This window comes from Denitromonas iodatirespirans, from assembly GCF_018524365.1.
Classification (GTDB): Bacteria; Pseudomonadota; Gammaproteobacteria; order Burkholderiales; family Rhodocyclaceae; genus Nitrogeniibacter; species Nitrogeniibacter iodatirespirans.
The window spans coordinates 57,672-115,342 of the sequence record NZ_JAEKFT010000012.1 but is presented as its reverse complement, the minus strand read 5'-3'; the positions used below and the strand labels follow the sequence as shown (position 1 = coordinate 115,342).

50 protein-coding genes and 2 tRNA genes (2 of these 52 cut by a window edge) are annotated in these 57,671 nt (G+C 67.0%); 14 read left to right on the top strand and 38 right to left on the bottom strand.

Annotated features, from left to right (window positions below):
• Positions 1–2,747 carry the 5' portion of a transglycosylase domain-containing protein gene (locus I8J34_RS12485; RefSeq protein ID WP_214361762.1) on the bottom strand. It extends 196 nt beyond the left edge of the window, so only the first 2,747 of its 2,943 coding nucleotides appear in the window; the start codon lies at positions 2,745–2,747; its stop codon lies beyond the left edge, outside the window.
• Between the two features lie 299 nt (positions 2,748–3,046).
• On the opposite strand from I8J34_RS12485, the gene I8J34_RS12480 reads away from it, so the two are divergent.
• The 4 genes from I8J34_RS12480 (at position 3,047) to I8J34_RS12465 (ending at position 7,096) form a co-directional block, all read left to right on the top strand.
• The gene (locus I8J34_RS12480; protein ID WP_214361737.1) at positions 3,047–3,958 is read left to right on the top strand and encodes a pirin family protein; all 912 of its coding nucleotides are present in this window, start codon (positions 3,047–3,049) and stop codon (positions 3,956–3,958) included.
• A 140-nt stretch (positions 3,959–4,098) separates the two neighbouring features.
• Positions 4,099–5,067: a Bug family tripartite tricarboxylate transporter substrate binding protein gene (locus I8J34_RS12475; protein WP_214361736.1), complete on the top strand. Its 969-nt coding sequence runs from the start codon at positions 4,099–4,101 to the stop codon at positions 5,065–5,067.
• Positions 5,068–5,134: 67 nt separating this feature from the next.
• Positions 5,135–5,581, top strand: a complete 447-nt coding sequence (locus tag I8J34_RS12470; RefSeq protein WP_214361735.1) for a tripartite tricarboxylate transporter TctB family protein — start codon at positions 5,135–5,137, stop codon at positions 5,579–5,581.
• Positions 5,582–5,584: 3 nt separating this feature from the next.
• Positions 5,585–7,096 carry a tripartite tricarboxylate transporter permease gene (locus I8J34_RS12465; protein ID WP_214361734.1) on the top strand — a complete coding sequence of 504 codons (1,512 nt, stop codon included), beginning with the start codon at positions 5,585–5,587 and terminating at the stop codon, positions 7,094–7,096.
• 49 nt (positions 7,097–7,145) lie between these two features.
• Here the strand turns inward: I8J34_RS12465 and I8J34_RS12460 are convergent, their stop codons facing one another.
• Positions 7,146–8,540 (bottom strand): sensor histidine kinase, encoded by a 1,395-nt coding sequence (locus tag I8J34_RS12460; protein ID WP_214361733.1) that lies wholly within the window; start codon positions 8,538–8,540, stop codon positions 7,146–7,148.
• Between the two features lie 15 nt (positions 8,541–8,555).
• The gene (locus tag I8J34_RS12455) at positions 8,556–9,233 is read right to left on the bottom strand and encodes a response regulator (RefSeq protein WP_214361732.1); all 678 of its coding nucleotides are present in this window, start codon (positions 9,231–9,233) and stop codon (positions 8,556–8,558) included.
• 323 nt (positions 9,234–9,556) lie between these two features.
• Between I8J34_RS12455 and I8J34_RS12450 the strand changes: the two genes are divergently transcribed.
• The 5 genes from I8J34_RS12450 (at position 9,557) to I8J34_RS12430 (ending at position 17,318) form a co-directional block, all read left to right on the top strand.
• Positions 9,557–10,651, top strand: a complete 1,095-nt coding sequence (locus I8J34_RS12450) for an ABC transporter substrate-binding protein (RefSeq protein ID WP_230411819.1) — start codon at positions 9,557–9,559, stop codon at positions 10,649–10,651.
• A gap of 21 nt (positions 10,652–10,672) precedes the next feature.
• Positions 10,673–11,734: an AbrB family transcriptional regulator gene (locus I8J34_RS12445; RefSeq protein WP_214361731.1), complete on the top strand. Its 1,062-nt coding sequence runs from the start codon at positions 10,673–10,675 to the stop codon at positions 11,732–11,734.
• A 189-nt stretch (positions 11,735–11,923) separates the two neighbouring features.
• Positions 11,924–12,970 carry a porin gene (locus I8J34_RS12440; RefSeq protein ID WP_214361730.1) on the top strand — a complete coding sequence of 349 codons (1,047 nt, stop codon included), beginning with the start codon at positions 11,924–11,926 and terminating at the stop codon, positions 12,968–12,970.
• Between the two features lie 247 nt (positions 12,971–13,217).
• Complete coding sequence (locus tag I8J34_RS12435) at positions 13,218–14,507, top strand: ATP citrate lyase citrate-binding domain-containing protein (protein ID WP_214361729.1); 1,290 nt, start codon at positions 13,218–13,220, stop codon at positions 14,505–14,507.
• Positions 14,508–14,615: 108 nt separating this feature from the next.
• Positions 14,616–17,318: a CoA-binding protein gene (locus I8J34_RS12430; protein ID WP_214361728.1), complete on the top strand. Its 2,703-nt coding sequence runs from the start codon at positions 14,616–14,618 to the stop codon at positions 17,316–17,318.
• Positions 17,319–17,360: 42 nt separating this feature from the next.
• On the opposite strand, the gene I8J34_RS12425 is transcribed toward I8J34_RS12430, so the two are convergent.
• The 10 genes from I8J34_RS12425 to I8J34_RS12380 form a co-directional block, all read right to left on the bottom strand.
• Positions 17,361–19,340: a sigma-54-dependent Fis family transcriptional regulator gene (locus tag I8J34_RS12425; RefSeq protein ID WP_214361727.1), complete on the bottom strand. Its 1,980-nt coding sequence runs from the start codon at positions 19,338–19,340 to the stop codon at positions 17,361–17,363.
• A 177-nt stretch (positions 19,341–19,517) separates the two neighbouring features.
• Positions 19,518–20,795 carry a HupE/UreJ family protein gene (locus I8J34_RS12420; protein ID WP_214361726.1) on the bottom strand — a complete coding sequence of 426 codons (1,278 nt, stop codon included), beginning with the start codon at positions 20,793–20,795 and terminating at the stop codon, positions 19,518–19,520.
• Entirely contained in the window at positions 20,777–21,391 is a 615-nt protein-coding gene (locus tag I8J34_RS12415) for a VOC family protein (protein WP_214361725.1), read from the bottom strand. The genes I8J34_RS12420 and I8J34_RS12415 overlap by 19 nt, the downstream gene beginning before the upstream one ends.
• Positions 21,392–21,551: 160 nt before the next feature.
• A complete protein-coding gene (locus tag I8J34_RS12410; protein WP_214361724.1) occupies positions 21,552–23,126 on the bottom strand; it encodes a GMC family oxidoreductase in 1,575 nt (524 codons plus the stop codon).
• 36 nt (positions 23,127–23,162) lie between these two features.
• Positions 23,163–23,756 (bottom strand): twin-arginine translocation signal domain-containing protein, encoded by a 594-nt coding sequence (locus I8J34_RS12405; RefSeq protein ID WP_230411818.1) that lies wholly within the window; start codon positions 23,754–23,756, stop codon positions 23,163–23,165.
• A 62-nt stretch (positions 23,757–23,818) separates the two neighbouring features.
• Entirely contained in the window at positions 23,819–24,547 is a 729-nt protein-coding gene (locus tag I8J34_RS12400) for a lipoate--protein ligase family protein (protein WP_214361723.1), read from the bottom strand.
• Positions 24,547–25,251 carry a dihydrolipoamide acetyltransferase family protein gene (locus I8J34_RS12395; RefSeq protein WP_214361722.1) on the bottom strand — a complete coding sequence of 235 codons (705 nt, stop codon included), beginning with the start codon at positions 25,249–25,251 and terminating at the stop codon, positions 24,547–24,549. The genes I8J34_RS12400 and I8J34_RS12395 overlap by 1 nt, the downstream gene beginning before the upstream one ends.
• Positions 25,252–25,254: 3 nt before the next feature.
• Positions 25,255–25,500: a lipoyl domain-containing protein gene (locus tag I8J34_RS12390; protein WP_214361721.1), complete on the bottom strand. Its 246-nt coding sequence runs from the start codon at positions 25,498–25,500 to the stop codon at positions 25,255–25,257.
• Positions 25,501–25,514: 14 nt separating this feature from the next.
• Positions 25,515–26,549, bottom strand: coding sequence for an alpha-ketoacid dehydrogenase subunit beta (locus I8J34_RS12385; RefSeq protein ID WP_214361720.1), 1,035 nt, complete (start codon positions 26,547–26,549; stop codon positions 25,515–25,517).
• Positions 26,550–26,580: 31 nt separating this feature from the next.
• Complete coding sequence (locus I8J34_RS12380) at positions 26,581–27,591, bottom strand: thiamine pyrophosphate-dependent dehydrogenase E1 component subunit alpha (RefSeq protein ID WP_214361719.1); 1,011 nt, start codon at positions 27,589–27,591, stop codon at positions 26,581–26,583.
• A 562-nt stretch (positions 27,592–28,153) separates the two neighbouring features.
• Here I8J34_RS12380 and I8J34_RS12375 point away from each other — a divergent pair.
• From I8J34_RS12375 to I8J34_RS12355, 5 genes are all read left to right on the top strand, one after another.
• A complete protein-coding gene (locus I8J34_RS12375; protein WP_214361718.1) occupies positions 28,154–29,314 on the top strand; it encodes a porin in 1,161 nt (386 codons plus the stop codon).
• Positions 29,315–29,363: 49 nt separating this feature from the next.
• A complete protein-coding gene (locus tag I8J34_RS12370) occupies positions 29,364–31,034 on the top strand; it encodes a pyrroloquinoline quinone-dependent dehydrogenase (RefSeq protein WP_214361717.1) in 1,671 nt (556 codons plus the stop codon).
• Positions 31,035–31,135: 101 nt separating this feature from the next.
• Positions 31,136–31,567, top strand: coding sequence for a c-type cytochrome (locus tag I8J34_RS12365; RefSeq protein WP_214361716.1), 432 nt, complete (start codon positions 31,136–31,138; stop codon positions 31,565–31,567).
• A gap of 164 nt (positions 31,568–31,731) precedes the next feature.
• A complete protein-coding gene (locus I8J34_RS12360) occupies positions 31,732–32,205 on the top strand; it encodes an RT0821/Lpp0805 family surface protein (RefSeq protein WP_214361715.1) in 474 nt (157 codons plus the stop codon).
• Between the two features lie 26 nt (positions 32,206–32,231).
• Complete coding sequence (locus I8J34_RS12355; protein ID WP_214361714.1) at positions 32,232–33,233, top strand: hypothetical protein; 1,002 nt, start codon at positions 32,232–32,234, stop codon at positions 33,231–33,233.
• Here I8J34_RS12355 and I8J34_RS12350 read toward each other — a convergent pair.
• The 25 genes from I8J34_RS12350 to I8J34_RS12230 all read right to left on the bottom strand — a co-directional run.
• Positions 33,213–36,899: a toll/interleukin-1 receptor domain-containing protein gene (locus tag I8J34_RS12350; protein ID WP_214361713.1), complete on the bottom strand. Its 3,687-nt coding sequence runs from the start codon at positions 36,897–36,899 to the stop codon at positions 33,213–33,215. The genes I8J34_RS12355 and I8J34_RS12350 overlap by 21 nt on opposite strands.
• A gap of 247 nt (positions 36,900–37,146) precedes the next feature.
• A tRNA-Pro gene (locus I8J34_RS12345) sits at positions 37,147–37,223 on the bottom strand.
• A 63-nt stretch (positions 37,224–37,286) separates the two neighbouring features.
• Complete coding sequence (locus tag I8J34_RS12340) at positions 37,287–37,667, bottom strand: MerR family transcriptional regulator (RefSeq protein WP_214361712.1); 381 nt, start codon at positions 37,665–37,667, stop codon at positions 37,287–37,289.
• Positions 37,651–37,959, bottom strand: coding sequence for an integration host factor subunit alpha (locus I8J34_RS12335; RefSeq protein WP_214361711.1), 309 nt, complete (start codon positions 37,957–37,959; stop codon positions 37,651–37,653). Before I8J34_RS12335 ends, I8J34_RS12340 begins: the two co-directional genes overlap by 17 nt.
• 5 nt (positions 37,960–37,964) lie before the next feature.
• Positions 37,965–40,343, bottom strand: coding sequence for a phenylalanine--tRNA ligase subunit beta (gene pheT, locus I8J34_RS12330; RefSeq protein ID WP_214361710.1), 2,379 nt, complete (start codon positions 40,341–40,343; stop codon positions 37,965–37,967).
• A gap of 6 nt (positions 40,344–40,349) precedes the next feature.
• A complete protein-coding gene (gene pheS / locus I8J34_RS12325; RefSeq protein ID WP_214361709.1) occupies positions 40,350–41,381 on the bottom strand; it encodes a phenylalanine--tRNA ligase subunit alpha in 1,032 nt (343 codons plus the stop codon).
• A gap of 69 nt (positions 41,382–41,450) precedes the next feature.
• Entirely contained in the window at positions 41,451–41,810 is a 360-nt protein-coding gene (rplT, locus tag I8J34_RS12320) for a 50S ribosomal protein L20 (protein ID WP_214361708.1), read from the bottom strand.
• Positions 41,811–41,822: 12 nt separating this feature from the next.
• Positions 41,823–42,020 carry a 50S ribosomal protein L35 gene (gene rpmI, locus I8J34_RS12315; RefSeq protein ID WP_214361707.1) on the bottom strand — a complete coding sequence of 66 codons (198 nt, stop codon included), beginning with the start codon at positions 42,018–42,020 and terminating at the stop codon, positions 41,823–41,825.
• 121 nt (positions 42,021–42,141) lie between these two features.
• A complete protein-coding gene (infC, locus tag I8J34_RS12310; protein WP_214361759.1) occupies positions 42,142–42,666 on the bottom strand; it encodes a translation initiation factor IF-3 in 525 nt (174 codons plus the stop codon).
• 28 nt (positions 42,667–42,694) lie between these two features.
• Positions 42,695–44,611, bottom strand: a complete 1,917-nt coding sequence (gene thrS / locus I8J34_RS12305) for a threonine--tRNA ligase (RefSeq protein ID WP_214361706.1) — start codon at positions 44,609–44,611, stop codon at positions 42,695–42,697.
• Positions 44,612–44,756: 145 nt separating this feature from the next.
• A tRNA-Val gene (locus I8J34_RS12300) sits at positions 44,757–44,833 on the bottom strand.
• Positions 44,834–44,878: 45 nt separating this feature from the next.
• Positions 44,879–45,121, bottom strand: a complete 243-nt coding sequence (locus I8J34_RS12295) for a GlsB/YeaQ/YmgE family stress response membrane protein (protein WP_214361705.1) — start codon at positions 45,119–45,121, stop codon at positions 44,879–44,881.
• Position 45,122: 1 nt separating this feature from the next.
• On the bottom strand, positions 45,123–45,923 hold the full coding sequence (locus tag I8J34_RS12290; protein ID WP_214361704.1) for a 3'-5' exonuclease: 801 nt from the start codon (positions 45,921–45,923) through the stop codon (positions 45,123–45,125).
• On the bottom strand, positions 45,920–46,333 hold the full coding sequence (locus tag I8J34_RS12285) for a YdbL family probable chaperone protein (protein ID WP_214361703.1): 414 nt from the start codon (positions 46,331–46,333) through the stop codon (positions 45,920–45,922). Before I8J34_RS12285 ends, I8J34_RS12290 begins: the two co-directional genes overlap by 4 nt.
• Entirely contained in the window at positions 46,330–46,509 is a 180-nt protein-coding gene (locus I8J34_RS12280; protein WP_214361702.1) for a hypothetical protein, read from the bottom strand. Before I8J34_RS12280 ends, I8J34_RS12285 begins: the two co-directional genes overlap by 4 nt.
• An 8-nt stretch (positions 46,510–46,517) precedes the next feature.
• The gene (locus I8J34_RS12275) at positions 46,518–48,566 is read right to left on the bottom strand and encodes a hypothetical protein (protein ID WP_214361701.1); all 2,049 of its coding nucleotides are present in this window, start codon (positions 48,564–48,566) and stop codon (positions 46,518–46,520) included.
• Positions 48,496–49,386 (bottom strand): cysteine synthase CysM, encoded by an 891-nt coding sequence (gene cysM / locus I8J34_RS12270; RefSeq protein WP_214361700.1) that lies wholly within the window; start codon positions 49,384–49,386, stop codon positions 48,496–48,498. The genes I8J34_RS12275 and cysM overlap by 71 nt, the downstream gene beginning before the upstream one ends.
• Before the next feature lie 28 nt (positions 49,387–49,414).
• Positions 49,415–50,359 carry a D-glycero-beta-D-manno-heptose-7-phosphate kinase gene (gene rfaE1 / locus I8J34_RS12265; protein WP_214361699.1) on the bottom strand — a complete coding sequence of 315 codons (945 nt, stop codon included), beginning with the start codon at positions 50,357–50,359 and terminating at the stop codon, positions 49,415–49,417.
• Between the two features lies 1 nt (position 50,360).
• On the bottom strand, positions 50,361–51,686 hold the full coding sequence (locus I8J34_RS12260; RefSeq protein ID WP_214361698.1) for a UDP-glucose dehydrogenase family protein: 1,326 nt from the start codon (positions 51,684–51,686) through the stop codon (positions 50,361–50,363).
• Between the two features lie 40 nt (positions 51,687–51,726).
• Positions 51,727–52,902: a lipopolysaccharide assembly protein LapB gene (gene lapB, locus I8J34_RS12255; protein ID WP_214361697.1), complete on the bottom strand. Its 1,176-nt coding sequence runs from the start codon at positions 52,900–52,902 to the stop codon at positions 51,727–51,729.
• A gap of 5 nt (positions 52,903–52,907) precedes the next feature.
• A complete protein-coding gene (locus I8J34_RS12250) occupies positions 52,908–53,225 on the bottom strand; it encodes a LapA family protein (protein WP_214361696.1) in 318 nt (105 codons plus the stop codon).
• Between the two features lie 79 nt (positions 53,226–53,304).
• The gene (locus I8J34_RS12245) at positions 53,305–53,589 is read right to left on the bottom strand and encodes an integration host factor subunit beta (RefSeq protein ID WP_214361695.1); all 285 of its coding nucleotides are present in this window, start codon (positions 53,587–53,589) and stop codon (positions 53,305–53,307) included.
• 14 nt (positions 53,590–53,603) lie between these two features.
• Positions 53,604–55,283 (bottom strand): 30S ribosomal protein S1, encoded by a 1,680-nt coding sequence (rpsA, locus tag I8J34_RS12240; RefSeq protein WP_230411816.1) that lies wholly within the window; start codon positions 55,281–55,283, stop codon positions 53,604–53,606.
• Positions 55,284–55,400: 117 nt separating this feature from the next.
• On the bottom strand, positions 55,401–57,329 hold the full coding sequence (locus I8J34_RS12235; protein WP_214361693.1) for a bifunctional 3-phosphoshikimate 1-carboxyvinyltransferase/cytidylate kinase: 1,929 nt from the start codon (positions 57,327–57,329) through the stop codon (positions 55,401–55,403).
• A gap of 18 nt (positions 57,330–57,347) precedes the next feature.
• Positions 57,348–57,671: the 3' portion of a prephenate dehydrogenase gene (locus tag I8J34_RS12230; RefSeq protein ID WP_214361692.1), read on the bottom strand. The gene runs 570 nt beyond the window's last position; 324 of the gene's 894 nt are visible here — the last part of the coding sequence; its start codon lies off the right edge, out of view; the stop codon is at positions 57,348–57,350.

Genomic DNA, 57,671 nt, shown 5'->3' with positions numbered 1-57,671 from the left:
AAGGTGGCCGTGCGGTTGAGCGCCGGGCCGCTGCGATCGCCGGCGAGCACGATGCGGTTGTCGCCGGTGCCGGTCTTGCCGCCGAGGGTCAGCACCGTGCCGTCGGCCAGCTGGAAGGCGCCGGCCAGACGCCGTGCGGTGCCGCTCTCGACCACCTCCGACAGCGCGTTGCGCAAGGCCGCCGCCACCTCGGGCGCCATCACCTGCTCGCCCTCGGTCGGACGCCGCGCGAAATGCATCTCGTAGGGCGTATCGACGGCAAAGCGCAGGCGCTCGACCCGCGCCGTGGGCAGGCGCACGCCGTTGTTCATGATGATGCCCATCAACTCGGCCAGCGCCGCCGGCCGGTCGCCGGAGCTGCCCAGTGCGGTGGCCAGCGAGGGCACCAGGTGATCGAAGGGATAGCCCACGCGCACCCAGCGGCGGTGGATATCGAGAAAGGCCTCGACCTCGAGCATGGTGTCGATGCGCACGTCCTGCGCGTGCTTGAAGCGCGTACGGAACAGCCAGCGATACACCGCCTGGCGCTCGTCTTCGCTGGCCTCCAGCGTCTCGCCCAGTGTCGCCTCCGGATGCGCGGTGCGATAGCCGACCAGCCACAGTTCGAGCGGATGCAGCCGCGCGATGTAGCCACGATCGGGCAGATCGAAGGCCTCCGGGGCATGGCGCTCGTAGAGCTGGGCGATGCGCGCCTCCGACATCTGCGAGTCGCCCAGCCGTTCGCCGAGGAACTCGGCCAGCGCCGCCGGCGGCGCCGCCGGGTCGAGATAGCGGAACACCGTGGCCAGCCGGTCGGCGCTCGGGCGCAGGCCGTCGAGCAGCAGCGCGCGCATCTCCTCGGGCGTGCGCCCGTGATACTTGCGCCAGAAGCGGCGCAGGAACACCCGCCCCTCGCGATCGGCGAAACGCGCCAGGTACTCGGCCCGGCGCGGATCTTCGCTGTCTTCGAGCAGTTGCGCGGTACTGCCCGGCACCTGGTACATCGAATAGCGCACCAGTTCGTCCATCAGGCGCACGAAGGGCAGATTGATCGAGGCCTGCAGCGCTTCGCGCACGGTGGGCGTGCGGTCGTCGTCCTTGCGGCTGAAGTTGCCGAAGGTGTGCAAGCCGCCGCCGGTGAAGAAGCGCTCGTTGGGATTGGCGGAAAACCGTCTTTCGAGCGCGGCCTCGAGCATCGCCGACAGCGCGCGATCGGCGTCGCCTGCGAGGTAGTCGACCGCCCAGCGGCTGAGGCTGTCGCGGCGCGACAGCACGACCTCGCGCAAGGCCTCCGGGGCGAGCGGTGCATAGCGCGCATGCAGCTCGGCGACGATCTCGAGATAGGTGGTCAGCACCCGTAGCTTGGCGGTCGAGCCGAGCTCGAGCTTGCTGCCTTCGTTGATGTCGAGCGGTTGGTCGGTGGTGTCGGTCTGCACCCGGATGCGGTTGCCGCCGGGCGCACGCTCGACCAGGTTGAAGCTGTAGCGCACCGCGCCGAGCGAGGTCGGGCCGAGCATGCGCTCGCCGATCAGCCCCTGCTCGGCCGCGAAATCGGCATCGCCCAGGCGCGCGAGGTAGTCGCTGACGGCGCGCTGCAGATCGCGGTTGAAGGTGCTTTGCACCGCCACATCGAGGCGGTCGAGCCCATACAGCGAGGTGTCGAGCATGCCCGCCACGCGCTGGCGCACCGCGTCGGTGCCCTTGCCGCTGTCGACCGGACGCAGGGCCGGGTTGGCCGTCAGGTCGCGGAACGCCAGCTTCTGCGACTGCGCCGCGGCGCTCAGCCTGGGCGAAATGATGCCGCCTTCGGCCAGCAGGCGCAGGTAGCTGTCGGCCAGCTGCGCCAGTTCCGCGCGTCCGCGGGCGAGGTAATACGAGGGGCGGCGATGGGCGATCATCAGCGCCACCACCTGGCGCAGCGCCAGCCCTTGCGCCGCCAGCTGGTCGCCCTCGCCGTCCGCCTCGGCCAGGAGTGCGTTGACGCGGCCGACATCGGCGCCGAACCACACCCACAAACCGTCGCCCAAGCCATTGACCTCGCCATAGCCCGGCGCCGCGGACAGTGGCACGGTGTTGAGATAGTCGAGCACCAGCTGGCGGCGCAGCGGCAAGGTGTTCTCGCCGTTGCGATAGGCGCGCACCGCGGCCGACACCATCTGGCGCAACTTCTCCCGTGCATTCAGGGTGATGCCGTCGGGCGAATGGCGATACTTCTCGATCTGCGTGGCCAGCGTGCTGCCGCCGGGGGTATCGAGGTCGACATCCACCATGCGGCCGAGTTGGCCGATGGCGGCGCGGGTGAAGCGCGCCCAGTCCACGGCCGGATTCAGCATCGGGCGCGACGGATCGAGCAGATCGCGGTTTTCGATGAAGAGCAGCGACTGGGCGATCCGGTCGGGCACCGACGCGAAGTCGGCATAGCCATGGTAGGGGTAGCGAAAGCGATACAGCGGCTCGCCCCGGCAGCCATCCAGCACGAAGCCGGCCTGGCTCTTTTCGGCGTAGGGCGGGAAGAAACCGCGCTCGGTGTAATCGAGCAGCGCATCCGAAAAGCGCGTCTGCCCGATCAGCGCATAGCCGCGCGCCTGCAGGCGCTCGGCAAAACGCGGCAATTCGGTGTAACCCAGCCGCTGGTCGAAGGGGCCGTGGGTCGGATAGCGCACGGCATTGCTCGACCCGGCTTGGAAGGTGTAGTCGAGCGTCTGGGCGAAGCGCGAAATCTCGCGCGCCTGGAGCCTCGAGTAGCGCAGTTCATGCACCACCAGCATGCCGCCGGCCACCAGCGTCACCAACACCACGATGAACACGGCGATGCCGAGCAATCGTAGAAAAGTCAGTCGCGGGGCGGGGGTGTCGGGGCGGGTCACGCGTCGATCTCGGCGGGGTTGGGAAGTCGGGATAATTATCCAGCATCAAGACAAAAACGCACGGCGCGCTCGGCCGACTGTCGTTTTTTTGCCCAAGGCGGCACCTGGGGCGCCGTGGGCTGAACCGGTCGGCGGCGATGGCGTCTGACTCAGACAGACCCCGCCCCGGAATAGGACAAAACGCACAACAGGAGGACGTCATGAGCAATCTGGCCGGACTGGAACAGGACTGCGCGGCGGTGGACGGCTGCGCCGCGATCGAACTCATCATTCGCCCGCGCGACAAGGACCTGGGCGGCTTCTCGGTACGCCGCACCCTGCCGAACGCGCAGCACAAGATGGTCGGCCCGTGGATCTTCTTCGATCACATGGGGCCGGCCGAGCTCCCGGCCGGCAAGGGCATCAACGTGCGACCGCATCCGCATGTGAACCTGGCCACCGTCACCTACCTGTTCGAGGGCGAGATCCTGCACCGCGACTCGCTCGGCAGCGAACAGACCATCCGCCCCGGCGACATCAACCTGATGGTGGCCGGCCGCGGCATCGTGCACTCGGAACGCGAGCGGCCGGAGGTGACCGCCTCGGCGCATCGCCTGCACGGCCTGCAGCTGTGGCTCGCCCTGCCCGAGGCCGACGAGGAGATCGCCCCCGCCTTCCACCACTACGCGGCGGCCGACATCCCCGCCACCGTGGTCGATGGCGTGCCGGTGCGGGTGATGATGGGCACGGCCTTCGGCCGCATCTCGCCGGTGCGCACCTTTGCGCGGACGCTGTACGTGGAGGCGCAGCTGCAGCCAGGCCAGACGCTTGCCCTGCCCGAGGCCGAGGAGCGCGCCGTGTATGTGGCGCAAGGCGGCCTGACGGCGCGCGGCACGGCCATCGCCGAACATTCGATGGCGGTGTTCGCCGATGTGGCCGGCGTGGTGCTGGAGGCGACGGCCGAATCGCGCATCGTCATCATCGGCGGCGAACCCCTCGGCCCGCGCTTCATCGAGTGGAACTTCGTCTCCAGCCGCAAGGCACGCATCGAAGCGGCCAAGGACGACTGGAAGGCCGGCCGCTTTCCCAAGGTGCCGGGCGACGAGACCGAATTCATCCCCCTGCCCGAATAGGCCGAACCGCCCCCGGGGCCCTGCCTGCGCGGCGCCGGGGCTGAAAGGAATTCGAAAGCGCGCCTCCGTATCGTCCCTCCCACGTCATCGGCCGTTGCGGCCTTGACTGACAACACAACATCCATACGGAGGAGACCGACATGCGCACCAAGTCCCTGATTGCCCTCGCCGCCACCCTGGTCCTGGGCACCGCCTACGCAGCCCCCGAAAAACCCGAATGCATCGCCCCGGCCAAGCCGGGCGGTGGTTTCGACCTGACCTGCAAGCTGGCGCAGAGCGGCCTGCAGGACGCCAAGCTGCTCGACGCGCCGATGCGCGTCACCTACATGCCCGGCGGCATCGGTGCGGTGGCCTACAACACGGTCATCGCCAACCGCCCCGACGAGGGTGGCACCATCATCGCCTACTCGGGCGGCTCCTTCCTGAATCTGGCGATCGGCAAGTTCGGCAAGTACACCGAAGATGACGTCAAATGGCTGGCTGCGGTGGGGGCCGACTACGGCGCCATCATCGTGCGTGCCGACTCGCCCTACCAGAGCCTGAAGGACTTGATCGAAGCGACCCGCAAGACCCCGTCGAAGGTGGTGTTCGGCGCCGGCGGTTCGGTGGGCAGCCAGGACTGGATGAAATCCGCGCTGATCGCGCGCGAGGCCGGTGTCGATCCGAAGTCGATGCGCTATGTCGCCTTCGAGGGCGGTGGCGAAGCCATCACCGCGCTGATGGGCGGCCACGTGCATGCCTATTCGGGCGACGCCTCCGAAGTGCAGGGGCACCTCAAGGGCGGCCGCATTCGCGTGCTCGCCATCCTCGCCCCCGAGCGTCTGCCGGGTGATCTGGCCGGCATCCCGACCGCTATCGAGCAGGGCTACAACGTCGACTGGACCATCACGCGCGGCTTCTACATGGGGCCGAAGGTGTCCGACGCCGAGTACAAGTGGTGGGTCGCCGCGTTCGAGAAGCTGCAGGCATCGCCCGAGTTCGACAAGCTGCGCACCGAGCGCGGTCTGTTCCCGTACAACCTGACGGGCGAGCGCCTCACCGAGAGCGTCAAGCAGAAAGTGGCCAACTACAAGCAGCTCGCCACCGACTTCGGCCTGACCGCCAAGTAAGCCCTCGACTCGTCCCTTCCGCCCCGTGTCCGCAGCGACACGGGTGCGGGCACTCCTGGAGACCGACATGAGCGAAAGAATCCTCGGCGGCCTGCTGCTGTTCGTCAGCATCGCCGGCATCTGGATCGCGCGCAGCTTCGAAGCGCCGTTTTCCTACGAGCCGGTCGGACCGCGCGCCTTCCCGATCCTCATCCTCGCCCTGCTCGGCATCAGCGCCATCGCCCTGATGCTGGGAAAGGCTTCCCACAACACGGTCTGGGCGCCGCCGCCCGTCTTGAAGCGCATCGGCGCCTTGTTCCTGATCGTGCTGATCTACGCCTTCCTGTTCGACAAGCTCGGCTTCATCCTGGCCACCGCACTGATGGTGATCCCGGTCGCACGCTTCTTCAGCGGCAGCTGGAAACAGGCCGTGGCCGGCGGTATCGGCCTGGGGGTCGGGCTGTTCATCCTGTTCGACCGCCTGCTCGATGTCGCTTTGCCCACCGGGCTTTGGCTCAACAAACTCCTGGGGTAGATCATGGAAAGCACATTCGCACTACTGATGCAGGGTTTCGCCGTCGCCGGTGCGCCCGAAAATCTGATGATCGCGCTGATCGGCTGCTTTCTCGGGACCATCGTCGGCCTGCTGCCGGGGCTGGGCCCGATCAACGGCGTTGCCATCCTGCTGCCGATCGCCTTCGCCATGAAGCTGCCGCCCGAGTCGGCACTGATCCTGCTGTGCTCGGTGTACGCCGGCTGCGAGTACGGCGGGCGGATCTCGGCCATCCTGCTCAACGTGCCGGGCGACGCCGGTGCGGTGATGACCACGCTCGACGGCTACCCGATGGCCAAGAAAGGGCTTGCCGGCCCCGCCTTGTCGATGTCGGCCATGGCCTCGTTCTGCGGCGCGCTGGTGGCCACCGTCGGTATCGTGCTGTTCGCGCCGCTGCTGGCCGAGTGGGCGATCGCCTTCGGGCCGGCCGAGTATTTCGTGTTGATGGTGCTCGCGCTGTGCTGCCTCGGCGGCCTGGTCGGCGACTCCCTGCCCAAGGCGGCGATCGCCTGCCTGGTGGGGTTGTTGCTGTCCACCGTGGGCATCGACTCGAACAGCGGCGTGTATCGCTACACCTTCGACATGCTGCACCTGCAGGACGGCATCCCCTTCATCGTCATCGTCATCGGTCTGTTCGCGGTGAGCGAAGTCATGCTGATGCTGCAACAGGCGCACAGCGGGACCGAACCGATGGCGATCACCGGCCGGCTGATGTTCAACCTGAAGGAGTTCATGCTGGCCAAGTGGACCATGGTGCGCTGTTCGCTCGCCGGCTTCTTCATCGGCGTGCTGCCGGGTGCCGGCGCCACCATCGCCTCGGCGATGTGCTACGCCAGCGAGCGTCGCATGGCGGGCAAGGACCACCAGTTCGGCGAGGGCGACGTGCGCGGCGTGGCGGCCCCGGAAGCGGCCAACAACGCCTCGGCCAACGGCTCACTGGTGCCGATGCTGACGCTGGGCGTACCGGGCTCCGGCACCACTGCGGTGATGATGGGCGCGCTGACGCTGTACAACATCACCCCGGGCCCGACGCTGTTCCAGGACCAGCCGGTGATCGTGTGGGGCCTGATCGCCTCGCTGTTCATCGCCAACGTCATGCTGCTGGCGCTCAACATCCCGCTCATCCGTGTGTTCGTGAAGTTCCTGTCGATCCCCAACTGGCTGCTGGTGCCGGGCGTCGCCGCGATCTCGATGGTCGGCGTGTATGCGGTGCATGGCAACACCTTCGACCTGGTGCTCGGCACCCTGATCGGCGGTGCGGGCTACGTGCTGCGGGTGATGAACTTCCCGATTGCGCCCTTCATCCTCGGCTTCGTGCTGGGCGACATGATGGAGCAGAACCTGCGCCGCGCACTGTCGATCAGCGACGGCGAAATCGGCGTGTTGTTCAACAGCCCAATCGCCATCGGCCTGTGGATCGCTGCCGCCGCCATGCTGATCGGCCCGCGCCTGCTGCGTGTCGCCGAAAACCGCCGCCAGCGTCCGGCGACGGTCTGAAGCCTCCCACCACCACCGACCCGCGGCCAACCGGCCGCGGGTCGTCCGTTTACGCCCCCCGGCGATAGGCCGGGAACCCCACCCGCACGCACAATCCGCCGCCAACCGCCGTCTCAAGCTGCACCGTGCCGCCATGCGCGAGCGCGATCTCGCGCACGATGGGTAGCCCCAGGCCGCTGCCCGGGGCCTTGTTCGGTGCCAGGATGCGGTAGAAGCGCTGGAACACCTTGTCCCGCTCCTCGACCGGGATGCCCGGTCCCTGGTCGCAAACGCTGAGGACGGCTTCGTCGCCCTCGACCCGCGTGGCCAGCTCGACCTGGGTGTCGGGCGGGCTGTAGCGGATGGCGTTGTCGATCAGATTGGCGACCAGCTCGCGCAGCATCTGCGGATCGCCCTGGATACACGCCGCCCCACCCTCTTCGAACGCCAGCGCGATGTGCTTGTCGAGCGCCACCGGCGCCAGCTCCAGCGCGATTTCGCGCACCAGCCGGCTGAGCGCCACCGCCTGCTTGGCCTGCACCTTGCCCTCGGCCGACTCGGCATGCGACAGCGCCAGCATCTGGTCGGCCATGCGCCGCGTGCTGCGGATGGTGCCCATCAAGCCCTGGAAGGTGCGCCGCATTTCATCCGGCGCGAGTTGGCGCTGGCCGTATTCGGCCTGCGTGGTCAGCACCGCCAGCGGGGTGCGGATCTGGTGGGCCGCGTCGGCAAAGAAACGCCGGCGCGCCGCCAGCATCGCCGACAGGCGCTCGGTATGGCGATTGATGGCATCGATGAGCGGCTGTACCTCGGTGGGAATGCCGGCGCGGTCCATCGGCGACAGGTCGTCCTCCTGACGCGCACGAACGGTGTCGCGCAGCCGGATCAGCGGCTTGAAGGCCGAGGTCAGCGCCATCGCCAGCATCACCGCACCGAGCGCCACCAGCAGCAGTTGGCGCCGGATGCTGTCGAGAAACAGCTCCCGTGCCAAGGTCACGCGCGATTCGGTGGTTTCGGCAAACACGACGGTAATGAAGTCGCCGCCCGACAGCGCCGGATCGTAGAGGCGCTTGCGATAGACGCCGATACGCACGGTGTTGCCCCGATAGGTGGTATCGCCCAGCATCAGGGCGCCCTGGTCGCGCAGGGCGGGCGGCGGCACGAGGTCGTCATAGCCCGTCACGGTACGCCCGTCGGGCCCGATCACGGCGTAATACACCCGTTCCTGCACACCGGCTTCGAACACTTCGAAGGCCGAATACGGCACATCCACCGAAATCTCGCCTTCCAGCGAATGGATGCGTTCGGCGATCGATTTGATCGACGCACTCAGCGAGCGGTCGTAGGCGCGATTCACCGCATCGAGCGCGCCCTGGTAAGTCATCGCCGCATTGATCGCCACCAGCACCAGCAAGGGCGGCAGCAACCAGCGCGCGACCCGCTGCTGCAGGCTGCTCTCACGCATCGGGGGCGCTCCGGCTCATGCGTCCGGTGCTTCGTCGATGAGGTAGCCCAGGCCGCGCAGGGTGGTCACCACGGCGCCCGAGCCCTCGAGTTTCTTGCGCAGGCGGTGGACATAGATCTCGATGGCCTCCGGGCGCGCCTCCTCGTCGAAACTGAAGACCTTCTCGAATAGCGTCTCGCGCGCCACCGGCCGCCCCTGGCGCGAGATCAGCACCTCCAGCACCGCCAGCTCGCGCGGCGTGAGCGCCAGCGGCGTGCCGGCCACACTCACCAGACGGGAGTTCGTGTCGAAGGCCAGCGCCCCGATGTGCACCGTCGGCACCAGGTTGCCGGCACGGCGCAGCAAGGCCTTGATGCGGGCCTCGAGTTCGGTCAGCTCGAAGGGTTTCGTCAGATAGTCGTCGGCCCCGAGATTGAGGCCGGCCACCTTGTCCTCGGTGCGGTCCCGCGCCGTCAGCACCAGCACCGGGATGTGCGCCGTCGCCTCACGGGCGCGCATGCCGCGCAGCACTTCGAGCCCGTCGAGGCCGGGCAGCGACAGATCGAGGATCACCAGATCGTAGGGTTGGGTCAGCAAGGCATGGGCGGCATGGTCGCCACGGGTCATCACATCGACCGCATAACCGCCCTGTACCAGGGCTTTCGACACCCACTCGGCGAGTTCGGCATGGTCTTCTACGAGCAGCAGGCGCATGGCTTGAACCTAGAAACCGTAGTTGGACGCACCTGAGTGTGCGGCTGGCGGGCTGACCGGCAAGGCGCGACGACGCACAGGTCGCCCCCCTGTAAGGAGGAGCAACGCAGCCAGACGGCCCGCCAGACGTGCAATCGGGTGCGTAGCGCTCTCACCCGCGGGGTGATCGATATCGAAGGCGGGAATGTTCTCATGTTCAATACTTTACTTCCAGGCACAAGCGGTCAGCTGCGGTTTCTAGGTTGAAAGTAGATCGAAAGGAAAGCGATCAATTATCCTGCCGTAAAAGCCCCCGACGCGAAAGCACCCTGACAAGGAACGCCGTGATCTTCCCGCCCCGCCTGATCGGACACTTGCTGTTGGCCACGCTGCTGGCGCTGGTCGCGGCCATGCGTCCGGCCGACGCGCAGTCCAGTGCCGATCGGCAAGCGGCGGCGGCGCGCGAGGGCGTGGTGGTGATCTATGCCGCCACCGATCGCAGCGTGGCCGAGGGGCTGTTGCACGACTTCGTGCAGCTCTACCCGGGCATCCGGGTGGAGTATCACGACATGAGCTCAGCCGAGCTCTACCACCGCTTCCTGGCCGAAGCGAAAGACGGCGGGCGGGCCGACGTGATGTGGAGTTCGGCCATGGACCTGCAGGTCAAGCTGGTCAACGACGGCTATGCCCAGCCCCATCGCTCGGCCGAAACCAACGCCCTGCCCCCCTGGGCGATCTGGAAGGACGAAGCCTTCGGCACCAGTTTCGAACCGGTGGCCATGGTCTACAACCGCAAACTGTTGCCGGAAGAAGACGTCCCCGGCAGCCATGCCGAACTGCTGCGCCTGCTGGCGCGATCTCCCGAACAGTTTGCCGGCCGCATCACCACCTACGACCCGGCCCTGTCCGGGCTCGGCTACCTGCTGCACAGCCACGACGTGCTGGCCAACCCGGTGGTGTTCTGGCGCCTCGCCGAGGCCTTTGGCCGGCTCGCCATCCAGCCCGCCGCCAGCACCAGCGAGATGCTCGACCGGATCGCCTCGGGCAAGGCGCTGATCGGCTACAACCTGCTCGGCTCCTATGCCCAGATCCGCGCCGAAAAAGACCCGACGCTGGCGGTGGTGCTGCCACGCGACTACACCCTGGTGATGAGCCGGGTGGCCTTCATTTCCCGCCAGGCCCGCCATCCGCATGCGGCCCGGCTGTGGCTCGACTACCTGCTGTCGCCGCGCGGCCAGCGCCTGCTGTCGAAGAACCCCGGTTTCTACTCGGTGCGCGCCGACGTGCCGGCCGACGAAGCGGCCGAGGAGCTGCGCCAGCGTCTCGGCGGCGCCTTCCGCCCGATCCCCATCGGCGCCGGCCTGCTCACCTATCTCGACCAGGCCAAGCGCCGCGACTTCCTGCGCCAGTGGCACGACATCGCGGCGCCGCCCCCCTGAGCGCCTGAGTGTCTCTCGTTCATGCCTTCCGGATCTCCTGACCCGGCCCGTGCCTCGACGGCGGCCCGGGTCGCCGTAACCCTGTCCATCGCCACGCTGGCCGCCTATGGCGCCCAGGCCTTCGGCGCCCCCCTGCCGTGGATGCTCGGCCCGCTCTTCGCGGTGGCCCTGCTGCGCCTGTGCGACATCGGCCTGCGCCCCCTGCCCGGCGGACGGCAGGCCGGGCAATGGGCGATCGGCACCTCGCTCGGCCTGTATTTCACCCCCGCCGTGCTGGTCTTGCTGCGCGACAACCTGCTCCTGGTGGGGCTGATCGCCGGCGGCGCACTGGTCGTCGGCATGCTCTGCGCGCGGATGACCTGGGCGCTGGCGCCGGTCGACCGCCCCACCGCCTTCTTCGCCTCGCTGCCCGGCGGCGCCTCGGAGATGGCGGTGGTGGCCGAGCGCTTCGGCGGTGCCGTCGACCGCGTCGCCGCCGCCCATGCGCTGCGGGTGATGATCGTGGTGGCCGTCGTGCCACTGGCGCTGAGCGCCGCCGACGCCCACGGCACCGATCTCTACCAACCGCTGGCGCGCGGCGTCGACCTCGCCCGCCTGCCCTGGCTGCTGGCCGCCAGCCTGTGCGGGGTGGCGCTGCTGTCGGCGGTGCGCTTCGGCAATGCCTGGGTGCTCGGCCCGCTGCTCGGTGTCGGGGCGATCACCGGCGCCGGCCTGAATCTGTCGGCCTTGCCTGTCTGGGCGGTCAATGGCGGCCAGTTGCTGATCGGTTGCGCGCTCGGCTGCCGCTTCTCGCCGGCCTTCTTTCAAGCCGCCCCGCGCTTTCTCGCGGCCGCCACGGTCTCGGCCCTGGTGGCCATCGGGCTCGGCACGCTCATCGCCGTCGGTGCCGCCGCCCTGTCGGACGCGCCCCTTGCCACCCTGGTGCTGGCCGCCGCGCCCGGCGGCGTGGCCGAGATGTGCATCACCGCCAAGGTGCTGCAACTAGGCGTGCCGCTGGTCACGCTGTGCCATGCGCTGCGCGTCATCGTGCTGACGCTCGGCGCCTCGTCGCTGTACCGACTGTTCCTGCGCCTGACCCCCTGACTCCCCCAGCTGCACGCCGCCGAACGCCCCGCAACGCCTTGCGGGGTGTCGTCATTTATCGGCCCGCTACCGGCCGCCAACGCAAACCGGCGCACCGAAAGCGGACTGAAAGGGGCTTGTCGTGAAATGCCTCCACCGCACGGCGACTTGCACGGCGGAGACAAAAAGACATTCGACAAGGAGGAAACAATGCACAAGTCCGGAATCGTCGCCCTCGCGGCGGCCGCCACCCTGGGTCTGCCGACCGTCGCCAGTGCCGACACCAACGTCACCATCTACGGCCTCATCGACATCAACCTCGGTTACGAAAAAGCCGGCAGCCTCAAGCACACCGGTGTCGACACCAGTGAGCTGAACGGTAGCCGCATCGGCTTCAAGGGCACCGAAGACCTGGGCAACGGCCTGAAAGCCTTGTTCGTGCTGGAGACCGGCTTCGACCCCGATACCGGCGCCACCGGTCAGGGTGGCCGCCAGTTCGGCCGGCAGTCCTTCGTCGGGCTCGAAGGCGGCTGGGGCAAGGTGATGCTCGGCCGCCAGTACTCCCCGGCCTTCGTCGCCCTCGACCCCTTCGAAGCCACCGGCGGCGCCGACCGTACGGCCGGCCTGCTGCACCGCAAGACCGGTTCGGTCAAGCGCGGTTACGAAACCCGTTTTGACAACATGATCAAGTACCGCTCGCCGAGCTTCGGCGGCTTCTCGGCCGACGTCGGCTACTGGACCGGGGCCGAAAACACCGGACCGAACGACGACGCCCGCAAGGAAGGTCGCGGCTACGGCATCACCGGCATGTACAAGAACGGCCCCTTCGCCGCGGCGATCACCACCCAGAGCTATTTCACCGACGCCACTGGCGGCAAGGCCAGCACCCATGGCATCGCCGGCGCCTACGACTTCAAGGTGGCCAAGGCCTACCTGCTCTACACGCAGGATCGCGAGAGCGGCACCGCGGGCAAGGGCAAGGCGCGCAGCTATGCGCTGGGCGCGGAGATCCCGGTCAGCGCGGTCGGCACCGTGGCCCTGAGCTACGGCGCGCGTGACGAGAGCAACGAGGCCGGCGCCGAGGATGCGCACGGCTGGTCGGTGTACTACATGCACAACCTGTCCAAGCGCACCACGCTCTACACCGCCTACTCGCACATCAGCAACAAGGACGACGCCAACTACGGCTGGAACCTCACGCCGGCCGCCGGTGACGATCCGAGCGTGGTGATGGCGGGCATCCGCCACCGCTTCTGATCCGGCCTTCGCGCCGCCGTCCGCAAACGCGGACGGCCGTGGGCGGCGCGCCGGCGGGAGGAGACCGTCGGCGCAGCGTTCCGGCCCGAGGCCGGGACGCGCCGCCGGACAGGCGCACTTGGGCCCCGGCGGCCGGGGAGGGATTTCCGCCGGGGCAACTTTTTCTCCACCACACGCTATCCGGGCGCCGGCCATGCGACCGCCCGACGCCGACATCACACAACACCGTCGCAACCAGGAGGCAGCCATGCAGATCACAGGAATGCTTTACGGAAGCCAGTTGCTCGATTTCGTCGATTTCCCGCGCGCCGAGGTACTGGGCCCGGACGCCGACGAGGAGGCCATCAAGGCCATGATCGAGCGTCACGGTTCGGTCTTCGTCAAACCCGTCTTCAAGGGCGGCGTCGGCAAGAAAGGCAAGGCCGGCCTGCTCGGCCGTGCCCGCGACCTGAAGAGCGCGCTGACCGAGAAGGAGCGGCTCTACTTCGTCGAGCATCGCCACGGCAACCAGGTGGCCAAAGCCAACGGCGTGACCTTCGAAGGGGCCGTGCCGGCCGAGCACGAGGTGTATTTCTCGCTGTCGGTATCCACCGAATTCCGCGCCCCGACGCTGACCCTCACCCATTGCGGCGGCATGGACATCGAGGAAGTCGATGAAAAGCACATCGCCCGCGTGCCCTTCGACGCCCTCACCGGCATGAAGGCCTTCGTGGTGGCCAACGCGTTGATCGACATCGGCGCGCCCAGCGAGATCATCTCGCCGCTGGTGCAGCAGCTGCCCAAGCTGTGGGAGCTCTACCACAACTTCGGCATGACGGTGCTCGAGCTCAACCCGATCCGCATGCGCCCCGACCGCCGCGGCCGGCTGACGCCGGTGGCCTGCGACTTCAAGTGCGGATTCGATCGCGACGACAGCCGCTGGCACCGGCTCAACCTGCCACCCCACCTGTTCGCCGCCGACTACTCCGACTTCGAGCAGGAGATCAACCAGCTGCGCACCCACCAGGGCCAGAGCGACGTCTATGTGATCAACGACAAGGGCACCATCCTGGCGCCGACTTTCGGCGGCGGCGCCAACTCGCTGGTCACCGAGATGCTCGGCGACGACGCCATCATCTCCTCCGATTTCGGCGGCAACCCGCCCTACGAAAAGATGAAATCGGTGGCCGCCATCTGCTTCGACCACTGGCTGGCGCAGTCCAACGTGCTGTTCGTCATCGGCGGCAAATCCAACAACACCGACATCTTCGAAACCTTCCGCGCCATGGCCGACGCGCTGCGCGAGCACTTCAGCCGCCACGGGCCGACCCCGCTGTTCGTGGTCATCGGCCGCGGCGGACCGAACCTGGTGCGCGGCATGGCGGTGTTTCGCGACACCTGCGAGGCGCTCGGCCTGCCCTACCGCTTCTTCGGCTTCGACTCGGCGATGAGCGAGGTGGTCGACTACGCCCGCGAAGTCAATGAATGGATGAAGGCCGGCGGGCGCGAACAGATCGCCACCCGGCTCGGCCTCGAAGCCCCGGCCAAGGCCGCGTAGGGCGGATTTCACCCCGCCCCGGCCCTCGATGGCGGGTTGAAACCCGCCCTGCGCCGACACAGACAGCCCGCGCGAGCGCGGACATCGAAGCGATTCAAGGAGACGGACATGCATCATCAAGGCATCGGCGACTTCCACTACTACGTCGGGATCAACTCCCTGGCGCAGATCGCCACCCGCAACGACCGGGTGTGCGTGCTCAACATTCTCGGTGGCGAGTCCTCCGAGGTCACCCCGGTCGGCCATGCCTGGTCGGGCGGCAACGTGGTCTTCGGCACCTCGCCGGGGCGGCGCGGCCAGCGCCTGGAGACGCCGGAGGGCGCCATCCCGGTCTACAACAGCGTGCGCGAAGGGCTGGACGCCGGGCACCGCTTCAACTGCGGCGTGGTGTACCTGCCGCCCAGCGCGGCGCGCGACGGCGTGGCCGAGCTGATCCGGGTCAATCCCGAGCTGGAGAAGATCTTCATCATCACCGAGAAGATCTCGGTGCACGACGCCCGCGAGATCCGCGCCATGGCGCAGCAGGCCGGCATCGACGTGTTCGGCGCCAACTGCCTGGGCGTGGCCGACGCCTGGAGTCAGGTGCGCATCGGCGGCGCGCTCGGCGGCGACAGCCCGGGCGACACCCTCAAGCGCGGCTCGATCGCCATCCTCTCCAATTCCGGCGGCTTCACCACCACCATCGCCCAATACCTGCGCATGGCCGGCTGGGGCACCACCACGCTGGTGTCCAGCGGCAAGGATGTGTACATCCACTATGCCGCGCCGGAATTCGCCTTCGCCCTGGCCAACGACGCGCGCAGCAAGGCCGCGGTGCTGTACTGCGAGCCGGGTGGCTACTACGAACGCGAGGCCGACTTCAACAAACCCGTGGTGGCCTGCGTGGTCGGGCGCTGGAAGGCCAAGCTGACGCGCGCCGTCGGCCATGCCGGCGCGATGGCCGGCGGCAATGACGACGCCCTGGCCAAGGAACGCTGGTTCATGGAGAAGTTCGGCGTCGACGGCCTGTTCACCCCCGACAACCCGGTGTTCTCGGCCAAGGGCGCGGTGGTCACCAACATCGCCCACATCCCCGCCGCGCTCACCGCGGTGATGCGCGCCAACGCCACCCTGCCCGACTTCGAGCCCGAAGGCTCGATGGATCTCAAACCGTGGTTCGGCAGCAACATGGGCGTGACGCTGCCGGCCGCGCTGGATCTGCCGGTGGTCGAGGCGATCGCCCCCTATCACACGCAGATCGCCGCGCTGGCGCGTCAGGTCGGCACGGTGTTCCCGCGCCAGAACCTGAAGGACGCCTCGGGCGCCTCGCAGATGGACCCCAAGAGCCATGTCTCCAGCCTGCATGGCGTGTCGATGCTGCAGGCCGCCCAGCAACCGCTCGAAGCCAACCTGGCGCTGGCCCTGGTGCACGAAGCCGGTGGCGACAACGACCGCGCCCTGCTCAATGTCGCCGTCGCCGCCTTCGTGAACCTGCACGGCAGCCCGGTGCTGGCCGCCGCCCAGGCCGCGCGCGAGGCCGGCAACGCGCCCAACGCGGTGCTCGCCGCGGCCGCCAGCCTGCTCGGCCCGCGCCTGTCCGACGGCGCGCGCGAGGCCGCCGCCTTGATGATCGACGTGTTCTCGGCCGCCGGCCTCGCCGCCGCTCATGACGAAGACTTCGCGCTATCGCGCGCGCCCATCGACGACGCCGCCCGCGAGCGCCTGCTGCAGGCCGAGCCCGACCCGCGGGCCGAGGCCCTGCTGGCCGCGGTGGCGCTGCGCGGCGCACGCTCGGTGCCGCTGCGCTGGCTGCTCGCGCTGGGCGGCCATCCGCGCGCCGACGCGGTGCTCGCCGCGCTCACCACCACGGTCGCCTGGGGGCCGCTGCAGCGCAAGCGCATTTCCCGCACGACGATCGAAAGCCTGCCGGCCTGGATGCGCCTGATCGGCACGCTGCTGGGCGCCTCGGCCGACGCCGCACGGCACCGGCCAGACAGCTTTTGCGGCCTGCCCAACGACGAGGTGCTCGGCGTGCGCTCGCTCACCGAACTGGCCGCCCTCGCCCTGCTCGGCCGCGCACCGGCCGCCGACGATCTGTTCGCCTTCCAGACCCTCACCGGCCTGCTGCTCACCAACGGCCCCGGCGCGATTTCGGCCCAGGGCGCCAAGGGCGCCGTCTCGGCCGACGGGCCGGAAACCCCGGCGCGGGTGCAGCTCAACAAGGCCATGGTCGGCTTCCTCTCGCACACCGGCTACGCCCACGGCGGCAACGGCTTCGAGGGCGTCGCCTTCCTGCTCGAGCGCTTCGCCGGCCAGGCGCTGACCGACCCGGGCGATGCCGGCCATGGCCTCGACCTCGACACCATGGCGCGCGACTTCGCCCGCGAATACGGCGCGCAGAAGGCGGCCAGCAAGGAAAGCGGTGGGCCGGGCTACAACATCCCGTGCATCAACCACCCGGTGTTCAAGGACAAGCCCGAGAACATCGACCCGCGCGAAGCCTTCGTGCGCCAGCGCTTCGAGGCGCGCGGCGAGTACAACGTCTTCCACGACTACTACCGCCGCCTGGTGCAGGCCCTGTTCGACGAGGGCGTGACGCGCAATGTGTTCTGCGTGAATGTGGATGCACTGATCGCCACGCTGCTGCTCAAGCTCATGTGGCAGCCACTGGCCGCCGGGCAGATCAGCCGCGCCGAGCTGGAGACCGCCGCCTTCACCGCCTTCTTGTACGGCCGCATGATCGGCTGCGCGGCGGAGATCGACGACCACCTCAACCGCGGGCGCAACATGGACACCCGCACCCCGCAGGCGCAGGTGCGTTTCGTGGCCTGAGCCGTCGTGACGGGCTGCCCCGGCCCTGTGCCGGGGCAGCGTTCATTGAAGATTCGGCGGAACGATGCCGTGCCGCTTCATGCGGCGGTACACCGTGGCCCGGCACAGACCGAGTTCGTCGGCCGCGGCGGTGACGCACCACTTGTGCCGCTGCAGCGCTTCGAGCAGCCACTGCCCTTCCTGGTCGCGCCACGATGCGCGATCCGCCGCGACGGTACGTGCCGGGGCCTGCGGCGTGGCCATCGCCGGTGCGGTGTCATGCACCGGCGCGGCCGGCTCCATCAGCTCGCCGGGCAGGTCGTCGAGGCGGATCTGGCCGCCGTCGCTCACCGCCAGCGCAAAGCGCAGCACATTGCGCAGCTGGCGCACGTTGCCCGGCCAGGGGTGGGCGCACAGCACGGCCATGGCCTGCGGGTCGATGCTCATGGTGCAGCCCATCTCGGCCGCCTCCTCGCTGGCCAGGCGGTCGATCAGGAACACCTTGTCGCGCCGCTGGCGCAGCGGCGGCAGGTAGAGGATGGCGCCGCACAGGCGGTAGTAGAGATCCTCGCGGAACAGGCCGTCGGCGATCAGCTTGCGCAGGTCGCGGTGCGAGGCGGCCACCACGGTGAGGCGGATCGCCTGCGCCTTGTCGCTGCCCAGCGGGGTGACCTCCTTCTCGGCCAGCACGCGCAGCAGACGCGTCTGCAGATGCATCGGCATGTCGCCGATCTCGTCGAGGAACAGCGTGCCGCCGTCGGCCTGGGCGATCAGGCCCTTCATGCCCTTGCTGCGCCCGCCGGTGAAGGTGCCGGGCGCGTAGCCGAACAGTTCGCTCTCGATCAGCGACTCGGGGATCGCCGCGCAATTGATGGCCACGAAGGCCTGGTCGCGCCGCTCGCTCGACTCGTGCAGGGCCTTGGCCACCACCTCCTTGCCGGTACCGGTCTCGCCATGGAGCAGGATGTCCACCGACTTGTTCACCAGCCGCTTGGCCTGGCGGATCAGGCGCTGCATCTGCGGATCGTCGCCGGCCAGCCGGTCGAGCGCCGGCGCGCTCACCGCCGTCTCGACGCTGTCGGCCGCCGGCCGGTGGCTGGCGATGACCCGCGGCGCGATCACGTCGGCGTAGAACACACCGAGCTGATGGGTGGTCAGCGCGGCGCGCGCGTTGGCGATGCCGGCACGGGCGATGCGCCACACCTCGGCCATGCCCTCGCGGAAGATGGCGTCCAGCGGCGTGCCGACCAGTTCGCCGTCCGGCTCGCCGTCGCGACCGGTCTGCAGCGTGCGCCGCGCGCCGCTGTTGGCGCCCACCACCACGCCGTCGGCGTCGAAGGCCAGCATCAGCTCGCCGCTCAGGTCGACCATCGGCCAGGCCGCGCTCAGGCGCAGCACCGAGGCTTCGCGGAAGAAATGCAGGAAGTTGGCGTCCTCGATCATCTTGGCGTACATCATGGTCAGCTGCAGCGCCAGGTGCTGGCTCTCGCGCGGCGAGGGCGAGGTCAGCGCCGAGACGTCGAGCACGCCCATGAAGTCGCCGGTGGGGTCGAGCAAGGGCGCGCTGTTGCAGGTCAGGTCGATGTGCGAGGCGTCGAAATGGTCGATCTGGTGGCAGGTGATGGCGCTGCGGTCGGCGATGCAGGTGCCCACCGCACAGGTGCCGGCGCGCGCCTCGCTCCAGTCGGCCCCCAGGTACAGGCCGGAGCGGCGCAGCTCGCCCTGCCAGCGGTCGTTGCCGATGAAGTCCACCGCCACGCCCTGCGCGTCGGTCAGCAGCAGCACATAGCCGAGGTCGCAGACCCGCTTGTAGAGCTGCTCCATGCCGGTGCGTGCCACCTGCAGAAAATCCTCGATCTGGTCGCGGTGCTCGCGCAGGCGCGGCCCCTCGATGATGTGGGCCGGCGTCGGGCGGGTCGGGTCGAGGTCGTAGTCTTCGATGCAGCGCTGCCAGGAGCGCTGGATGCGGTCCGCCTTGGCCTCGGCGCTGCGGGTGACGGACAACACGCGCTCGATATGCGCTCGTTGGTCGATGTCGTGCATGCTCAAGTCTCCTCCTGGCGCGCCCGGCATTAGCCGGATCGCGCTAGAGATACGCCGGGTCCATGATGGCCCGCGCTTATGTGTGTCACTGCCACGCCATCTTCCTATCGATGGCGTTTTTGTCGTGTCCTAGTAAACCACTTGTTGCGCCACATAGCCACGGAAGGCGCATCCGCCCTACTGAACCACCGCCAGCAACAAGGCACTGCGCTCGATCAGCCACACCGAGGCCACCGCCACGCACGGCAGCACCAGCGCCTGCCGGTAGTGCACCTGCGGATGGCGCCACAGGCGATGCACGGCCCACAGCACCGGCGCGGCCACCAGCGACAGCGCCAGCTGGCCCAGTTCGATGCCGAGGTTGAAGCCGAGCACCACGCTCGCGAAGCTGCCCGACAAGGCCGGGGCGACCTCCTGCAGCGCGAACGAGAAGCCGAAGCCATGCACCAGGCCCACGCAGAACACCGCCGGCGCCAGCATGGGCCGCTTGCCATTGCCGAGGATGCGCACGCCGGCGTAGATGATGGAGGCGGCGATCGCCATCTCCACCCCCGGTGCAAACCACGCCAGCGCCGACAGCCCGCCGGCCGCCCCGACACACAGGGTGATCGAATGCCCGGCAGTGAAGGCCAGCGAATGCTTGAGGAAATGCACCGGCCCGCGCGCGCCGAGCAGCAGCACCAGGATGAACAGCACATGGTCCAGGCCGATCAGCACATGCTCGAAGCCGGAGGCGACATAGCCGGCAAAGCCCGATGGCCCGGCTTGGGCGGGCGCGTCCGCAACCGGTGTGCCGAGCGCGAGGTTCAGCGGTCCGAGGCTCTGCCAGGCGTCGATCCGGCCGTCGTCATCATGGCGGCGCACGATGTTCACCGCGCGCGCGCCGAGCTCGGGCCACTCCCCGGCGCTGCCGGTCAGCACCGGCGCCGCACCGGCGAGCGGCGCGTCGAAGCGCAGGCGCAGGCTCACCACCGCGTCGGCCAGATCGAGCTCGGCCGCCTCGCCGAGCATCAGCGTCGGTGCCACATAGTGCTCCACCGCCGGCAGATAGGTGAAGGGATCGCGCCCGGCCAGGGTGTCGATGCGCGCGCCTTCGAGCCGGCCGAGACGACCGTCGATCCGCAGCGCCTCGCGCAGGCGCTCACGCAGCGCGTCGGGGGTCCGATGCAGGGCCGGCACGTCCACCGCCAGGCGGCCATCGGCATCGCGGCGCAGGAAGGGCGGCGGCGCCTGGTCGCCGCCCGCCTGCCAGTCCGGCGGCAACAGCAGCAGCGCCAGCGGCAACTGCACATAGGCGCGCAGCGCCCCGTCGCGCGGCACCAGATGGACGACGCGCGCCATGAAGTCCTGGACATGGGCCGTCGCCGTGCCGCCAAACCCCAGCAGCACGGCGCTCAGCGCCAGGGCGCGCAGCCAGCGCGCCCTGCGCCCGGCGCTTACTGGCGCGGGTCCCACAGCCGCTCACGCATGGTCTGTTCATAGCCGCGGCCTTCGGGCGCGGTGACCAGCTCCAGCTGCATGCCCCAGGGCGACATGAAGTAGATCCAGGTCAGGCCCTTGAGCGGCCCTTCGGTGAACAGGTGCGGTTCGCCGAGGAACTTCACGCCCTTGGCGCGCATGTTGGCCATCGCCGCCTTCAGGTCATCCACATAGAAGGCGATGTGGTGGCCGCCCACGTCGCTGTTCTTCGGCGGCTGGATCTTCTGGTCGGGCGAGGTGTATTCGAAGATCTCGAAGTTGGTGCCGTTGCCGCAGCGCACCAGGTGCGCCACGGGGATTACCGCGCGCGGATTGACGTTGAGGTTCTCCTTCATCCAGTTGTCCTTGAACGGGCCGAAGGGGCCGATGGTGAAGAAGGCCTTGCAGCCCATCACGCCGACGAAGAAATCGACGGCCTGCTGCGCATCGGGCACGGTGAAGCCGAAGTGCTCGACGCCGCGCATGCCGGGCACGCTGTCGGCCTGCGCGGCCGGCCATGCGGCGGCCAGGGCGGCGGCGGCGATGCCGTGGCGCAGCCAGCGCCCGGCAAGGGAGGATGTGGAGGGGGTCATGGTGTGGTGTCCTTGTTGAGGTTCTCGGGGGTGTTGCCGGTGCAACCAAAACGCTTCCAGCGAAAAAGACGGGGCGCCGCAAGGCGGGCCCCCAAAGCTCACGCGTGGAGGAGCGCGTTCGACGGGCCGGCGTGCACCAGGCACGCCGGCCAAAGCGGGCTCAGAGCTCGCGACGGCGCATGGCCCCGGCGATGTACTCAGCCTGGCGAATCGCCAGCGCGACGATGGTCAGCGTCGGGTTGGCGGCACCGCTGGAGGTGAACTGGCTGCCGTCGGAGACGAACAGGTTCTTGATGTCGTGGGTCTGCCCCCACTTGTTCACCACACCGTCGCGCGCCTTTTCGCTCATGCGGTTGGTGCCCATGTTGTGGCTGGCCGGATAGGGCGGCATGTCGATCACGCGGGTGGCGCCGACGGCTTCGGACAGCTTGCGCCACTGGGCCAGGCCGTGGCGGCGCATGACGGCATCGTTGGTGTGGTCGGTCTTGGTGACGATGGGGATCGGCAGGCCGTGCTGGTCGCGCTCGGTCGGGTGCAGGGTGATGCTGTTCTCTTCCTGCGCCAGATCCTCGCCGCACACCCACACGCAGCTCATGTGGTCGAACTTCTCCAGCGCGGAGCTCACCTCGCGCCCCCAGCCGCCCGGCTTCATGAAGGCCGCGGCGAAGGGCAGGTGCAGCGCCAGGCCTTCGAGGTGGTAGCCGCCGAGGAAGCCGCGGTCGGGGTTGTTGGGCACCTCGTCGGAGACCACCGCAGCGATGTCGAAGCCGCGATACATGTACACCGGCCCCGGGTTGATGGTGAGCGCGGCCGCCGTGGTGTGGTTCATGTAATTGCGCCCGACCTGGCCGGAGGAGTTAGCCAGGCCGTTCGGGAACATGCTGGAAGCGGAGTTGAGCAGCAGGCGCGGCGACTCGATCGAGTTGCCGGCCACGCACACCACGCGCGCCTTCTGCAGATGCTGCTTGCCGTCCTTGTCGGCGTAGAGCACGCCGGTGGCCTTGCCGCTCTTGTCATGCTCGATGCGCAGCACCATGCTCTGCGGGCGCAGCTCGGCATGGCCGGTCTTCATCGCGCGCGGGATCTCGGAGTACAGCGTCGACCACTTGGCGCCGATCTTGCAGCCCTGCATGCAGTAGCCGATCTGCTGACAGGCCGGGCGGCCGTCGTTGGGCCGGGTGTTGGAGGCCACCGGCCGCACGATGTCCTTGTAGCCGATCTTGCGCGCGCCGGCCTCGATCACCTTGTAGTGGTTGTTGGGCGGCATCGGCGGCAGGCCGCTGGCCTTGGTACCGGCCACGCCCATCTTGCGCTCGGCAATCTCGTAGTACGGCGCCAGCTCTTCGTAGCTGATCGGCCAGTCGAGCACGTTGGCGCCCGGCACATGGCCGTAGGTGGTGCGCGTCTTGAACTCGTGCGCCATGAAGCGCAGCGCCAGGCCCGACCAGTGCATGGTCGAACCGCCCACGCCCTTGACGATCCACGCCGGCAGGTTGGGATAGGTTTCGGTGTGATGCCAGCCGCCGGCCGAGATGCGCTTGTCGAGCCACGAGATCTTGGCGAACATCGCCCACTCGTCGTTCTCGAAGTCTTCCTGGGTGTGGTGCTTGCCGGCCTCGAGGATCACCACATCCACGCCCTGGCGGGTCAGCTCGTCGGCCAGCGTGCCGCCACCGGCACCCGAACCGACGATCACGACGACGCTGTTGTCGTCCTTGGAAAAGGTCTTGCTCATGGGATTTGTCTCCATCTGTTCTTGTCGTTGTCGGGATCAGGCCTTGGGCAGCCAGTCGATGTCGTCGAAGCCGCGGGCGATGTAGCCGCCCTTCTCCCATGACGAGCCTTCCTCGCCGAACAGGGGCCAGACCGCCTTGTTGTTGTAGAAGCCGGTGACCATGTCGCCCTTGATCTTCTGGAAGAAGGCGCCGTGCTCGATGGTGTAGAGCAGCGTCAGCCGCTCGGTCTCGGTGGGCACCTCGGCATACGGCGCCATGAAGTTCGCCTGCGCCAGGGCGTTGAGCTGGGCCACGCCGTCGCTGATCAGCTTGGCGAGCGCCGGGTCCTTGGCCGCGGCCGCGTCATAGGGCTCGATGGCGAGCATGTAGAAGCGGTCGGAGATCTTGTCGTGGGGGAAGATGTCGCGCGCCATCACCAACAGGGTCTTGCCGATGTCGGCACCGAGATGGGTGAATTCGGCCGCCAGCGCATCGCGCGCCGGCAACATCAGGCTGCCCGCCGACAGCGCCGTCACGCCGGCCGCGGCCAGGCCGGAGCCCTTGAGAAATGCGCGCCGGCTGACGGCGACGCGTTTTTCCACCACGCGCATCCCTTGCGCCGCGGCGGATTGCAGCTGATCGTCTTTCATGATGATGTCTCCTCGTGTTGTGTTACGTCAGGTCATGCAGGGGTTGAGCGGCGCCATGGCGGTCAGGCCACCGCGGCGCAGTTGGGGAACTCGCCGAGCACGTCGGTGAGCATCTGGTGCAGGGCGGAGGCGAAGCTCTCGACCAGCGGGGCCGCGCCGAGCTGCTCCTCGCAGGAGGTGGTGGCGACGGCCAGCGCGCGGGCGTCGTCGGCGGGACGATCGACCACCGCGCACAGCGCCTCCCAGTCGGGGCGTGCGAGCAAGGTGCCCGAGGTGAGCAGCACCCCGTGGCGGCGGCGCAGCTGGGCCAAGCCGACGATCTTGCGGCGGCCGACCACCACCTCCCACGGCGACAGGCCACCGAAGCAGGCCCAGTCGAGCGCCGGGTCGTCCGGCGTGCGGCGAGCCTCGTCGGGGGCCAATGCATGGGCCGGCACGTCCATGTCGCGCAGCAGGCCGGCGATCAGCGCGCCGAGCCAGCGGTAGCTGGTCACCGTGCCGCCGGCCAGCAGGCGGTGGTCCGGCGGCAGCAGGATCGAGGTGCTGAGCATCCACGGCCCGGTCAGCACCGCCCCGCCGCCCGAGCGCCGCTGCGCCAGCTCGCACCGCGCCGCGCCGCGTCGTGCCCGCGCCAGCAGCGCCGCCTGCGAGCAGCCGAACACGACGCCGGGCGAGCGATAGGTCCACAGGCGCAGTTGCGGTTCGCGCACCGGCTGCTCGAGCAGAGCCTCGTGCCAGCGCTGCTCCTCGGCGCAACCGACCACCGCCAGATGAGGATCGGCCGAGTGCATCACAGCGCCGCCGTCTCGATCCGGCGTGCCAGGTCGCCGAGAAACACCGCCGCCGGGTAGCCGTCGATGGCGCGGTGGTCGAACACCAGGTGCAGGCCCATCATCGGCGCAACGACGATCTGCCCGTTGCGCACCACGGCCCGGTCGACCACGCGGGTGACGCCGAGGATCGCCACCTGCGGCGGGTTGATGATCGGCGAGAAGCGGTCGATGGCGGTCATGCCCAGGTTGCTCACCGTAAAGGTGGCGCGCTGGTAGCTGCCGGCACTGAGCGTGCCGGCACGGGCGCCTTCGGCGAGGCGGCGCAGCTCGGCCGACAGCGCCGGCAGCGACAGGGTGTCGGCCTCGCGGATCACCGGCACCATCAGCCCGTCGTCGAGGCTCACCGCCACGCCGAGGTTGATGTCGGGCATGCGCTCCACCGCCTTGTCGCGCATCAGCGCGTTGAGGCCGGGGTGCTCGCGCAGGGTCAGCGCCACCGCCCGCAGCAGCAGCACGGTGAGGCTGGGCTTGTTACCCTCGCCGGCCAGTGCGTCGCGCAGCGACTCGAAGCGGCTGACGTCCACCTCGACCGAGTGGGCCACCCGCGGGATCTGCCAGCCCTGCCCCATGCTGCGCGCGATGGCGCCGCGCAGCCCGGTGAGCGGGACCAGGCGCTCGGCCGCCGCCTCGGCGCCGGCTGTGGTGATTGCCGGAGTGCTCATGGCTCAGGCCTCGAGCACCGCGAGCACCGCCCCGCGCCCGAAGGTGTCGTCGGCCGCCACCGCCAGCCGGGTGATGGTGCCGGCCGTGGGGGCCAGGATCTCGTGGGTGGTCTTGACCAGCTCGGCCACGCCCAGCACCTGGCCGGCCTCGACCTGCTCGCCCGCGGCCACCTGCCATTCCTGCAGCAGGGCTTCGGTGCCCTCTTCCACGTCCGCCCACACGGCGTCATCCAGAACAATGTCAGTCATGCTGTTTCTCGCTTTCAATCAAGGGTCAGTTGCATCAGCGCGCGCGCTTCGGCGGCAATCGCATCCACCTGCGGGATGGCGAACTGCTCGAGCGGGCGGCTGAACGGGATCGGCACATCGGGCACCGCGAGGCGGCGCACCGGGGCCTTGAGCTGCAGGTGGTTGAGCTGCTCGGCGACGATGGCGGCGATCTCGCCGGAGACGCCGAAGGACAGGTAGTCCTCGTCGGCGACCAGCAGGCGGCCGGTCTTGGCCACCGAGCGCAGCACCGTCTCCTTGTCGAGCGGCACCAGGGTGCGCAGGTCGATGATTTCGGCCTCGATGCCTTCGGCGGCAAGTTTGTCGGCGGCCAGCACCGACTTCTGCACCATCTGCGACAGGGTCACGATGGTCAGGTCCTTGCCGTCGCGCACCACCTTGGCCTGGCCGAAGGGGATGGTGTAGGGCTCGGCGGGGACTTCGTTGGTGCTGCCCTCGAAGTAGGACATCCACGACAGGCCCATGATGCCCTTGTGGTACATGAAGACCACCGGGTTGTCGTCGCGGATGGCCTGGATCATCAGGCCCTTGGCGTCGTAGGCGTTGGACGGCACCACCACCTTGAGCCCCGGCACATGGGCGAACATGGCGTACAGGCACTGCGAGTGCTGCGCCGCGTCGTTGTAGCCGCCGCCGATGCCGGTGGTGATGACCACCGGGAACTTGCAGGCGCCGCCCGACATGTAGGTGTTCTTGGCCAGATGGTTGTAGATCTGGTCGAAGCACACGCCGAAGAAATCCACGAACATCAGCTCGGAGATCGGCCGCAGGCCCTCGGCGGCGGCGCCGATGGCGGCGCCCATGAAGCCGGTCTCGGAGATCGGCGTGTCCATGATGCGCTCGGGGCCGAACTGGTCGAGCAGCCCGGTGGTGGCGCTGAAGATGCCGCCGTACTTGCCGATGTCCTCGCCCATCACGAAGACCCGCTCATCACGCGCCATCTCCTGGCCGATGCCCTCCGAGATGGCCTCGGCCATGCTCAGCTTGCGCACTTTGTTTGCAGTGCTCATCTTGTTTTCTCCTGGAATCCTGGGGGTTCGCTCAGTCGGCGAAGACATGCAGCAGCGCGTCTTCGGGCGCCGGGTAGGGGCTGTTGCGGCCGTGTTCGTAGGCCGCCTGCACGCGCGCACTGATCGTGCTGCGCAGCGCGGCGTCCTTGGCGTCGTCGAGCTCGCCCCGCGCACGCAGCTGCGCGCCGAGAATCACGATCGGGTCGTGCTGGCGCAGCTGCTGCGCTTCGTTCTTGGGCCGGTAGGTTTCCGGGTCGCCCTGGAAGTGGCCGAGGTAGCGGTCGGTCTTGACCTCGATCAGCGTCGGCCCCTCGCCACGCCGCGCCCGGGCCACGGCCTCGCCGGCGGCGCGGAACACCGCCACCGCGTCGTTGGTGTCGACCAGCACGCCCGGCATGCCGTAGCCGGCCGCGCGGTCGGCGTTGGATTCGATGGCGGTCGAGGCCGACTTCTCCACCGAGATGCCGTACTTGTTGTCTTCGCAGACGAAGATCACCGGCAGCTTCCACAGCGAGGCCAGGTTGAGCGCCTCGTGGAAGGCACCCTGGTTGGCCGCCCCTTCGCCGAAGAAAGACACCGCCACCCAGTCCTTGCCCAGCTTCTTGGCCGCCAGCGCGGCCCCGCAGGCCTGCGGCGCGCCAGCACCGACGATGCCGCTGCAGGAGAACTTCACCGCCGGGTCGAACAGGTGCATGTGCCCGCCCTTGCCCTTGCCCAGGCCGTTGGCCTTGCCGAACATCTCGGACGTCATGCCGAGCAGGTCGACATCCTTGGCAATCGCGAAGTGGTGCGGGCGGTGCGCGCCGACCACGGTGTCTTCACGGCGCAGGTGGGCACACACCCCCACCGCCACCGGTTCCTGGCCGGCGGCCAGGTGCATCTCGCCCGGCACCGGACCGGCGCCGATATCAAAGGCCAGGCCTTTCTGGATCTTGGGCGGCAGCTTGCCCTCGAGATAGACCTTGGCCATGGTCTCCTCGTATTCCCGGATCTCGACCATCTTTTCGTACATCCACAGCAGCTGTTCGGACGTGGGGTCCATGACAGTTCGCCTCCTTTGCTCTTGCTATGTGTCGGCAGGACCGCGGTCCTGTATCCGGCCCCTCGTGGCACCGGTTCGCCAACCCCGATCGCAAGAGCAGTGCCAGAGGCCGGGCAAGCCCCGGAAAAACATTCCAACCAATTGATCCGATTGAATTTTTTTGACAGATCGCGCGCCGTTCGCACACCGCCGACGGGCGCTGGTGTCGCAGCGCCTGCGACATCTGTCGCAGGGAATGAAACGGATGTTCGGGGGCGGTGTATCAGCGTCTGAAAAGCCGTCGACCCAGGGTCGCCCCCACCGCCCAAAAGCCGGTTTACGCCGTCGCGCATCGGTTGACACAGATGTCGCGGGCGTCGCAGTGCGACAGCGCCAGATGTCGCTCCGCGGGCCTTACCCGAACATGCTATCCATTGATTTTTCGTGTGTTTTTCCATGGCATGGAAGTTGCCGTGGCTCGTCCTGCCAAGCGTTCCGCCCATCCGGGCAGCACACAGCGGCGCGTCGTCATCCGCTTTCGGAGACGCCGATATCCAGCCAAAGAGACCTACAGGGGAGTCACATGAAAAAAACCAAACCGAATCCGTCCGGGCGCTGTATCGCCACGGCGCTGGCCGCGCTGGCGTTGAGCGCCGCGCCGGGCCTTGCCCGCGCCGACACCGTCATCGGCGAGGTGGCGGGGACCAAGATCTCGATCTTCGGCTTCCTCGACGCCGGCCTGCTCTACCAGAGCAAATCGGGCACCGACGGCAAGGCCAAGTCCTCGCTGGAGACCAGCGGGATCACGCCGACCATCATCGGCTTCAAGGGCGAGCGGGATCTGGAGGACGGGCTCAAGGCCTTCTTCAACCTCGAAGCGCACTTCGACCTCAACAACGGCATGTTCCACGGCTCCGGCGACGCCGACGGCACCGGCTCGCCGCTGTTCCGTCGCCAGGCCAACATCGGCCTGAGCGGCGACTGGGGCAGCGTGACGCTGGGCCGCCAATACGGCCCGGCCCTGCTGGCGCATGTCGGCACCGAGGCGCGCGGCTTCAAGGAACAGTTCTCGAACGTCTACGCCTGGGCCTACAACCAGTACGCGGCCACGGCCGGCGCGGTGGGCACCGAGCGCAACACCAACAACGACGTCGGCATCTTCTTCAACAACGCCGTGCAGTACCGCCACACCGTCGGGCCGGTGAGCTTCGGCGTGCTGTGGGCGCTGGGCGGCAAGTCGGGCAGCACCACCGAGAACAGCGCCTGGGCGCTGGGCGCGACCTACACCGGGCCGGTCACGCTGTCGGCGTCCTACCAAGTCATCAAGGACGAAGACACCGGCAACAACAACGTCAAGCATGGCGGCGTCGGCATCGCGGTGCCCTACGGCCCCTTCACCTTCAAGGCCAACTACCTCAAGGCCACCAACGAGACGCGCGCCGGCGCCAAGGTCTCGGATGTCGGCGCGCTGGGGCTGGGCATCGACTGGAAATGGCGCCCGAAACACACCGCCACCCTCGCCTACTACCACAACAAGGACGACCGCAACCCCGACGACAAGACCACCAACGTGGTCATCAGCAACGACTACGCCATCCGCCCGGACACCACGCTCTACGTACAGATGGCGCATGTCGACGCCGGCTCGGCCGCCACCCTCAAAACCAGCATCGTCGCCGCCGGCATCCCGGCCGTGGGCGAGTCGTCGACCCTGCTCAACGTCGGTCTCAATTTCGCGTTCTGACGCACCGGCCGTCCTGCGCCGCACCCCCTACAAGAATGATGGAGACACCATGAACCCAATCACATCCCTTCGTCTGGCGCCGCTCGCGCTGGCATTTGTTTGCACCGGCGCGATTGCCGCCGGCGACGCCAAACCCGGCTTCGACGACCCCAACAACTGGCCGCAGTACCACCGCAGTTCGAACGCCTGGCGCTTCAGCCCGCTGACCCAGATCGACAAGGACACCGTCAAGCGGCTCAAGGTGGCGTGGATCCACCAGCCGGGCAACATCACCCACGGCCTGCAGGCCACGCCGATCGTGCTCGATGGCGTGCTGTACTACATCTCGGCCTACAACAACGTGTGGGCCGTCGATGCCGCCTCCGGCAAGACGCTGTGGCACTACGAGCCCAAGCTCGACCCGATCTCCCGCCAGGTGTTCTACGCCGCCGCCAGCCGCGGCGTGACGGTGGGACGCGGCAAGGTTTTCGTCGGTACGCTCGACGGGCGCTTCATCGCACTGGACCAGAAGACCGGCAAGGCGCTGTGGTCCACTCAGCTCACCGACCTCAAGACCCAGCACGGCGCGCTGTTCTCGGCCCCGCCGCAACTGGCCGGCGATGTGCTGTTCGGCGGCACCACCGGCGGCGACCAGCCGATCGCGGGCAAGATCTACGCCGTCAATGCCGACACCGGCAAGCCGGCGTGGACCTTCGAAGTCATCAAGGACGACCCAGAGAGCTGGCCGGGCGACTCGGGCAAGCGCGGCGGCGGCTCGGCATGGATGCCGGGCACCTACGACGCACAGTCGGACACCATCTACATCGGCACCTCGAACGCCGCGCCGGACTTCTACGGGGTCGACCGCAAGGGCGACAACAAGTACACCGCCACCCTGCTCGCCCTCGACCCGAAAACCGGCAAGCTCAAGTGGCACCGTCAGGAGATTCCGCATGATGTGTGGGACTTCGACTCGGCGTACGAAGCGCTGGTGGTGAAGAAGGACGGCAAGGACGTGATCGTCCATCTGAACAAGAGCGGCTTCGTGTTCGTGATGGACAAGGCCGACGGCAAGCTCGAAAACGTGTGGCAGTTCGCCGAGAACATGAACTGGGCCAAGGGCATCGACCCGAAAACCGGCGCCCTCATCGAACCGCGCCGCCCGCAGCCGGGCAAGCGCGAACTGCTGTGCCCCAACCTGCTCGGCGCACGCAGCTGGAACCACGGCGCCTACAACCCCGGCACCGGCCTGTGGTACTCGCACGGCATGGAAGTGTGCAACGAGGTGGTGTCGGGCAAGGACGACCCGGCCAGCCTGAAAGCCCTCTCCGCGCTGTCGCTCGGCATCGACGAGATCAAGCTGGTGCCGCCGCCCGGCGGCAAGACGCCGGACGGCCGGCTGGATGCGCGCGACCCGCTCACCGGCAAGCTCAAGTGGAGCATCCGCTACGAACTGCCGCCCTTGAGCAGCGTGCTGACCACCGCTGGCGGGCTGGTGTTCACCGGCGACATGGCAGGCCGGCTGTATGCCTACGACGCCGACAACGGCACGGAGCTGTGGCACTTCAACGCCGGCTCCGGCGTGCGTGGCGGGCCGGTGAGCTACGCGGTCGACGGCAAGCAGTACATCGCCATCCCGACCGGCCTCGGCTCGCACGCGCCCGGCTTCCTGGCCGGCGCCTTCCCGCAGATCAAGGACCTGCCCGGCGGCGCGGCGCTGATCGGCTTCACGCTGGAGTAAGCCGGACGCCCCCGTGGAAGCGCCTTCGCGACCGTCCACGGGGCCCCACGGCGGGTGGCACCCCGCCGCCCGCCCTTTTCCTCATTCGAACGGAGTCACCCATGAACCGGAAAAGGTTTGCCCCCTCTCTCACGATCCTGCCCCCGCGGATCGGCCGCCAGTCGCTGATCGCCTTCTGCCTGACGCTGGCGATGAGCACGAGCGGTTTCGCCGTCGCCCCGCCGGCCGATCCGGTGCGCGCCAGCGCCACTCGCCCGCCCTTGGACCTTCGCGACCCGGCACGCATCGAGGCCGGGCGCAAGCGCTTCGCCAAGACCTGCGCCGGCTATTGCCACGGCCATGAAGGCGTCGGCGGCCGTGCGCCCGACTTCAAGGGGCGCACCGATCTCGGCCCTCAACTGACTTTCGACACCATTTCAAAAGGCCGCACCGGTGCCGACGTGATGCCGCCCTGGGGCGACGCCTTCTCCGAGGAGCAGATCTGGGAGCTGGTGGCCTACCTGCAGTATCTCGGTCGCCAGCCAATTGAGTGAGTCGTGTCGACAGGCCGCTGGCCCCAGCACCGGGCGACGAACCGTTACATGGCGCCATTCGCTATCTATAACAAGTACAAGGATGTATTTCGCATCCGCCGCGCCTTCCGCACGGCCCTGGCGCAGTGCGGAAGGTACGGTCCGGTACAACGGAGGGGGATCTCATGCGTCGATCGTCTGCGCGCCTTGCCGCCTCGGCGGCGGTGGCCGTCGCCCTGGTCACCGGCGGCTGCGAGTCGACCAACAAGCGCGATGTCGGCACGGCGCTGGGCGGCCTCCTGGGTGGCATTCTGGGCCATCAGGTGGACGACGGCGGCGCCGGTGGCACGATCATCGGCGCCCTGGTGGGCGCCGCGGTCGGCCGCATGATCGGTCAGTACATGGACGACGCCGATCGCAAGCGCCTGGCCGAGACCCTCAAGGAGGCGCCGCGCGGCCAGACGGTGAGCTGGCGCAACAACGAGACCCAGCACGCCTTCGCCGTGACGCCGACCTCCGACTTCTACACCCAGGGCGACAAGCAATGCCGCCGCTTCGACCAGGTGGTGACTATCGACGGCCGCCGCGAAGTCATGGAAGGCGTCGCCTGCAAGTCGCCCGGCAGCGAGGAGCTCGACATCGCCGGCCAGGCGATCTAGGCGCCCGGGGGATCAGGAGGCCTGTCATGAACTTAGGACACTGGCGCAAAGGGCTGTGCCTGGCACTCGCAGCGGCACTGTGCGTGCCCACGACGGGATGGGCGCAATCCTCCTACCCGCCGTCCCACTATCCGCCCAGTTCGACGCCGTCGACGACACCACCGCCACCGCCGAGCCCTCCGCCATCGAACTACACCCCACAAGGCGACGACGATGGCGGCGGCAACAACTGGTTGATCCCCGCCGTGATCGTCGGCGCGGTGGCACTGTTCGCGATCAACCGGCATCTGAACGCCGAGAAAGAACAGGCGCGCGATGACGGCGAAGGCGTGCAGCAGCTGCTGCGCGACGGGCCGCAATTGCCGACGCAGTTCAACGGCAGCGCCTTCGGCATTCGCGCCCTGGTGCGCGGCGGCTGGCCGATCGTGGTCGACTACGCCCAGCACCGGCCGGGGCGCGTGCAGCTGCGCATCAGCATCCCAGGCGCCGAGATCGTCACCTACCGGCTCGACCAGTTCGGCCTCGGGCGCCATCTGCTGCGCTTCGACCTGCCGGCGTTCCTGGGCGATCGCCTCAAGCCGGCCATCGTCGCCATGACCGCCGCCGACCCGCAGACCGGCGCCGACACGCTGGGCGACTTCACCGTCCACGGCATCGGCATCGGCCCGCGCGCGGTCGGCTCGATCGCCGTCGACCAGCTGGAATTCGACCCCGGCTCGATGCGCCCGCGCCAGGGCGACACGGCCCGCTTTGCCTTTCGGTCACGCTCGGATTTCGACAATGCCTCGGTCGAATACATGCGCATCACCCAGGCCCCGGACGGCGCCCGCAAGCGCTATGTGAACGGCCAGCGCATCGGTGCCGTGCGGGGCGACAGCCGCATCGTCAGCTCCGAGGCGCAGCGCTGGAACGGGCAGGACGAGCAGGCCCGTGTCTCGACGGGTCGCCACCAGTTGCAGGTGCGGGTGTGGGACGACGGCGGCGACTGGATCGGGGCGTGGTCCGAGTCACTGGTCCAGGTGCGCTGAGCCGGGCACGGCGTCGGCGCAGCCCGCCGGCGGCGTCGCACGCGGCAAGGCGCACCAGCGCGCGCGCGTCAGCACCGTGATGGCACCCTGCGCGTCCATCTGCGTTGCGCTGCTTCGGGCCAGCCACTGCTGTGCGCTCGTGCCGGCGGTGTCCGGTACCGGCCACCGCCAACGGCGTGCGCGCTCGTCGGTCCAGCTCAGCAAGTCCGTATCCACGCGAACACCGTCGGGATAGAGCACGTCGGCGCGCAGCAGCGCGGTGAGCGGCTGCCCGTTCGTGCCATCCCACAGTTGCACGGTGGTATTGCCCCACAGCACCACCTGCCCGTCCGGCAGCAGCGCGCCGCCGCCGACCCCCTCGGCCAGCGTGAGCGGTGCCGAGACGACATCGTCCGGCCCGAGACGACGCGCCAGCGGGCCCGTGCCGACCAGCGCGTCGTTTTCGCGCCGGTCGAACACCTGGTAGCCATGCAGGCCGAGTGCGTCGAGCCGGGCCTTGAGCGCGGCGTCCGGCGGCGTCGGGCCGGGCGCACGGCCATTGCCGGCCGGCGGGGCCGTCGGAGTGGTCAGTTCGCGGTCGGGATGACGCCGCCACACGCGCATGCTGGCGTCCTCGGCCCAGGTGACGACACCCTCGCCGGCATCGAAGAACGCGGCGCCCGCGAGGCGGGCATCGTGACGCAGGGGGAGGCTCAGCGGCGTCATGGTGTCGGTGTCCCACAGCCGCGCCCCGGCCGCGGCGCTCCATGCCAGCACGCGTGTGCCCGAGGCATCGAGCGCCGCCTTCACCAGCGCCTCGCCCCGACCATGGGTCGCGCGCGCGGCCGGCGCCTCTTCGCCCACCTCCCAGGTCTCGACATCGCCGCCCGCGCCACTGGTGACGAAGCGCGACCCGTCCGGGGTGACGAGCACCCGCGCAATGCTGCCGGCCCGCGCCAGGGCATCGCCCACACTCGGCGCGCCATCCTCGGCCCGCCACAGGCGCAGCCGCCCACGCGCCGTGTTCCAGGACAACACCAGTGCCCGGCCCGGCACCCAGCGCGCCCCATCGATCGTCTCGGGCGACGCCCAGCGTGCCGCGACACGCCCCGCCAAAGCCTCATGTCGCAGCAACGCCGTGTCGCACCAACTGAGCAGCTCGCCGCCCTCGCCCGGCACCACGCCGCGCACCGCGCAGTTCGACGCCCATGTCGCCTGCGGCTCGACGGTGCCGACGCGCCAGCGCCAGAACCGGCCGTCTGCCGCCCATGCCACCACGGTTTGCCCGTCGATGAAACGCGCCCCGTCGGGCGCTTGCGGGAGCGCCAGCCGACCGAGGGATTCTCCCGTCGGCAACGCCCACACCTGCACCGCCCCCGCGCTCCAGGCGAGCAGATGACGGCCCGCGTCGTCCACCGCCATGCCGGCCACGCCATGCGGCGCCAACTCACGCGCCGCTGGCGTGCCGCCCCATAGCCAAACGCTGCCGGCCATATCGCGCGAGACCACCTGCTGGTCGGCCGTCAACACGGCCTGGGCCACGGGCGCGTCATGGGTCTTGCTGGCCAGCATCCGGGCGCTGCGCAGATCGTCGAGCCTCACCGCCGGCCCAGCCCACGACAACAACACCGCGCCCGCCGGGCTCACCACGACGGCATCCGGCGAGTGTGGCAACGAGAACATGGCGGCAAGCTCGAGGCCGCCGCTGAGCGCGCCGGCGGCCACGAGCGCGTTCGTGCGCTGATCGGCCGATTCGCTCAGATCGGCCGCGCGGGCAAAATAGTGCGCCGCCTTGAGCGCATCGCCGCCGGCATCGCGGGCCGAGACGGCACCGCTCCAGTAGCTGTTGACCAGCTGGGCCTGCGTCTCCTGATGCTGTTGCCACAGCGCCACCCCCAGCCCGGCCATGGCCACCAGCCCCAAGGTGACACCCGCTTCGATCAGCCGCCGGCGAAGACGCGTGCGTTGCGCCGCCTTGCGGCTGGCGGCGATGAAGGCCTGCAGCTCATCGCCCAGCTCGTCGCCCCGCTCGCGCTGCCAGCGCCGCGCCTCGGCCAGCGGCCCGCCGCGCAGCAGCAGGCCCGGGTCCCGCGGCGCGCCCTGCCAGGCCTGCGCCTCGGGTCGAACATGCTGGCGCCACAGCAGAAAGGCGCGATCCTCATCCAGCCAGCGCTTGAGCCGACCCCAGGCGCGAAACAGCGCCTCGTGCGCCACTTCGAGCGTGCGCGCCTCGGGCTGGTCGTCACTCGCCGCGTCGTGTCCGGCCACCAGCAGACGCGCCTTGACGAAGGCTTCCATGAGCGGATGGACAGCCTCGGGAATATCCTGCCAATGCACGCTGCGCCGGGTGTAGCGGCCCTCCGGATCGACACGCACCATCTGGCGAAAAGCGCGCTGAAGATCGGCCAGCTGGGCCGACGTCGGCTTGAGCGCCGCGAGCACGGCGTCGGCCTCCTGGCCGATCGCCCCGGCGAGGCCACCGATCCGGTCCGTGTATTCGGCCAGCGTGATGGTGCCGTCCTGCCCGAAATCACGCCACAGGCGATTGAGCGCGAAGGCGAGCAAGGGCAAGGCATCGGCCGTACCGGTGTCCTGCACCAGGGTTTCGACCAGGCCGGGCTCCAGCTCGATGCCGGCCACCTCGGCGGGCTTGGCGATGATCTCGGCGAAGTGCCTAAGCGTCATGGGGCCGAGCGACATCTCGCGAAACGGCACCTGCCCCCAGGCGGAATGCGTCTGCAGCGCGGCCAGATAATCCGAGCGCAAGGTCGCCAGGCAATACAGGTCGCAGGCCGCGTCGGCGAGCGCCGCCTGCAGCAGTTCGACAAAGCGCGCCGCCGCGCCGACCTCGCTGGTGGTCACGAGTTCTTCGAGCTGATCGACGACCAGCAGCGTTGCCGGCCGCTCGTCGGCCTCACCGGCCATGGCCATCGCCAGCGCCCGGGCGCCTGCCTCACCCCCGAAGCGCTCGCGCGCGCCGTCGGGCAACACCTTGGCCAGGGCCTCCACGGGCTGACGCAGCGGCCGCATCGGCCCGAGCACCTGCCAGCCAGGCATCTGGCGCAGCTTGGGGATCACCCCGGCACGCACCAGCGACGACTTGCCGCTACCCGAGGCACCGACCACGATCAACAAACGGTCGCCGCCATAGCGCCGCATCTGGGCCAGGGTGTCGAGACAACGGCGCCGGTCGTCCTCGCGGCCGAAGTAGACGGCCGCATCGTCAGCCTCGAACGGCGTCAGCCCGGGATACGGCGGGCGACGAATGTCCCAGTCGAAACTGTCGGTCGGGTCCAAACCGGCGCTGCGCATACCGGCCCACAGCCGCGCATAGCCGGCCTCGGCATCCGGCCGCAGATCCACGGCCTGGGTGTCGAGCAGCACGGCGCGCAGCTCGCAGTCGTCGATGATCAGGGGGAACAGTTGCTTGCCCAAGGCGCGCGCATGGGTCATCTCGGCAAAGCACCAGTCGGAGGCCATCGAATGCGCACTGCACAGCACCACCACACCGCTGCAGCTTCGCAGCCGGGCGTAGATCTCGCGCTCCCAGTGCCGCCCGGCGGGAATCCCGTCGGCCGGGTCGAAATCGAGAAACAGCGACTGATAGCCCTGCGCGCGCAAGCGCTCGGCCAAGTCCTCGGCCGCGGCGTTGTCACGACTGCTGTGGCTGATGAAGATTCCCGACACCGGCATCCCCAGAGCGCGTTCTCTCAGGGGCCAGCATGCACCGGCGGAACGGCGATGAAAACCCCGAGACGACGGGGGCATGCGGTCGAGCCGCAAGAAAAGACGGCTGAAGCGTCAACACATGCGAATTTTCTTGGATCGCCCGATGCCGAGAACACTTCTCGACGCGGTGGGCCGCATCGTCCGAAACGGAAAACGCCAATACAAAAAGGCCAGTCCGAAGACTGGCCTTTTTGTCTGTTTTTATTGGTCGGGGCGGCGGGATTCGAACTCGCGACCCCTTGCACCCCATGCAAGTGCGCTACCAGGCTGCGCTACGCCCCGACACAGGAGCGGAATTATAGCAGCTGAATTTGAAACCACAATTCCGCAACGCTAAATTTTTTCTCAGCGCTTCAAGTCGTCCAGCAGCTCGGTCAGCATTTCGCGCGCCTGGACAATGCTGGCGCGCAATTCGACCGCCTGTTCAGCGTCTTCCTGGGCGTGGATCGCCGAGGCGTTGAGCTGATTGCGGGCGCCGGAAATGGTGAAGCCGTCGCGATAGAGCAGTTCGCGGATTTTCCGGATCAGGCGGACTTCATGATGCTGGTAGTAGCGCCGGTTGCCGCGCCGCTTGACCGGCTTGAGCTGGGTGAACTCCTGCTCCCAGTAGCGCAGCACATGCGGTTTGACGGCACACAGATCGCTGACCTCGCCGATGGTGAAATACCGTTTGGCGGGAATCGGCGGGAGTTCGACGTCGCCTTCCGGATTAGGACTTTCCTGCATGGCTCAGCTTTTCCACGGCGGATTTCAGCTTCTGGCTGGCATGAAAGGTCACGACACGGCGCGCGGTGATGGGGATTTCTTCCCCGGTCTTGGGATTCCGACCGGGGCGCTGCGGCTTGTCGCGCAGCTGGAAGTTGCCGAAACCCGACAACTTCACACAATCTCCACGTTCCAATGCGGTGCGAATTTCTTCGAAGAACCCCTCAACCATGTCTTTCGATTCGCGCTTGTTCAAACCGACCTGCTCAAACAGCAGATCGGCCAGTTCGGCCTTTGTTAACGTCATGCTCACTAACCTTATCCACGCAGGGCGGCATTGAATTGCGCTTGAGCGCACTGGACCAGCGCTGCCACCGCAGCGTCCACCTCGGCGTCTTCAAGGGTTCGTTGAGTATCTTGCATCAACACCCTGAAAGCAAGGCTCTTTTTGTCCGGGTCGACCCCTTTGCCTTGGTACACATCGAACAGCTGAACATCGCGCACGATCGCCGGAGCGGCCTGCTTGAGCGCAGCCATCAAGGGCATCGCGGCGACCGAATTGGCCACCACCAGGGCCATGTCACGGACCACGGCCGGCTGGCGGGAAATCGCCGAGTAGACCGGCAGATCGGCAGCCAGGAGGGCTTGAGTGTCGACTTCGCAGACCACCGGCGCCGTCCCCAGTTCGTAGTTCTGGACCCACTTCGGATGGATCTCGCCGAGGAAACCGATGGCACGCCCTTCGCACAGGATCCGGGCACTGCGCCCCGGGTGAAGCGCGGGATGCTCGGCCGCTTCGAAGCTCAGCACCCGCGGTGCGAACAAGGCTTCGAGGTCGCCCTTGAGGTCGTAGAAATCGACATTGCGCTGCGCCACACCCCACTGTTCGGGCGCCACGCCGGACGCTGCCAGCAGGCCGAGACGCACCGGCTGGTCATAGCCAGCCACCGGTTGCCCGGCCGGATCGATGCGGAAGCATCGGCCGGTTTCGAAGATGCGCACGCGTGGGTTCTGCCGTTTGCGGTTGGTCAGCAAGGTGCCGATCAGCCCGGGGATCAGGCTGCTGCGCATGACGTTCATCTGGCTGGCGATCGGGTTGGCCAGGCGGATGGGCTGTGTGTTGCCGCAGAAGTCGCGCTCCCAGGCTTCCTCGATGAAGGCGTAGGTGACGACCTCCTGGTATTCGCGATCGGCCACCATGCGTTTGACCTGCCATAGATCGCGGCGGTCTTCCGGCCGGTCGAGCATGGCCAGGTGGCCGGTCGGCGCCGGCGCCGGGATGTTGTCGTAGCCATGCAGACGGGCCAGCTCTTCGACCAGATCCTCTTCGATCTCGATGTCGAAGCGATAGGACGGCGGTGTGACGCGGAAGGTGTCGCCATCGCGCTCGACGTCGAGATGCACGCGGGCCAGCAGATTGGCCATCGCCTCGTCGCTCAGATCGATACCCAACACGCGGCGCGCACGCGCCGGGCGCAGGGTGACGGCCGGGCGCGCCGGCAGATGCTCGGCGCTTTCGGCCTGCACCGCCGGGCCCGCCTGGCCGCCGCAAATCTCGAGAATCAGCGCGGTCGCACGCTCCAGCGCTTTGGGCGACAGGTCGAAATCGACACCGCGTTCGAAACGATGCGAGGCGTCGGAACCGAAGCCGTATTCGCGCGCACGCCCGGCGATCGCTTCGGGGGCGAAGAATGCCGCCTCGAGGAACATGTCGCGGGTGTCGAGCGAAATGCCGCTCTCCTCGCCCCCCATGATGCCGGCCATGCCGAGCACCCGGGCATCGTCGGCGATCACCAGCGTGCCGGCGTCCAGGTCGATGGTCTGCTCGTTGAGCAACAGCAGTTGCTCGCCGGGCTGAGCCAGGCGCGCACGGACCGTCCCGTCGAGGCGGTCGTTGTCATAGGCATGCAGGGGCTGACCCAGCTCGAGCATCACGTAGTTGGTGATGTCGACCAGTGCGCTGATGGCACGGATACCGCTGCGCTCAAGCCGGCGCACCATCCACTCGGGCGTCTTGGCGCGGGCATCGACGCCACGGATGACGCGGCCGCAGAAGCGTGGGCAGGCGGCCGGCGCATCCAGCACGATCGGGCGGATGTCGTCGATGGCCGGCACCACCGGCGTCAGGTCCGGCAGGTTCAGCGGCAGGTCGAGCAGCGCGGCAACTTCGCGTGCCACGCCGACCAGGCTCAGGCAGTCGGCGCGGTTCGGTGTCAGCTTGATGACGAAGACGGTGTCGTCGAGGCCGAGCAGCGTACGCACGTCCTGCCCCACCGGCGCATCCGCCGGCAGCACATGCAGGCCGGCGTGTTCGTCGGAGAGGCCGAGCTCGCGCGCCGAGCACAGCATGCCGTGAGAGGCCACACCGCGCAGCTTGGCTTTCTTGATTTCAAAACCGGGCAGCTGGGCGCCGACCACCGCGCAGGGCACCTTCATGCCGGCTTCGGCATTGGGTGCGCCGCACACGATCTGCAAGGGCGCGTCGAGCCCGGCGTCGACCTGGCACACCTTGAGCCGGTCGGCATCCGGGTGCTTTTCGGTCGACAGGATGTGACCCACCACGACGGAAGTGAACACGCCGCCGACAGCGTTCATCTCCTCCACTTCCAGGCCGGCCATGGTCAGCAGCTGACCGAGCGCCTCGCTGTCCATGCGCGGATCGACGAAATGGCGCAACCATTGTTCTGAGAATTGCATGTTCGCTTACCTGAATTGGCCGAGGAAACGCAGATCGCCTTCGAAGAACAGGCGCAGGTCGTTGATGCCATACCGCAGCATGGTGAGCCGGTCCGGCCCCATGCCGAAGGCAAAGCCGGTGTAACGCTCCGGATCGATACCGCCATGGCGCAGCACGTTCGGATGCACCATGCCGCAGCCGGCGATCTCGAGCCAGCGGCCTTTCATCTCGCCATGCATGAAGGCGACATCGATCTCCGCGCTGGGCTCGGTGAAGGGGAAGAACGAGGGCCGGAAGCGGACCTGGAGATCGTCGGTCTCGAAGAACTTGCGCAAGAAGTCGGCGATCACGCCCTTGAGGTCGGCAAAGCTGATGCTCTCGCCCACCCACAGGCCTTCGACCTGATGGAACATCGGCGAGTGTGTCGCGTCGGAATCGACCCGATAGACACGCCCGGGGATGATCACCCGGATCTCGGGCATGTGCTCGCGATCACCATAGCGCGCCACGTGATCGAGCATCGTACGCACCTGCACCGGGCTGGTATGCGTGCGCAACAGGACGTCCTCGGCGCCTTCGAGATAGAAGGTGTCGTGCATCGAGCGCGCGGGGTGGTTCTCCGGCGTGTTCAGGGCGGTGAAGTTCAGGAAGTCGGTCTCGATCTCGGGGCCGTCGGCCACTTCGAAACCGATCGAACGGAACAGCGCCTCGATGCGCTCCAACGTGCGACTCACCGGATGCAGGCCGCCCTTGCCCATGCCTCGCCCGGGCAGCGTAACATCCAGCGCCTCGGCCGACAGCTGCCTGGCCAGCGCAGCATCGCGGATCGCCTCGCGGCGCGCGTCGAGCGCGGCCTCGATGAGGTCCTTGGCGGCGTTGATGCGGGCACCCGCCGCGCGGCGCTCATCCGGCGCCAGCTGGCCGAGCGTCTTCATCTGCAGGGTGATGGCACCACCCTTGCCGAGATATCGCGACTTGGCGACATCCAGCTGGGCAGCATCGGCGGCATTCGCGAAGTCCGCGCTTGCCTGTGCTACGAGAGAGTCGAGGTCATTCATGAACACGGGCCATAGTTCTGTTCAGAAAAAAAAAGGAGGCTAGGCCTCCTTTCTTTGAGCTGCATCTACTTATGCAGCAAGCTTGGCCTTGGCCTGATCCACCAGCACGGCAAACGCCGGCTTGTCGAACACAGCCAGATCAGCCAGGACCTTGCGGTCCACTTCAATCGCGGCTTTCTTCAGGCCGTTCATGAACACGCTGTAGGTCAGACCCAGTTCCCGGGCGGCCGCGTTGATACGGGCGATCCACAGGGCGCGGAACTGACGCTTGCGTTGACGACGGTCACGATACTGATACTGACCGGCTTTCATCACCGCCTGTTTGGCGATGCGATAGACGTTCTTGCGGCGACCACGGTAGCCCTTGGCCTGGGCCAGGACTTTCTTGTGACGGGCGCGAGCGGTTACACCACGTTTGACTCGGGGCATCTTCTTCTCCTATCAGGCGTAAGGCAACATGGCGCGAACCATCTTGACGTCAGATTCATGAACCTCCAGCACACCGCGCAGGTGACGTTTCACCTTGGTGGTCTTCTTGGTCAGAATGTGACGCTTGAACGCCTGGGCACGCTTGATGCCACCGCCGGCGCGCAGCTTGAAACGCTTTGCGGCGCCGCTCTTCGTTTTCATCTTGGGCATGACTGCTCCTGTTATGTCATGGCACCAGGTAACGCCAATGGCGTATTTTATTACCCGGCTCCACTTGTTTAGGGAATGACCTGCACTCCCCCCTGTTTTTTTGCGCAGTGCGCAAAAACCGTTAAGACGCCTTTTTGCTGGGCGCGATGATCATCACCATCTGCCGCCCTTCCATCTTGGGCATCTGCTCCACGTTCGCCATCTCGATCAGGTCGGCCTTGATGCGCTCGAGTTGGCGCATGCCGTATTCCTGATGGGCCATTTCCCGGCCACGAAAGCGCAGTGTTACCTTGACCTTGTCACCATTTTCCAGGAAACGCTTCAGATTGCGCAGCTTGATCTGGTAGTCGTTCTCGTCCGTTCTCGGACGCAGCTTGACTTCCTTCACCTGCACCTGCTTCTGCTTGAGCTTCGCCTCATGCGCCTTCTTGGCGCTTTGATACTTGAATTTGCCCACATCCATGATGCGGCAAACCGGCGGTTCGGCCAGCGGAGCGATCTCTACCAGATCCAGGCCCACTTCGTCGGCCATCGCCAGTGCTGCACGAATGGACACGACACCAGCCTGCTCCCCGTCGGCGTCAATCAGACGCACTTCCGGCGCGGTAATTTCTGAATTAACGCGCTGCTTCTTTTCCTGAGCGATGGTTCAACTCTCCAAAATTCGAACAATATCAGTCCGTGCCGGCCCGCGAAGCGACTTCCCGCTGCCAACGCTCGATCAACGAATCGAGGGACATTTGACCGAGGTCTTGACCACCCCGGGCGCGCACGGCGACCAGACCTTCCGCCTTTTCCTTGTCTCCGACGACAAGCTGATACGGCAGTCGGCGTACGCTATGTTCGCGGATTTTATACGTAATTTTCTCGTTCCGCAAATCCGAAACCACCCGGAAACCGGCTTTCTGAAGGCGGCTCGTCACCGTCCTGACATAATCGCTCTGCGGCTCCGAGATGTTCATCACGACGGCCTGGACCGGCGCCAGCCAGAACGGGAATTGCCCGGCGTGGTTTTCGATCAGGATGCCGATGAAGCGCTCCATCGACCCCAGGATGGCGCGGTGCAGCATCACCGGGCGTGCACGCGTGTTCTCCTCGGTCACATATTCGGCATCGAGGCGCTCCGGCAGCACGAAATCGAGCTGCATGGTGCCGCACTGCCAGGAGCGGCCAAGCGCATCCTTGACGTGGTATTCGATCTTCGGGCCATAGAACGCGCCCTCACCCTCGAGTTCTTCCCATTGCACGCCGGACGATGCCAGCGCCTCGCGCAGACCGGCTTCCGCTTTGTCCCACACGGCATCGGCGCCCGCCCGCTTCTCTGGGCGCAGCGACAGCTTGACGTCCACCTCGTTGAAGCCGAAATCGCGATAGACGCGCATCAGCAATTCGTTGAAGTCGCGCACCTCGGAGACCACTTGGTCTTCGGTGCAGAAAATATGGGCGTCGTCCTGCACGAAACCGCGCACCCGCATCAAGCCATGCAGCGCACCCGAGGGCTCGTTGCGATGGCATGAGCCGAACTCGGCCAGGCGCAGCGGCAGGTCACGGTAGGAATGCAGGCCGTGATTGAAGATTTCCACATGCCCCGGGCAGTTCATCGGCTTGACGGCGTAATCCCGCTTTTCCGACTCGGTGGTGAACATGTGCTCGCGATAGTTCTCCCAGTGCCCGGAGCGCTCCCACAGGGCGCGATCCATCATAAATGGGGTCTTCACTTCGCGATAGCCGGCCTCGTTGAGCACATTGCGCATGTACTGCTCGACCTGCTGCCACAGCGTCCAGCCGAGCGGATGCCAGAACACCATGCCCGGCGCCTCGTCCTGCAGGTGGAAGAGGTCGAGCTGTTTGCCGATCTTGCGGTGATCGCGCTTTTCGGCCTCTTCGAGCATGTGCAGATAGGCCGCCTGGTCATCCTTGGAGGCCCAGGCCGTGCCGTAGATCCGCTGCAGCATCTCGTTCTTCGAGTCGCCACGCCAGTAGGCACCGGCCACCTTCATCAGCTTGAAGACTTTCAGCTTGCCGGTCGACGGCACATGCGGGCCGCGGCACAGATCGACGAAGTCGCCCTCGCGGTACAGCGAGACGGCCTGATCCTGAGGAATCGAGGCAATGATCTCGGCCTTGTAGTTCTCGCCGATGGACTTGAAGAAGGCCACCGCCTCGTCACGCTGCCAGACCTCGCGCACCACCGGCAGGTCCTTCTTGGCCAGCTCGCGCATACGCGCTTCGATCTTGGTCAGATCTTCCGGCGTGAACGGGCGTGCGTAGGAAAAGTCGTAGTAGAAGCCGTTTTCGATCACCGGCCCGATGGTCACCTGCGCCTCAGGATAGAGTTCCTTGACGGCATAGGCCAGCAGATGGGCCGTGGAGTGACGGATCACTTCGAGGCCGTCGGGATCCTTGGCGGTGATGATGCTCAGCATCGCATCGTCCTCGATGCGATGGGAGACATCGACCACGGCACCGTCGACCTTGCCCGCCAGGGCCGCACGCGCGAGGCCTTCACCAATCGAGGCCGCGACATCCAGGACGGTCACCGGCTGTTCGTAACTTCGAACGGAACCGTCGGGGAGCGTGATCTTCGGCATGACTCAATCCTTTGGGGCAAAAAAAAAAGTGCGGTCTGAGCCGCACTTTTTTCGTTCGCAACGCAAACGCCGTGAAACTCGACCTGTTCAGTTGATGCAACCGGTGCAAGTTCGAAAAGTCACGACGCTGCCCTCCTTAGATGTTTGGTAGGCGCGATTGGACTCGAACCAACGACCCCCACCATGTCAAGGTGGTGCTCTAACCAGCTGAGCTACGCGCCTAAGGAGGCCGAATTATAGCCCAACCCAATCGCCTGTCAAATACTTTCAGCGTTTAATTCGCGTGTACACAAACAGGATGACAACGGCACCGATCAAGGCCCCCAGAAAGCCCGCCGGTTGGCCCATACGAATCAAACCGAGCGCCTGGCCGGCGAAGGTGGCGAGCACCGATCCGGCGATGCCGAGCAAGGCAGTCATGATCAGCCCGAGGCGGTCGTGACCGGGGTGCAGCCAGCGGGCGAGCAAGCCCACGACCAGACCAATCAGGATCGTTCCGATAATTCCCATTTCAACCCTCTCCGTTTTCCGGCCACTGGGCGAGAAACGCCCGCCAGTGTTCGGCATCGATGGCAGACAGACTGCTTCGCACCGCGGCCAGTTCCTCGGCATAGGCATCCGCCGTCAGCGCCCCGCGCATTTTCTGGAAACGCAGATAGACGAGATAAGTGTTGACCACGTCGGTCTCGCAGTAGTCCCGGATTTCGTCGATCTTGCCGGCCTGGTAGGCCGACCACACCGCCGAGCCATCCATGCCGAGCTTGCCGGGAAAGCCCATCAGCTTGGCCAGATCGTCGAGCGGCGCATTGGCGCGCGGCTGGTACATGGCCAGCAGATCCATCAGGTCGAGATGCCGGCTGTGATAGCGGCTGATGTAGTTGTTCCACTTGAAGTCGCGCGCATCGTGGTAGTCGCCCTCGCCCATCTCCCAGTAACGTGGCGCGGTCACGCCATGGAGCATGCCGCGATAGTGCAGCACCGGCAGGTCGAAACCACCGCCGTTCCAGGAAATGATTTGTGGCGTATAGCGCTCGACGCCGTCGAAGAAGCGCTGGATGATGCCGGCTTCGTCGGACTCGGGCTCGGAGAGCGAAAACACCTTGAACTGCGCCGCATCACGAAAGACGCAGGAAATGGTGACCACGCGCTGCAGATAATGCGGCAAAAAATCGTTGCCGGTAGCGGCGCGCCGGCGCTGCATGGCCAGTTCGGCCACTTCGTCATCGGCCAGATCGTCCGGCAGCCCATGCAGACGGCGCAGACCAGCGACGTCGGGAATGGTTTCGATGTCGAAGATGAGGACGGCGCTCACTTGCGGGCCCAGCCTCGTTGATCCTGCACCCACCAGCCGCTCGGCGCCTTGTCGATCCAGCGCTGGGCGAAGGTGCGCCGGATGTCGTCCGCCCATTCGGGATGGCCGTTGGCTGCGGCAATTTCACGATAGAGCGCCGCACGGTCGCTGTTCTCGGCGGCGACCAGCGTGTTGAGCTTGCTCCGCTGCGCCAGCGGCACCGCGTTGGCGTCATGCACGGCAAGCGATCCGTCCGACTTCAAACCCACGGCGCCCGAGGCATACAGCGGCGCCAACTGCGCATGGCGATCGGCCATCGAGGCTTTGAGCGCGGCGATCGCCGGCGTGTTGACTTCGAGATTGCCCTGCGCGAACACCAGCGTAGCGGCAAACAAACCCATGGCCATCAGGAATTTCCATGCTGCTTTCATTTGGCGCTTTCTCCTTCCTTGGCCTCGGCTCCGGGCTTCAGCTGCCACACTTCGTCGATGATCCGGTCGGCGGCCTTTTCGGCCGCGGCAGCCGGAAAATAGATGTTGATCGTCACGCAGCCGGCCATGACCAGACTGAGCGCGACCATGGCGGTCGCCGTCGATACCCGTTTCATTCGTGTCCTCACTTGATGACCGGCGCAGTGTCGCCGGCGACCGCGCGCTTGACCCGCGCGATGAATTCTTCCCAATCCACGCGGCGATTGTAGCCGATGACGTTCAGCGCCGGGATGCCGCCCCCGCGCACGATGGCGAACGGTGCGTCGTCGGGCCCCGGGCCGTCCAGCCCCTCCATCTGGCATACGCCGCGCACCAGTCGGCAGCTCAGGCCGATCTCGCGGTAACCGAAATCGTTGAAGAAACGCAGGAAGCTGCGCTGGATGGCGGCTGCGGCCCCCGCGCCGCCGAGCGCGGTGATGTGCTCGACGGCACGCTGACTGATACGGCGGGGATAGTCGCCAGGGGTGCTGCGCACTGTGGCCTCGAAGCGCACCGGGCGCCAGGCCGCCATCTGCAGATGGGCCAGTTCCACATCCAGAAATCCGCTGATGGCGCCAAACGAAAAGGTCTCGGTCAGCTGCGCCAGATCCAGGTGCTCGGCCGTGACATTGGCCTGCAAACGCGGCAGCAGGCCGAAGGGGTCGATCACCTCCACGCCGGTGGCCTGCACATAGCCGTCGAACAGGGCAATCACCAAGGCGCCCTCCAGCCCCACCCGCTGCGGCGTGACCACCAGGCCAGGCATTGCGGCCGACAAGGTGCCTGCCATCTCCGGCAGGTCGAGCGCCGCGGTGAGCGCACGCATCGATACCGGCTCCATGAACAGCGCCCCCTCGCCGCGCCAGCCCGCGTCGGTCCGCGCCAGCGCCAGGCCGTCGACGATCAGGGCGCCGTCGAGTACCGGCAGGCGAGCTTGGTCGAATAGCACCCGGTCGCGATCGACGGTGAGATTCAAAACAAACGGCGAAAAATCGAGCTGTTGCCAGTGCAAGCCGTCGACACGCAGCAGGCCCGCCTCGGGAGCATCGCGACGCCAGGGTACCCGACCAGACAGCGGCCCCACCCGGAAGCGCTGACCGAGATAGGCAAAACCCGCCTGATCGAGGATCAGCTCCGCCGCCTGCAGCGCGCCGTCGCGCCATGCGAGCGAAAGATCCGCGCCACCGGCGACACGCCAACGTTCGGTCTGCGCGGGCGCCACCCATGGCAGCACGAACTGCGGCACCACGACCGCCAGGTCCGCCCCTTGCAACGACAGATCGCCCTCGACGAGGCGCCAGGCATCGAGGTCGACACGTCCGTGCGCGCGAAAATCGGGCACCCCGGGCGCCTCGATGCGCAGTTCTTCGACGTCCAGATGCGGTCCTTCGTGCTGCCCCTCCGCGCGAATCGTGACAACAGGCGACACAAAGACCGGATCCCAGAACAGGCCCCCGGCCTCCCATCGCGCTTCGGCACGCCAACGCCAGCCCGTTTTGCGGGTATCCGCTGTCAGCCGCAACTCGGCCACCACGGCTTCGGCCGCATGGTTGCCCGAGGCGTCGGCAAAGCCGCCGGCGTCAAGCGTTGCCTTGATCTCCAGGTTCCCCGCATCGAGACGGGCCTGCCCGCTCAGCGTCCCGGTCGGCTGCCAGGCGCCGGCGGGCGCCCAAAAGCGCGCCAGATCGGCCACGGGAAGGCGGGTGAATTGCGCGCCGAGCGCTTTACCGGATCGCAGCACGAGCCGCCCGCCTGCCGCGAAACGGATGTCGAGCTCACCGGTCTGGCTCGCGGTGGCATAGTCAAGGTCCAGTCGCGCGTCGGCCAAGGCCGGCAGTCCGCGCAGACGACCGTCGCGACAGCGGATTCGGCCATCGGCCAGACTCAGCCGGGGGCATTCGAGGTGCAGATTGTTGAAACGCTGGCCGACGACATCGAGATGGGCGATACGGATCTGGCCGCGCGCTTGGTCGATCGTCAGCGTCACGCCCCGGGCGGTGGCGCCGCCCGATACGATCCGGCCAATATCGAGCTGCAACGCAGCCCCGGCCCCGCTCCCCCACAGCAGCAGCGCCAGGCAAAGACCGACCCGCCTCAGCCAGACAGGCCGCCAAGGCATGGGCTCAGGCGGGGAACACACCCGTCGACAGATAACGATCGCCCCGGTCGCAGACGATGGAGACGATGACGGCATCGCTCACCTGGCTGGCGATCCGTTGGGCCACATGCATGGCGCCGCCGGAGGAAATGCCGGCGAAGATGCCTTCTTCACGCGCCAGGCGGCGGGTCATCTCTTCGGCATCGGCCTGGGTGACCGGCTCGATCCTGTCGACCCGCGACGGATCGTAGATGGTCGGCAGGTAGGCTTCCGGCCATTTGCGGATACCGGGAATCTGCGCACCTTCGGCCGGTTCGCAGCCGATGATCTGGATATTGGGGTTTTGCTGCTTGAGATAGCGCGAGGTCCCCATGATGGTGCCGGTGGTCCCCATGGAGCTGACGAAATGGGTGATGCGCCCCTCGGTCTGGCGCCACAGTTCCGGCCCGGTGCCCTCGAAATGCGCCTCGGGATTGTCCGGGTTGCCGAACTGGTCGAGGATCACGCCCTGCCCCTCGTCGCGCATGCGGGTGGCCATGTCGCGCGCCACTTCCATGCCGCCCTCTTTCGGCGTCAACACCAGCTCGGCGCCGAAGGCGCGCATGGTCTGGCGCCGCTCGACGCTCTGGTTCTCGGGCATCACCAGAATCATCCGGTAGCCGCGGATCGCCGCCGCCATGGCCAGCGCGATGCCGGTGTTGCCGCTGGTCGCCTCGATCAGCGTATCGCCCGGATGGATCCGGCCGGCCAGCTCGGCGCGCAGGATCATCGACAGCGCCGGGCGGTCCTTGACCGATCCGGCCGGATTGTTGCCCTCCAGCTTGGCCAGAATCACGTTGCCATGGCCGGCGTTGATCCGCTTCAGGCGCACCAGCGGTGTTTCGCCGACATAGTCTTCAAGGGTTTTGAATTGCATCCGTTTCTTCCACCTATTGGCGAGCGAATCAAGACAGGCCGGCGCGCAGCTCGTCGAGCGAGACCACGGCCGTCCCCAGTTTGCCGACCACGATGCCGGCGGCCTGATTGGCCCAGTGCATGGCGTCGGCCGAGTTCAATCCGCACGCCAGCATGACCGCAAACGTGGCGATCACCGTATCGCCGGCACCCGACACATCGAAGACCTCCCGCGCGCGCGTCGGTTCATGCACCACACCGTCTTTGTCGAACAGGGTCATCCCCTCTTCGGAGCGGGTCAGCAGCACCGCCTCGATCGACAGCTCCCGGCGCAGGGCGTCCACGCGTGCCGCCAGGTCCTCTTCCGAGCGCCAGCGCCCGACGATGTCCTGCAACTCGCCGCGGTTCGGCGTCAAGGCCGTGGCCCCGGCATAGCGGGTGAAATCGTCGCCCTTGGGATCGACCAGCACGGGCTTGCCGGCGGCCTTGGCCAGCTGGATCATCGCTTCCGCATGGTCCAGCGCGCCCTTGTCGTAATCGGAGATCAGCACCAGATCGTGCGTCCCCAGCAGCTGTTTGAAGGTATCGAGCTTGGCCGCCAGCACGTCGGCATGCGGACGCTGCTCGAAGTCGATCCGCAGCAACTGCTGGCTGCGGCCGATCACCCGCAGCTTGAGCGTGGTGTGCACACTGTCGTCGCGAAACAGATGAGCGCCCACGCCGGCCTCGGCCAGCAGACGGTCCAGGCTGTCGGCCGCCTCGTCCCGGCCGACCACCGACAACAGGGAGACCTGCGCGCCCAGCGCCCGCACGTTGCGCGCCACGTTGGCAGCGCCGCCGGGGCGGTCTTCCGAGCGCATCATGCGCACCACCGGTACCGGCGCTTCGGGTGAAATCCGGCTCACGTCGCCGAACCAGTAGCGGTCGAGCATGACATCGCCGACCACCAGGATCCGCGCTGCCGAGGTCTCCGGCAGACGGTCACGAGCGCTCATGTCAGACGCGCCCGATACCGAAATACTCGATGCCTTCGCCGCGGATCAGCGCCGGGTCATACATGTTGCGCCCGTCGAAGATCACCGGTTGCTTGAGGCGCGACTTGATGGCCTCGAAGTCCGGGCTGCGGAATTCCTTCCACTCGGTGACGATCACCAGCGCGTCGGCATTGTCGAGGGCGCTCTTCGGACGGCCGGCGTAGCTCAGGCGCGACTCGTCGCCGAAGATGCGTTCGGCTTCCTGCATCGCCACCGGATCATAGGCCGCGACCGTCGCACCGCGCTTGAACAGCTCATGGATGATCACCCGGCTGGGCGCATCGCGCATATCGTCGGTGTTGGGTTTGAAGGCCAGCCCCCACAGCGCGAAATGGCGGCCGGTGAGGTCTTCGCCGAAGCGGCGCACGATCTTGTCGACCAGCACATGCTTCTGCACCTCGTTGGCGGCCTCGACGGCGCCGAGCAGCTTGAGCTCATGGCCGTGCTCGCTGCCGGTGCGGATCAGCGCCTTCACATCTTTCGGGAAGCACGAGCCCCCGTAGCCGCAACCGGCATACAGGAAGTGCCAGCCGATACGCGGATCGGAGCCGATGCCCTGGCGCACCAACTCGATGTCGGCGCCCAGCGTCTCGGCCAGGTTGGCCAGTTCGTTCATGAAGCTGATGCGGGTCGCCAGCATGGCGTTGGCCGCGTACTTGGTCAGCTCGGCGCTGCGCACGTCCATGAACACCAGGCGGTCGTGATTGCGCTGGAACGGGGCGTAGAGCTGGCGCATCAGGTCGATGGCCTGCGCGTCTTCGGCACCGACCACGATGCGGTCCGGGCGCATGAAGTCTTCGATCGCCGCGCCTTCCTTGAGGAACTCGGGGTTCGATACCACGCTGAATTCGATGGCGGCGCTGCCACGATTGGCCAGCTCCTCGGCCACGGCGGCCCGCACCTTGTCGGCCGTGCCGACCGGCACCGTGGACTTGTCCACGATCACCCGGTAGCCGTCCATGTGCTTGCCGATGTTGCGGGCCGCGGCCAGCACGTACTTGAGGTCGGCCGAGCCATCCTCGTCCGGTGGCGTGCCGACGGCGATGAACTGGATCACGCCCCACTTGGCGGCCTTGTCGATGTCGGTGGTGAAGGACAGCCGGCCGGCTTCGACGTTGCGACGCACGATTTCGAGCAACCCCGGCTCGTGAATGGGAATGCCGCCGTCCTCGAGAATCTTGACCTTGGCCGGATCCACATCCAGGCACAGCACATCGTTACCCACGTCCGCCAGGCAGGCGCCCGACACCAGGCCCACATAGCCTGTACCGATGACGGTTACTTTCATTTTTCAGTCCTCATTGCTTGCACCACGGCAGACGCACCGCTCATGGCACCAGATCATATTCTTCCGTGCGGCGCGGCGGCGTCGTCTCCCAACCGCCGCAGGCCGGACAACGCCAGTAGAACTGCCGGGCCTTGAAACCGCAGCTGTTGCAGCGATATCGGGCGACACGGCGCGTGTGGCTGTGCACCAGCTGGCGCACCAGTTCGATATCCGGACGCAACTCGGTGGGCGCCGCGACCAGGGCCGCTTCGAGCATCTTGTCCAGCCCCAACACGCTGGGATTGCGGCGCAACTCTTCACGCACCAGGTCATAAGCGCTGAGCGAGCCGGCCTGCTTCAGCGTCCAGTCGAAGGCCACGTCGAGCAGATCGAGCGACGGGTGGCGCTCGAGATAGGCGCGCAGCAACTCCAGCCCATCGGCGACACGGCCCATCTTGTCATAGGCCTTCATCAGGCGCTCGGCGGCCAGCGACAGGTACAAGGCGTCCTGGCTTTCGATGCGCTTCCACGCGGCAACGGCATCGTCGAGATGGCCACGTCGGGCCGCCAGGTCGCCCTTGAGCAGGCTGCCACGCACGGAGCGCGGATTGACCGCCAACGCGGTCTCGATGATGGCTTCAGCCTCGTCGAGGCGCGAATCGGCCAGCGCATCGGAGGCCAGTTCGCAATGGAAATTGGCCATTTCCTTGCGCCACCACACGCTTTCGTGGTCCGGCAAGGCCTTGGCCACGTCGATGGCCTTGGGCCAGTCTTTTTCCTGCTGGTAGATTTCGAGCAGATCGCGCAGGGCCACATCGTCGAGCGGCGTCTTGCGCAGCCGCAAAAAGACGGCTTCCGCGCGATCCAGCAGACCGGCCTTGAGGTAATCCTGACCGAGCTCGGCCAATGCCTGCAGACGCTGCGCTTCGCTCAGGTCTTCGCGGTCGACCAGATGTTGGTGCATGCGGATGGCGCGCTCGGTTTCGCCACGGCGGCGAAACAGGCTGCCCAGCGCAAAATGCAGCTCGACCGTATCGGGATCGATGCGCACCGCCTCGATGAAGGCATCGATGGCCTTGTCGGGCTGCTCGTTGAGCAGGAAATTCAGTCCGTTGAGGTAAGAGCGCGGCAGACTGCGCGACTCTTTCATGACATGCCGGATATCGATCCGCGCCGCCATCCAGCCCAGGGCAAAGAACAGCGGCAGGGCCAGCAACCACCAGAATTCGATTTCCATGGAGATCAGAACGCTTCCGGCGCGTCCCCGTCCGGTCGCGGCACGACCGCCGTACCGACCGTCGACTTGACCTCAGCCTCGGCCTTGCGCAACGCCTTGCGCAAGCGGCCGATTTCCCGGCGCTGGCGCACCAGGGACGACAGCGTGGCCGTGACTCCGACCAACGCACCGGCGGCGAATGCCACGAGAATGACGAATACCAGGGGCAACTGCCATTGCTTGCCCATGTAGAAATTCAGGGTAATGAACTGGTCGTTCTTGACGGCAAAGCCGAACAGAACGAGGAAGACCGCCAGACGGATAATCCAGACAATGATTCGCATAGGGAGGGATTATGGCCGACTCACAGCCAAAAAAGAAGGCGGTCGAAACCGCCTTCTTCAATGACACGATCTGCACCGATCAATCGGACAGATCCACACGTTCCCGCAATTCCTTGCCCGCCTTGAAATGCGGCACATGTTTTTCCGCAACCTCGACCCGTTCGCCGGATTTCGGATTGCGTCCCATGCGGGGCGGGCGGTAATTGAGTGCAAAGCTGCCGAAGCCGCGAATCTCGATGCGATCACCCCGAGACAGTGAATCGGTCATCGCATCGAGAATCATCTTGACAGCGTAATCGGCATCCTTGGCAACCAACTGCGGAAAACGTGCCGCCAGTCGCGCAATGAGCTCCGATTTGGTCATGACGGCACCGTGTGTTATTGCTTCTGCTCGTCCAGCTTCGCCTTGAGCAGCGCACCCAGACTGGTGGTGCCCGTCGCGGCAGAGCTCTCGGCAGCCAGTTTCTGCATGGCGTCGGAGGTCTCGGCCTGATCCTTGGCCTTGATCGACAGGTTGATCGAACGGGACTTGCGATCCACGTTGATGATCATGGCCTCGACTTCGTCGCCTTCCTTGAGCACGCTGGTCAGATCATCGATGCGATGCGGGGCCGCTTCGGACACACGCAGGTAGCCTTCGATGTCGTCACCCAGCGAGATCACGGCGCCACGGGCGTCGACCGTCTTCACGGTGCCGCGCACGAGGCTGTTCTTGTCGTGGGTGGCGATGAAGTTGGTGAAGGGATCCCCATCGAGCTGCTTGATGCCCAGCGAGATACGCTCGCGCTCGACGTCGATGGCCAGCACCACGGCTTCGACTTCGTCACCTTTCTTGAAGCGACGCACGGCTTCTTCGCCCTGCTCGGACCACGACAGGTCGGACAGGTGAACCAGGCCGTCGATGCCGCCATCCAGGCCGATGAACACGCCGAAGTCGGTGATCGACTTGATCTGACCGGAGACTTTGTCGCCCTTCTTGAAGTTCATGGCGAACTCGTCCCACGGGTTGGCCATGCACTGCTTCATGCCCAGGGAGATACGACGACGCTCTTCGTCGATGTCGAGGATCATCACCTCGACCTCGTCGCCCAGCTGGACGACCTTGTTCGGGTGGATGTTCTTGTTGGTCCAGTCCATCTCGGAGACGTGCACCAGGCCTTCGATGCCCTGCTCCACTTCGACGAACGCGCCGTAGTCGGTGATGTTGGTGACCTTGCCGAACAGACGGGTACCGGTGGGGTAACGACGGGCGATGCCCACCCACGGATCTTCGCCCAGCTGCTTGAGGCCCAGCGACACGCGGCAACGCTCGCGGTCGAACTTGAGCACTTTGGCTTCGAGCTCGTCGCCGACGGCAACCACTTCCGACGGGTGACGCACACGGCGCCAGGCCAGGTCGGTGATGTGCAGCAGACCGTCGATGCCACCCAGATCCACGAACGCGCCGTAGTCGGTGATGTTCTTGACGATGCCCTTGACGACCTGACCTTCGGCCAGGTTCTCGAGCAGCTTGTCACGCTCTTCGCCCATGGTCTCTTCGAGCACGGCACGACGGGACACGACCACGTTGTTGCGCTTGCGGTCGAGCTTGATGACCTTGAACTCGAATTCCTTGCCCTCGTACGGGGCGGTGTCCTTGACCGGACGCATGTCGACCAGCGAACCCGGCAGGAACGCGCGGATGCCGTGGGTCATGACGGTCAGGCCACCTTTGACGCGGCCGCTGACCACGCCGTTGACCAGCGTGCCTTCGTTGAGCGCGAGCTCCAGGTCGTTCCAGGCGGCAATGCGCTTGGCCTTGTCGCGCGACAGGCGGGTTTCGCCATAGCCGTCTTCGAGCGCATCGATGGCGACCTGGACATAATCGCCTTCCTTGACTTCAAGCTCGCCGTGGTCGTTGCGGAACTCTTCGACCGGCACATAGCTTTCGGACTTCAGGCCGGCGTTCACGACAACGAAATTCTGGTCGATGCGGACCACCTCGGCGGTGATCACTTCGCCCGTACGCATCTCCTGACGCGCAAGGCTTTCCTCGAACAGTTCGGCAAAGCTTTCCATGGACATATCGGGGGTGGGAATGGACATAAAAAAGACCTGGTGCTGCCGCAAGGACAGCGGGTTAGTGGATGAACACACCGGTCAACGGACCGGCACACATACAGATCGGCGGGCCGCTCAGGCGATCCGCTCGGTCACGAACCGGACGGCTTCGTCGATGCTCATGTCTGAGGTCTCGACAAGGATGGCGTCCGGCAGTTTCATCAAAGGCGCCACACTGCGCGCTGCGTCTCGCGCGTCACGCAAGGAAAGCTCCTCTGAAAGACTGTCGATATTAGCAGGCAAACCCTTTTCCATCAACTGCTTATAGCGCCGCTCCGCCCGCGCCGTCACCGAGGCGGTGAGGAAGAACTTGTTCGCGGCGTCCGGAAAAACCACCGAGCCCATGTCGCGCCCTTCGGCCACCAGCCCCGGCGCACGTCGATAGGCGCGCTGGCGCTCGAGCAGCGCATCGCGCACCGCCGGAATGGCAGCCACTTTGGAGGCCATGGCCGCGCAGTCTTCGCTGCGAATGGCATCGGTCACGTCGGCGCCGGAGAGCAGGATCCGCCCGCCCACGAACTCGGCCGGCAGCGCTTCGGCCAGCGCCGCCACGGCGGCGGGATCGTCACCGGCATCGGCCTGGATCGCGGCCAGCGCCACCAGCCGGTAGAGCGAGCCGCTGTCGAGATAGTGGTAGCCGAGCGCCTCGGCCACGCGCGCCGCCACCGTACCCTTGCCCGAGGCCGAGGGCCCGTCGATGGCGATCACCGGCACGGCTTCGGTGATGCTGCGATAGGCGTCGAAGTAGACGGGAAAGGTCTTGTTCACGCAGGCGGGGTCATTGATCGTGACGCCCACGCCGGCGAGGCTGATCAACGAGAAGCACATCGCCATGCGGTGATCGTCGTAGGTATCGATGGCCGCATGGCGCAGCTCGGTCGGCGGAACAACCCGCAGCGCGTCGTCGAATTCCTCGACCTCGACACCGAGCTTGCGCAACTCGGTGGCCATCGCGGCGATGCGGTCGGTTTCCTTGACCCGCCAGCTGGCGATGTTGCGCAAATGGCAAGGGCCATCGCAGAACACCGCCATCACCGCCAGCGTCATGGCGGCATCGGGGATGTGGTTGAGATCCATGTCGAAGGCCTTGAGGCGACCATCGGCCGGGCCGCGCGCCTCGATCCAGGTGTCGCCCAGCGTCACCTCGACGCCGAGTTGGGCGATCGCCTCGGCAAAGCGCACGTCGCCCTGGATGCTGTCGCGGCCCACGCCTTCGACCCGCACCGGCCCACCACCGACGGCGCCCGCAGCCAGAAAGTACGAGGCCGACGACGCATCGCCCTCGACATGAATGTCGCCCGGGCTCCGGTAGCGCACGCCCCCCGGCACGGTGAAACGCTGCCACCCCTCACGCGTGACCGTCACGCCAAAGCGCGCCATCAGGTTCAGGGTGATCTCGATGTAGGGCTTGGAAATCAGCTCGCCGACCACTTCGATGTGGATCTCGACACCGGTGAGCGGCGCGGCCATCAAGAGCGCGGTGAGGAATTGGCTGGAGACATCGCCGCGCACCGACACCGTGCCGCCGGCGCGAATGGCGCCCTTGCCGATGCTCAGCGGCGGATAGCCGGCATTGCCGGTGTAGGTGATCGCGGCGCCAAGCTGCGACAGCGCATCGACCAGATCGCCGATCGGTCGCTCGTGCATGCGCGGCACGCCCGACAACCGGTAGTTACCGCCGGACAGCGCCAAGGCGGCCGTCAGCGGGCGGAACGCGGTGCCGGCATTGCCGAGAAACAGGTCGGCCTCGGTCACCGGGAAGCGGCCGGCCACGCCATCGACCCGATAGGCACCACTGGCGGCATCGCACTGCCAATTCACGCCCAGCGTGCGCAGCGCCTCCAGCATGCGCTCGGTGTCGTCCGAGCGCAGCAGATCGTGCACCCGGGTCTGCCCGTCGGCCAGCGCGGCGAGCAGCAGCACCCGGTTGGAGATGCTCTTCGAGCCCGGCAGGCGGACGGTGCCAGCCGCCCGGATCATCGGCGGAAGATCAAGGGTTTCCACGTTGCAACATCCGTAAGATCAAGAGGGAAAGGTTTTTTCGGCCCAGCGGTTACGTGCCTCGCGGGCCTCGCCGAACAAGGTTTCGAGGCGGTCGCCGTCGCCGGACATCAGCAGGGCGCGAAGGTAGGCCAGCTCACCGAGGTACTGGTCGAGTTCGGCCAGCAGCGCGTGGCGATTGGCCAAGCAGATGTCGCGCCACATTTCGGGGTGGCTGCCGGCGATGCGGGTGAAGTCGCGAAACCCGCTGGCGGCGAAACTGAACAGCTGCTCGGCATTGGCCCGGCCGGCCAGATCGTGCACCAGGCCGAAGGCCAGGAGATGCGGCAGGTGGCTGACCGCAGC

Excerpts from the sequence above, each read along its gene's own strand:
- I8J34_RS12480 (WP_214361737.1), top strand. The coding sequence starts at position 3,047 with ATGAGCAATCTGGCCGGACTGGAACAGGACTGCGCGGCGGTGGACGGC.
- I8J34_RS12475 (WP_214361736.1), top strand. The coding sequence starts at position 4,099 with ATGCGCACCAAGTCCCTGATTGCCCTCGCCGCCACCCTGGTCCTGGGC.
- I8J34_RS12470 (WP_214361735.1), top strand. The coding sequence starts at position 5,135 with ATGAGCGAAAGAATCCTCGGCGGCCTGCTGCTGTTCGTCAGCATCGCC.
- I8J34_RS12465 (WP_214361734.1), top strand. The coding sequence starts at position 5,585 with ATGGAAAGCACATTCGCACTACTGATGCAGGGTTTCGCCGTCGCCGGT.
- I8J34_RS12460 (WP_214361733.1), bottom strand. The coding sequence starts at position 8,540 with ATGCGTGAGAGCAGCCTGCAGCAGCGGGTCGCGCGCTGGTTGCTGCCG.
- I8J34_RS12455 (WP_214361732.1), bottom strand. The coding sequence starts at position 9,233 with ATGCGCCTGCTGCTCGTAGAAGACCATGCCGAACTCGCCGAGTGGGTG.
- I8J34_RS12445 (WP_214361731.1), top strand. The coding sequence starts at position 10,673 with ATGCCTTCCGGATCTCCTGACCCGGCCCGTGCCTCGACGGCGGCCCGG.
- I8J34_RS12440 (WP_214361730.1), top strand. The coding sequence starts at position 11,924 with ATGCACAAGTCCGGAATCGTCGCCCTCGCGGCGGCCGCCACCCTGGGT.
- I8J34_RS12435 (WP_214361729.1), top strand. The coding sequence starts at position 13,218 with ATGCAGATCACAGGAATGCTTTACGGAAGCCAGTTGCTCGATTTCGTC.
- I8J34_RS12430 (WP_214361728.1), top strand. The coding sequence starts at position 14,616 with ATGCATCATCAAGGCATCGGCGACTTCCACTACTACGTCGGGATCAAC.
- I8J34_RS12425 (WP_214361727.1), bottom strand. The coding sequence starts at position 19,340 with ATGCACGACATCGACCAACGAGCGCATATCGAGCGCGTGTTGTCCGTC.
- I8J34_RS12415 (WP_214361725.1), bottom strand. The coding sequence starts at position 21,391 with ATGACCCCCTCCACATCCTCCCTTGCCGGGCGCTGGCTGCGCCACGGC.
- I8J34_RS12410 (WP_214361724.1), bottom strand. The coding sequence starts at position 23,126 with ATGAGCAAGACCTTTTCCAAGGACGACAACAGCGTCGTCGTGATCGTC.
- I8J34_RS12405 (WP_230411818.1), bottom strand. The coding sequence starts at position 23,756 with ATGAAAGACGATCAGCTGCAATCCGCCGCGGCGCAAGGGATGCGCGTG.
- I8J34_RS12400 (WP_214361723.1), bottom strand. The coding sequence starts at position 24,547 with ATGCACTCGGCCGATCCTCATCTGGCGGTGGTCGGTTGCGCCGAGGAG.
- I8J34_RS12395 (WP_214361722.1), bottom strand. The coding sequence starts at position 25,251 with ATGAGCACTCCGGCAATCACCACAGCCGGCGCCGAGGCGGCGGCCGAG.
- I8J34_RS12390 (WP_214361721.1), bottom strand. The coding sequence starts at position 25,500 with ATGACTGACATTGTTCTGGATGACGCCGTGTGGGCGGACGTGGAAGAG.
- I8J34_RS12385 (WP_214361720.1), bottom strand. The coding sequence starts at position 26,549 with ATGAGCACTGCAAACAAAGTGCGCAAGCTGAGCATGGCCGAGGCCATC.
- I8J34_RS12380 (WP_214361719.1), bottom strand. The coding sequence starts at position 27,591 with ATGGACCCCACGTCCGAACAGCTGCTGTGGATGTACGAAAAGATGGTC.
- I8J34_RS12375 (WP_214361718.1), top strand. The coding sequence starts at position 28,154 with ATGAAAAAAACCAAACCGAATCCGTCCGGGCGCTGTATCGCCACGGCG.
- I8J34_RS12370 (WP_214361717.1), top strand. The coding sequence starts at position 29,364 with ATGAACCCAATCACATCCCTTCGTCTGGCGCCGCTCGCGCTGGCATTT.
- I8J34_RS12365 (WP_214361716.1), top strand. The coding sequence starts at position 31,136 with ATGAACCGGAAAAGGTTTGCCCCCTCTCTCACGATCCTGCCCCCGCGG.
- I8J34_RS12360 (WP_214361715.1), top strand. The coding sequence starts at position 31,732 with ATGCGTCGATCGTCTGCGCGCCTTGCCGCCTCGGCGGCGGTGGCCGTC.
- I8J34_RS12355 (WP_214361714.1), top strand. The coding sequence starts at position 32,232 with ATGAACTTAGGACACTGGCGCAAAGGGCTGTGCCTGGCACTCGCAGCG.
- I8J34_RS12340 (WP_214361712.1), bottom strand. The coding sequence starts at position 37,667 with ATGCAGGAAAGTCCTAATCCGGAAGGCGACGTCGAACTCCCGCCGATT.
- pheT (WP_214361710.1), bottom strand. The coding sequence starts at position 40,343 with ATGCAATTCTCAGAACAATGGTTGCGCCATTTCGTCGATCCGCGCATG.
- pheS (WP_214361709.1), bottom strand. The coding sequence starts at position 41,381 with ATGAATGACCTCGACTCTCTCGTAGCACAGGCAAGCGCGGACTTCGCG.
- rplT (WP_214361708.1), bottom strand. The coding sequence starts at position 41,810 with ATGCCCCGAGTCAAACGTGGTGTAACCGCTCGCGCCCGTCACAAGAAA.
- rpmI (WP_214361707.1), bottom strand. The coding sequence starts at position 42,020 with ATGCCCAAGATGAAAACGAAGAGCGGCGCCGCAAAGCGTTTCAAGCTG.
- thrS (WP_214361706.1), bottom strand. The coding sequence starts at position 44,611 with ATGCCGAAGATCACGCTCCCCGACGGTTCCGTTCGAAGTTACGAACAG.
- I8J34_RS12295 (WP_214361705.1), bottom strand. The coding sequence starts at position 45,121 with ATGGGAATTATCGGAACGATCCTGATTGGTCTGGTCGTGGGCTTGCTC.
- I8J34_RS12285 (WP_214361703.1), bottom strand. The coding sequence starts at position 46,333 with ATGAAAGCAGCATGGAAATTCCTGATGGCCATGGGTTTGTTTGCCGCT.
- I8J34_RS12280 (WP_214361702.1), bottom strand. The coding sequence starts at position 46,509 with ATGAAACGGGTATCGACGGCGACCGCCATGGTCGCGCTCAGTCTGGTC.
- I8J34_RS12275 (WP_214361701.1), bottom strand. The coding sequence starts at position 48,566 with ATGCCGTCATCGTCTCCATCGTCTGCGACCGGGGCGATCGTTATCTGT.
- cysM (WP_214361700.1), bottom strand. The coding sequence starts at position 49,386 with ATGCAATTCAAAACCCTTGAAGACTATGTCGGCGAAACACCGCTGGTG.
- rfaE1 (WP_214361699.1), bottom strand. The coding sequence starts at position 50,359 with ATGAGCGCTCGTGACCGTCTGCCGGAGACCTCGGCAGCGCGGATCCTG.
- I8J34_RS12260 (WP_214361698.1), bottom strand. The coding sequence starts at position 51,686 with ATGAAAGTAACCGTCATCGGTACAGGCTATGTGGGCCTGGTGTCGGGC.
- lapB (WP_214361697.1), bottom strand. The coding sequence starts at position 52,902 with ATGGAAATCGAATTCTGGTGGTTGCTGGCCCTGCCGCTGTTCTTTGCC.
- I8J34_RS12250 (WP_214361696.1), bottom strand. The coding sequence starts at position 53,225 with ATGCGAATCATTGTCTGGATTATCCGTCTGGCGGTCTTCCTCGTTCTG.
- I8J34_RS12245 (WP_214361695.1), bottom strand. The coding sequence starts at position 53,589 with ATGACCAAATCGGAGCTCATTGCGCGACTGGCGGCACGTTTTCCGCAG.
- rpsA (WP_230411816.1), bottom strand. The coding sequence starts at position 55,283 with ATGGAAAGCTTTGCCGAACTGTTCGAGGAAAGCCTTGCGCGTCAGGAG.